Source organism: Microbulbifer celer, from assembly GCF_020991125.1.
Lineage (GTDB): Bacteria > Pseudomonadota > Gammaproteobacteria > Pseudomonadales > Cellvibrionaceae > Microbulbifer > Microbulbifer celer.
This window is the reverse complement of sequence record NZ_CP087715.1, coordinates 2568849-2626519: the sequence shown is the minus strand read 5'-3', so window position 1 is coordinate 2626519 and position 57671 is coordinate 2568849. Positions and strand designations below refer to the sequence as shown.

Annotated in this window: 50 protein-coding genes and 2 tRNA genes (2 of these 52 cut by a window edge); 31 read left to right on the top strand and 21 right to left on the bottom strand. The window is 58.9% G+C overall.

Features of this window, described 5'->3' with window-relative positions:
* From ybgC to nadA, 12 genes are all read left to right on the top strand, one after another.
* On the top strand, window positions 1-71 hold the final stretch of the coding sequence (gene ybgC / locus LPW13_RS11030; protein WP_230435393.1) for a tol-pal system-associated acyl-CoA thioesterase. Its footprint begins 352 nt before the window's first position; 71 of the gene's 423 nt are visible here — the last part of the coding sequence; its start codon lies off the left edge, out of view; its stop codon occupies window positions 69-71.
* Window positions 58-747, top strand: coding sequence for a protein TolQ (tolQ, locus tag LPW13_RS11025; RefSeq protein ID WP_230435391.1), 690 nt, complete (start codon window positions 58-60; stop codon window positions 745-747). The genes ybgC and tolQ overlap by 14 nt, the downstream gene beginning before the upstream one ends.
* Window positions 748-778: 31 nt before the next feature.
* Window positions 779-1210 carry a protein TolR gene (gene tolR, locus LPW13_RS11020; protein ID WP_230435389.1) on the top strand — a complete coding sequence of 144 codons (432 nt, stop codon included), beginning with the start codon at window positions 779-781 and terminating at the stop codon, window positions 1208-1210.
* Window positions 1211-1229: 19 nt separating this feature from the next.
* A complete protein-coding gene (tolA, locus tag LPW13_RS11015) occupies window positions 1230-2000 on the top strand; it encodes a cell envelope integrity protein TolA (protein ID WP_230435388.1) in 771 nt (256 codons plus the stop codon).
* Complete coding sequence (gene tolB / locus LPW13_RS11010; RefSeq protein WP_377563090.1) at window positions 2000-3295, top strand: Tol-Pal system beta propeller repeat protein TolB; 1296 nt, start codon at window positions 2000-2002, stop codon at window positions 3293-3295. The genes tolA and tolB overlap by 1 nt, the downstream gene beginning before the upstream one ends.
* A gap of 138 nt (window positions 3296-3433) precedes the next feature.
* Window positions 3434-3916 (top strand): OmpA family protein, encoded by a 483-nt coding sequence (locus tag LPW13_RS11005; RefSeq protein ID WP_230435384.1) that lies wholly within the window; start codon window positions 3434-3436, stop codon window positions 3914-3916.
* A gap of 15 nt (window positions 3917-3931) precedes the next feature.
* Window positions 3932-4759 carry a tol-pal system protein YbgF gene (gene ybgF / locus LPW13_RS11000; protein ID WP_230435382.1) on the top strand — a complete coding sequence of 276 codons (828 nt, stop codon included), beginning with the start codon at window positions 3932-3934 and terminating at the stop codon, window positions 4757-4759.
* 191 nt (window positions 4760-4950) lie between these two features.
* Window positions 4951-5631 (top strand): 7-carboxy-7-deazaguanine synthase QueE, encoded by a 681-nt coding sequence (gene queE, locus LPW13_RS10995; protein WP_377563025.1) that lies wholly within the window; start codon window positions 4951-4953, stop codon window positions 5629-5631.
* Window positions 5632-5665: 34 nt separating this feature from the next.
* A complete protein-coding gene (gene queC, locus LPW13_RS10990) occupies window positions 5666-6340 on the top strand; it encodes a 7-cyano-7-deazaguanine synthase QueC (protein ID WP_230435378.1) in 675 nt (224 codons plus the stop codon).
* Between the two features lie 106 nt (window positions 6341-6446).
* Window positions 6447-6522: transfer RNA gene (locus LPW13_RS10985), tRNA-Lys, on the top strand.
* A gap of 94 nt (window positions 6523-6616) precedes the next feature.
* Window positions 6617-6692 (top strand) — tRNA-Lys (locus tag LPW13_RS10980).
* Window positions 6693-6899: 207 nt separating this feature from the next.
* Complete coding sequence (gene nadA, locus LPW13_RS10975) at window positions 6900-7967, top strand: quinolinate synthase NadA (RefSeq protein WP_230435377.1); 1068 nt, start codon at window positions 6900-6902, stop codon at window positions 7965-7967.
* 237 nt (window positions 7968-8204) lie between these two features.
* Here the strand turns inward: nadA and LPW13_RS10970 are convergent, their stop codons facing one another.
* Window positions 8205-9722: a M48 family metalloprotease gene (locus tag LPW13_RS10970; protein ID WP_230435375.1), complete on the bottom strand. Its 1518-nt coding sequence runs from the start codon at window positions 9720-9722 to the stop codon at window positions 8205-8207.
* Between the two features lie 229 nt (window positions 9723-9951).
* Between LPW13_RS10970 and LPW13_RS10965 the strand changes: the two genes are divergently transcribed.
* The 9 genes from LPW13_RS10965 to LPW13_RS10925 all read left to right on the top strand — a co-directional run bounded on the left by LPW13_RS10965 (window position 9952) and on the right by LPW13_RS10925 (window position 22131).
* On the top strand, window positions 9952-10218 hold the full coding sequence (locus LPW13_RS10965) for a sulfurtransferase TusA family protein (RefSeq protein ID WP_230435373.1): 267 nt from the start codon (window positions 9952-9954) through the stop codon (window positions 10216-10218).
* Between the two features lie 45 nt (window positions 10219-10263).
* On the top strand, window positions 10264-11373 hold the full coding sequence (locus tag LPW13_RS10960) for an AI-2E family transporter (RefSeq protein WP_230435371.1): 1110 nt from the start codon (window positions 10264-10266) through the stop codon (window positions 11371-11373).
* A gap of 213 nt (window positions 11374-11586) precedes the next feature.
* Window positions 11587-12690 carry a phosphoribosylaminoimidazolesuccinocarboxamide synthase gene (locus LPW13_RS10955; RefSeq protein ID WP_230435369.1) on the top strand — a complete coding sequence of 368 codons (1104 nt, stop codon included), beginning with the start codon at window positions 11587-11589 and terminating at the stop codon, window positions 12688-12690.
* Window positions 12691-12846: 156 nt separating this feature from the next.
* Window positions 12847-15207: a marine proteobacterial sortase target protein gene (locus tag LPW13_RS10950; protein WP_230435367.1), complete on the top strand. Its 2361-nt coding sequence runs from the start codon at window positions 12847-12849 to the stop codon at window positions 15205-15207.
* A complete protein-coding gene (locus tag LPW13_RS10945) occupies window positions 15204-15803 on the top strand; it encodes a class GN sortase (protein ID WP_230435365.1) in 600 nt (199 codons plus the stop codon). The genes LPW13_RS10950 and LPW13_RS10945 overlap by 4 nt, the downstream gene beginning before the upstream one ends.
* A gap of 685 nt (window positions 15804-16488) precedes the next feature.
* A complete protein-coding gene (gene aceE, locus LPW13_RS10940) occupies window positions 16489-19158 on the top strand; it encodes a pyruvate dehydrogenase (acetyl-transferring), homodimeric type (RefSeq protein WP_230435363.1) in 2670 nt (889 codons plus the stop codon).
* 30 nt (window positions 19159-19188) lie between these two features.
* On the top strand, window positions 19189-20862 hold the full coding sequence (gene aceF, locus LPW13_RS10935; RefSeq protein WP_230435362.1) for a dihydrolipoyllysine-residue acetyltransferase: 1674 nt from the start codon (window positions 19189-19191) through the stop codon (window positions 20860-20862).
* Between the two features lie 629 nt (window positions 20863-21491).
* A complete protein-coding gene (locus tag LPW13_RS10930; protein ID WP_230435360.1) occupies window positions 21492-21752 on the top strand; it encodes a hypothetical protein in 261 nt (86 codons plus the stop codon).
* A gap of 118 nt (window positions 21753-21870) precedes the next feature.
* Window positions 21871-22131, top strand: a complete 261-nt coding sequence (locus LPW13_RS10925) for a hypothetical protein (protein WP_230435359.1) — start codon at window positions 21871-21873, stop codon at window positions 22129-22131.
* Window positions 22132-22216: 85 nt separating this feature from the next.
* Here LPW13_RS10925 and LPW13_RS10920 read toward each other — a convergent pair whose 3' ends face one another.
* Window positions 22217-25435, bottom strand: coding sequence for an efflux RND transporter permease subunit (locus LPW13_RS10920; protein WP_230435358.1), 3219 nt, complete (start codon window positions 25433-25435; stop codon window positions 22217-22219).
* A gap of 81 nt (window positions 25436-25516) precedes the next feature.
* Window positions 25517-26650 carry an efflux RND transporter periplasmic adaptor subunit gene (locus tag LPW13_RS10915; protein WP_230435357.1) on the bottom strand — a complete coding sequence of 378 codons (1134 nt, stop codon included), beginning with the start codon at window positions 26648-26650 and terminating at the stop codon, window positions 25517-25519.
* Window positions 26651-26996: 346 nt separating this feature from the next.
* On the opposite strand from LPW13_RS10915, the gene LPW13_RS10910 reads away from it, so the two are divergent.
* Entirely contained in the window at window positions 26997-27959 is a 963-nt protein-coding gene (locus LPW13_RS10910; RefSeq protein WP_230435356.1) for an AraC family transcriptional regulator, read from the top strand.
* Window positions 27960-28011: 52 nt separating this feature from the next.
* On the opposite strand, the gene LPW13_RS10905 is transcribed toward LPW13_RS10910, so the two are convergent.
* From LPW13_RS10905 to LPW13_RS10880, 6 genes are all read right to left on the bottom strand, one after another.
* The gene (locus LPW13_RS10905; protein WP_230435355.1) at window positions 28012-29337 is read right to left on the bottom strand and encodes a sensor histidine kinase; all 1326 of its coding nucleotides are present in this window, start codon (window positions 29335-29337) and stop codon (window positions 28012-28014) included.
* Window positions 29338-29355: 18 nt separating this feature from the next.
* On the bottom strand, window positions 29356-30702 hold the full coding sequence (locus tag LPW13_RS10900; RefSeq protein ID WP_230435354.1) for a sigma-54-dependent transcriptional regulator: 1347 nt from the start codon (window positions 30700-30702) through the stop codon (window positions 29356-29358).
* Window positions 30703-30803: 101 nt separating this feature from the next.
* Complete coding sequence (locus LPW13_RS10895; protein ID WP_230435353.1) at window positions 30804-32012, bottom strand: FtsX-like permease family protein; 1209 nt, start codon at window positions 32010-32012, stop codon at window positions 30804-30806.
* A gap of 18 nt (window positions 32013-32030) precedes the next feature.
* Window positions 32031-33353 (bottom strand): ABC transporter permease, encoded by a 1323-nt coding sequence (locus tag LPW13_RS10890; protein ID WP_230435351.1) that lies wholly within the window; start codon window positions 33351-33353, stop codon window positions 32031-32033.
* Window positions 33354-33378: 25 nt separating this feature from the next.
* On the bottom strand, window positions 33379-34080 hold the full coding sequence (locus LPW13_RS10885) for an ABC transporter ATP-binding protein (RefSeq protein WP_230435349.1): 702 nt from the start codon (window positions 34078-34080) through the stop codon (window positions 33379-33381).
* A 233-nt stretch (window positions 34081-34313) separates the two neighbouring features.
* Entirely contained in the window at window positions 34314-35594 is a 1281-nt protein-coding gene (locus LPW13_RS10880; RefSeq protein ID WP_230435348.1) for an efflux RND transporter periplasmic adaptor subunit, read from the bottom strand.
* Window positions 35595-36154: 560 nt separating this feature from the next.
* Here LPW13_RS10880 and LPW13_RS10875 point away from each other — a divergent pair.
* Window positions 36155-37012: a universal stress protein gene (locus tag LPW13_RS10875; RefSeq protein WP_230435346.1), complete on the top strand. Its 858-nt coding sequence runs from the start codon at window positions 36155-36157 to the stop codon at window positions 37010-37012.
* A gap of 69 nt (window positions 37013-37081) precedes the next feature.
* On the opposite strand, the gene LPW13_RS10870 is transcribed toward LPW13_RS10875, so the two are convergent.
* The gene (locus LPW13_RS10870) at window positions 37082-37495 is read right to left on the bottom strand and encodes an acyl-CoA thioesterase (RefSeq protein ID WP_230435344.1); all 414 of its coding nucleotides are present in this window, start codon (window positions 37493-37495) and stop codon (window positions 37082-37084) included.
* Window positions 37496-37912: 417 nt separating this feature from the next.
* On the opposite strand from LPW13_RS10870, the gene fabV reads away from it, so the two are divergent.
* The 8 genes from fabV (at window position 37913) to LPW13_RS10830 (ending at window position 46072) form a co-directional block, all read left to right on the top strand.
* Entirely contained in the window at window positions 37913-39091 is a 1179-nt protein-coding gene (fabV, locus tag LPW13_RS10865; RefSeq protein ID WP_230435342.1) for an enoyl-ACP reductase FabV, read from the top strand.
* A gap of 333 nt (window positions 39092-39424) precedes the next feature.
* A complete protein-coding gene (locus LPW13_RS10860) occupies window positions 39425-40468 on the top strand; it encodes an NADP(H)-dependent aldo-keto reductase (protein ID WP_230435341.1) in 1044 nt (347 codons plus the stop codon).
* Window positions 40469-40603: 135 nt separating this feature from the next.
* Window positions 40604-40834, top strand: a complete 231-nt coding sequence (locus tag LPW13_RS10855; RefSeq protein WP_230435339.1) for a DUF2789 domain-containing protein — start codon at window positions 40604-40606, stop codon at window positions 40832-40834.
* Between the two features lie 221 nt (window positions 40835-41055).
* Window positions 41056-42012, top strand: coding sequence for an LpxL/LpxP family Kdo(2)-lipid IV(A) lauroyl/palmitoleoyl acyltransferase (gene lpxL, locus LPW13_RS10850; protein ID WP_230435337.1), 957 nt, complete (start codon window positions 41056-41058; stop codon window positions 42010-42012).
* Between the two features lie 137 nt (window positions 42013-42149).
* Complete coding sequence (dapA, locus tag LPW13_RS10845) at window positions 42150-43025, top strand: 4-hydroxy-tetrahydrodipicolinate synthase (RefSeq protein ID WP_230435336.1); 876 nt, start codon at window positions 42150-42152, stop codon at window positions 43023-43025.
* A gap of 134 nt (window positions 43026-43159) precedes the next feature.
* Entirely contained in the window at window positions 43160-44335 is a 1176-nt protein-coding gene (bamC, locus tag LPW13_RS10840) for an outer membrane protein assembly factor BamC (RefSeq protein WP_230435334.1), read from the top strand.
* A 41-nt stretch (window positions 44336-44376) separates the two neighbouring features.
* The gene (locus LPW13_RS10835; RefSeq protein WP_230435332.1) at window positions 44377-45150 is read left to right on the top strand and encodes an MBL fold metallo-hydrolase; all 774 of its coding nucleotides are present in this window, start codon (window positions 44377-44379) and stop codon (window positions 45148-45150) included.
* A gap of 58 nt (window positions 45151-45208) precedes the next feature.
* Window positions 45209-46072 carry a D-hexose-6-phosphate mutarotase gene (locus tag LPW13_RS10830; protein ID WP_230435330.1) on the top strand — a complete coding sequence of 288 codons (864 nt, stop codon included), beginning with the start codon at window positions 45209-45211 and terminating at the stop codon, window positions 46070-46072.
* 90 nt (window positions 46073-46162) lie between these two features.
* On the opposite strand, the gene LPW13_RS10825 is transcribed toward LPW13_RS10830, so the two are convergent.
* The 11 genes from LPW13_RS10825 to dksA all read right to left on the bottom strand — a co-directional run.
* Window positions 46163-46945 carry an acyl-CoA thioesterase gene (locus LPW13_RS10825; RefSeq protein WP_230435328.1) on the bottom strand — a complete coding sequence of 261 codons (783 nt, stop codon included), beginning with the start codon at window positions 46943-46945 and terminating at the stop codon, window positions 46163-46165.
* A gap of 19 nt (window positions 46946-46964) precedes the next feature.
* The gene (gene panB / locus LPW13_RS10820; RefSeq protein ID WP_230435326.1) at window positions 46965-47780 is read right to left on the bottom strand and encodes a 3-methyl-2-oxobutanoate hydroxymethyltransferase; all 816 of its coding nucleotides are present in this window, start codon (window positions 47778-47780) and stop codon (window positions 46965-46967) included.
* Window positions 47781-47869: 89 nt separating this feature from the next.
* Window positions 47870-48538 (bottom strand): deoxynucleoside kinase, encoded by a 669-nt coding sequence (locus tag LPW13_RS10815; RefSeq protein WP_230439189.1) that lies wholly within the window; start codon window positions 48536-48538, stop codon window positions 47870-47872.
* A gap of 273 nt (window positions 48539-48811) precedes the next feature.
* On the bottom strand, window positions 48812-49291 hold the full coding sequence (gene folK, locus LPW13_RS10810) for a 2-amino-4-hydroxy-6-hydroxymethyldihydropteridine diphosphokinase (protein ID WP_230439188.1): 480 nt from the start codon (window positions 49289-49291) through the stop codon (window positions 48812-48814).
* Between the two features lie 14 nt (window positions 49292-49305).
* On the bottom strand, window positions 49306-50814 hold the full coding sequence (gene pcnB, locus LPW13_RS10805) for a polynucleotide adenylyltransferase PcnB (protein WP_230435324.1): 1509 nt from the start codon (window positions 50812-50814) through the stop codon (window positions 49306-49308).
* A 367-nt stretch (window positions 50815-51181) separates the two neighbouring features.
* Window positions 51182-51433, bottom strand: a complete 252-nt coding sequence (locus LPW13_RS10800) for a hypothetical protein (RefSeq protein ID WP_230435322.1) — start codon at window positions 51431-51433, stop codon at window positions 51182-51184.
* Between the two features lie 256 nt (window positions 51434-51689).
* Window positions 51690-53078 carry a sigma-54-dependent transcriptional regulator gene (locus LPW13_RS10795; protein ID WP_230435320.1) on the bottom strand — a complete coding sequence of 463 codons (1389 nt, stop codon included), beginning with the start codon at window positions 53076-53078 and terminating at the stop codon, window positions 51690-51692.
* Between the two features lie 140 nt (window positions 53079-53218).
* The gene (locus LPW13_RS10790) at window positions 53219-56218 is read right to left on the bottom strand and encodes an ATP-binding protein (RefSeq protein WP_230435319.1); all 3000 of its coding nucleotides are present in this window, start codon (window positions 56216-56218) and stop codon (window positions 53219-53221) included.
* Window positions 56208-56384 (bottom strand): hypothetical protein, encoded by a 177-nt coding sequence (locus LPW13_RS10785; protein ID WP_230435317.1) that lies wholly within the window; start codon window positions 56382-56384, stop codon window positions 56208-56210. Before LPW13_RS10785 ends, LPW13_RS10790 begins: the two co-directional genes overlap by 11 nt.
* A gap of 118 nt (window positions 56385-56502) precedes the next feature.
* Entirely contained in the window at window positions 56503-57411 is a 909-nt protein-coding gene (gene gluQRS, locus LPW13_RS10780) for a tRNA glutamyl-Q(34) synthetase GluQRS (RefSeq protein WP_230435316.1), read from the bottom strand.
* A 98-nt stretch (window positions 57412-57509) separates the two neighbouring features.
* On the bottom strand, window positions 57510-57671 hold the final stretch of the coding sequence (gene dksA, locus LPW13_RS10775) for an RNA polymerase-binding protein DksA (protein WP_230439187.1). Its footprint extends 276 nt past the window's final position; 162 of the gene's 438 nt are visible here — the last part of the coding sequence; its start codon lies off the right edge, out of view; the stop codon is at window positions 57510-57512.

The window sequence follows — 57671 nt, the reverse complement described above, 5'->3', positions numbered from 1 at the left end:
AACCCTGCGCACTTCCGGACAATATCCATCAAGCATTAAAGGCAGTGAGTCGACAACATGAATGCCGGTGAACAACTTTCTCTTTGGGGGCTGATTTCCAGTGCCAGTCTGCTGGTACAGCTGGTTATGCTGATGCTCCTGCTGGCCTCGGTGATTTCCTGGGTGATGATCATCCAGCGCGGTACCTACCTTTCCCGGGCGAGAAGGTCGCTCATCAACTTTGAGCGTAAATTCTGGTCCGGTGCCGATCTCAATCAACTGTTCCGCGACGGCAATGCGCGCGCGGAGAAGGGGCGGATGGACGGGGTGGAATCCCTGTTCCGCGCCGGCTTCACCGAATTCACCCGTCTGCGTCAGCAGGGTAAAAGCAGCCCGGAAGCAGTGATGGAAGGCACGGAGCGCGCCATGCGCGTGGCCATGTCCCGGGAGCAGGAAAAGGTGGAAATGAACCTGCCATTCCTGGCTACGGTGGGCTCTGTCAGTCCTTATATCGGGCTGTTCGGTACCGTGTGGGGGATCATGAACTCTTTCCGCGGCCTCGCCACCATGCACCAGGCCACCATTGCCACCGTAGCACCGGGTATCTCCGAGGCGCTGGTGGCAACCGCCATGGGTCTGTTCGCAGCGATCCCTGCGGTGATGGCCTATAACCGATATTCCGCCAAGGCCGAGTGGCTGTTGTCCAGCTACGAGACCTTTGCCGAGGAGTTTTCCTCCATTCTGCACCGCAAAGTGCACTCCAGCTGATGCCTGTCGGCAGCAAAGATAGAGCTTAGCAATGAGCAATTTTCGCAAAGCCCCCAAGCGCAAGCTGGTCTCCGAGATCAATGTGGTGCCCTATATCGACGTGATGCTGGTACTGCTGATCGTCTTTATGGTGACGGCACCCCTGTTGATGCAGGGCGTCAAAGTGGATCTGCCGGACGCACCCTCGGCGCCCATCGATGATACCGATGACGAGCCTCTGATCATCTCCGTGCGTGCCGATGGCACTTATTACCTGAATCTGGGTGATGATGAAAAGGCCGCCAAGCCGTTGAGTGAGATCAAGGAAACCGTGGCCAAGGTGTTGCGCCAGAAGCCCAAGACACCGGTACTGGTGTGGGGCGATTCCGAGGCGAAATACGGCCTTATTGTCGGCGCCATGACCCACCTGCAGCAGGCCGGGGCCCCGAGTGTGGGCCTGGTTACCGAGCCGCCGTCGGAATGATCGGGAGCAGCAGTCAATCATGAAAGGCTCCTACGGTCCGGCGGTGATTATCAGTATTGCGCTGCATGCATTTTTGGTTGCGGTGCTCGCGTTCGGCTGGGAGGCCGAGCACAAGCGCGAGCTGAAGCCGATGCCGAAGTTTGTGCAGGCGAAGCTGGTTACCCTGGAGTCCAAGGCGAACGAGAAAAAAGCGCCACCGAAAGTAGACAAGATTCAGCAGCGTCGCGAAGCGGAAGAGCGTCGCCGCAAGGCGGAGCAGGAAAGGAAGCGCAAGGCGGCCGCTGAGCGCAAGAAGAAAGAGGCGGAGCAAAAACGCAAAGCCGAAGAGGCCCGGAAAAAGCGCGCAGCGGAAGAAAAAGCCCGCAAGGAAAAGGAGCGCAAAGAGCGCGAACGTCAGGAGCAACTGGAGCAAGAGCGTCAGAGTGCATTCGAGGACGCGCTCGAAGATGAAGAGGCACTGCAGGAAGCCAGTGAGGATTCTGAAGTCGTCATGTCCATCGCCCAGGCGATCCAGCAGCGTATTAAAGCGGTCTGGAACCTGCCTCCCAGCGCGCGCAACGGCATGGTGGTCGAAGTGCAGATCAACTTTGTGCCCACCGGACGTGTCGTCGCCGCCAACATTACCAAGAGCAGCGGCAATGCTGCGCTGGATAGATCTGTGGTTACCGCGGTCAAGAAGGTAGAGGTTTTCCCGGAAGTGGCCGATATGGCTCGCGAAGAGCCGTCACTGTTCGAGCGCCAGGTGCGTACGACAAAATTGATTTTTAAAGCCGAAGGCCTGCGTCAATGATGAAAAAAACCGTCTCTCTTTTGTTAGTCACCCTGGTCAGTTGTGTGCTGGCTGTCACTGCCCGGGCGCAGCTGGTGGTGGAGATTGAGGGGAATGCACAGAATCCCACTCCCATCGCGGTCGTCCCGTTTGATTGGTCCGGCAGTGGTGTGTTGGCCGAGGATGTGGCGTCCATCATCTCTGCTGACCTGCGTCGTAGCGGCCTGTTCGCGCCGGTACCCCGTGACGACATGTTGTCATTTCCGAAGACACCGGAAGAGGTGAGCTTTCGGGACTGGCGCATTCTCGGGACCGAGTACGTAGTCACCGGCCGTATGCAGCCTCAGGCCGGGGGGTATCTGCTGAGCTTCGACCTGGTGAATATCTTTGGCCAGCACAAGATGTTCACCAAGCAGGTCACCGGCGGTGCCCAGCAATTGCGGGATGTGGCTCACCGTGCCGCAGACGAGATTTACGAGGCGATCACCGGTATCCGCGGTGCCTTCGGAACCCAGATGGTGTATGTACAGGAGACCCAGCGCGGTGGTCAGCCCAGTTACGCGCTGATGCTGTCAGATATCGATGGTGCCCGCGCCCGCCAGATTCGCCGTTTCAGTGCGCCGGTCATGTCTCCCAGCTGGTCCCCCAGTGGGCAAGAAGTAGCCTACGTCTCATTCGAGACCGGGCGCCCGGCGATCTTCCGTGAAAATATCCACACCGGGGCGCGTCAGCAGCTGACCAACTTCAAGGGGTTGAACAGCTCGCCGACCTGGTCCCCGGACGGCTCCAAACTCGCGATGGTGTTGTCGAAAGATGGCAACCCTGAGATATACGTCCTTGACTTGAACAGTGGTCGTTTTACCCGAATGACCCGCCACTTCTCCATCGATACCGAGCCGAATTGGATGCCTGACGGCAATTCGCTGGTTTTCACTTCCGATAGGGGAGGTAAGCCACAAATTTATCAATTGACTCTTGCCACCGGTCAAGTAGACCGCTTAACCTTCGATGGCGACTACAACGCGCGTCCGCGGGTGTCTCCCGATGGCAAAACGCTGGTTATGGTACACCGTAGCAGGGGGGTGTTTACGATCGCTACGATGGATATTGTATCCGGCAGAATGCGTGTCCTGACCGAGACACGTCTGGACGAATCCCCGAGTATTGCGCCCAATGGCGCCATGCTGATGTACGCCACCAAGCGGGGGAGCAAGGGTATTCTGGCTGCGGTATCGTTGGATGCCGGGGTGAAATACAGCCTGCCCTCGCAGCAGGGAAATGTCCGCGAACCGGCGTGGTCGCCTTACTTTGATTGATGCAGTACCTGCCTTGTACCTTATGTGTACGGGGTAGGTGTGAGGTCAAACAATTAAGAACAAGTGAGCCCAATAAATTGTGAAGCTGGGTTTTTAAGTCTTACAGGATTTCTCGATAACACTAAAGCGGAGTTGTTTATGTTTAAATCAGTAAAAACTGGTCTGGGTCTGGCGTGTGTACTGGCAGTGATGGCCGGTTGTTCCAGCACCGATACCGACGATAGCGCGAACGAGCAGGTAGTTGATCAGACCCCTCCTCCGGTGGTTGAAGACACTACTCCTACCGAAACTGCAGTTCCGCTGGACAATGTCGTTTATTTCGACTTCGACCAGACCCTGCTGAAGCCTTCTACCCGTGAGCTGCTGATCAAGCACGCCGACCGCATGCGCGCTGCCACCACCGGTACCGTACGCCTGGAAGGTCACGCTGACGAGCTGGGTACTCGCGAATACAACCTGGCCCTGGGTGAGCGTCGCGCCAATGCCGTGCGTGATTTCCTGGTACTGCAAGGCGTTGACGCCTCCAGCCTGGAAGTAATCAGCTACGGTGAAGAGCGTCCGGCACAGGAAGGTTCCAGCGAGAGCGCCCGTGCTATGAACCGTCGCGTGGTAATCAACTAATCTAGAAACATGCAATTGTCATTTCTGATTAGAAGTATCGCGATCGCCGCAGCCAGTCTGGCTGCGGCGTCGTCCGTATTCGCGCAGGCCCCGATTGTCGATCTGTCCAGTGACTCGTCTGTCAATCAGGGGAGTGCAACCCCGCCACCGCCCAGTTATCCACAACTGGCAAGCCGCACGTCGGCCACCCAAGGGCGTGATTCCAGCGCCGATGCCTACTACCAGATGCAGGTATTGCAGCAGGAAGTTCAGCAGTTGCGTGGCGCCGTGGAAGAGCTCCGGCACGAGGTCAAGCGACTGCGCCAGCAGCGCACAGAAGACTATATGGACCTCGATCGCCGTATCAGCCGTCTGTCCGGTACGCCGGCGCAAGGTGAGCCCGGCGATGGTGAAGAAGAGCAGGGCGCTTCCGCAAACGGTTCGGGGGCAGCAGTTTCCCCGACTACCGGTGGAAATTCCGGCAATTCTGAAGATGAGCGCGAGCGCTATCAGTCGAGCTTCGGCCTCGCCCGCAAGGGAGATTACGCTGGCGCCAGCGAAGCCTTCAAAAGCCTGCTGGAGGATTATCCCAACGGCCAGTATGCTCCCAACGCCAACTACTGGCTGGGCGAGATCGCACTGGTGCAGGGCAATATAGAAGAGGCGCGCCAGTGGTTTGTGGCGCTGCTCGATGGTTATCCCAATTCCAGCAAGGTCTGGGATGGCCGCTACAAACTGGGCACTGTCTATCACCAGCTGGGGGATGATGCCAAGGCCAAAGAGCTGTTGCAGCAGGTGGCTGGCAGTGATGCCCGTGCTTCCGGCCTCGCCGAGAAGTACTTGCAGCAGAACTTCCAGCAGTAGCCAGTAGCTGCATTTTTCGCAACAACATTCCCCGTATCAGTACTGCCTATTCCGTAGCACGTTACCGTCGGGGGTGCTGGTTTTGTGATCAAAAAAACTCTATGATCCCGCGCCCGGATGGCATTGTCATCCGGGCGTTTTTATGTGGACCGTCTTCCGAGCGCAGGGCGGCCACGCTGTAACATGGGCGTATGAGGACTATGGCCGCGACCGAAATTGACCTGACTGCAGAGTCCCTCCGTATCAGCGAACTGTTCTACTCCCTGCAGGGGGAAGCGCGGGACGCCGGTCTGCCCACCGTCTTTGTGCGTCTGACGGGCTGCCCGCTCCGGTGTACCTATTGTGACTCCGAGTACGCGTTTTACGGTGGTGAACGCATGACGTTGGCAGAGATTCTGCAAAAGGTGCAGAGCCATCCTGCGCGCCACGTATGTGTGACCGGTGGCGAGCCGTTGGCGCAGCCCAATTGTCTGCCGCTGCTTACCGCACTGTGCGATGCGGGCTTTGAAGTTTCCCTGGAGACCAGTGGCGCCATGCCGGTGGATAAAGTCGATCCGCGGGTTTCCCGGGTGGTGGACCTGAAAACGCCGGCATCAGGAGAGCAATCCCGCAACAGAATGGACAATATTCCGCTGCTTACTCGGCGAGATCAGGTCAAGTTCGTGATCTGTGACCGCGCTGACTACGAGTGGGCGAGATTCACCCTGGATCAGTATCAACTGCCGGAAAAGGTGGGCGAGGTGTTGTTTTCCCCCAGCTATGAACAGCTGCCGGCACGGCAGTTGGCCGAGTGGATTCTGGAGGATGGGCTGCCGGTGCGGATGCAGATGCAGTTGCACAAGCTGCTGTGGGGCGATATTCCCGGGGTGTAAATCCAAGCCCGGTGCAAGATTCGGAGAGAGTATTATGAAGAGCAAGAAAGCGGTGGTGCTGCTGTCTGGCGGCCTCGATTCCGCCACCGTATTGGCAATGGCCAAAGCCGAAGGCTACGAGTGTTACGCTTTGGGTTTTGACTATGGTCAGCGGCACAGCGCCGAGCTGATGGCGGCGCAGCGGGTCGCGGCAGACCAGGAGGCCCGTGAACACAAGGTGGTAAAGCTCGACCTTAGAGTCATTGGTGGCTCAGCGCTGACGGATGACAGCATCGACGTGCCGGAGGAGGAGACGGGTGGCATCCCGGTAACCTACGTGCCGGCGCGCAATACGGTATTCCTGTCCATTGCCCTCGGGTGGGCGGAAGTACTCGGCGCTCAGGATATTTTTGTGGGTGTGAACGCTGTTGACTATTCTGGATACCCGGACTGCCGACCGGAGTATATCGAGGCGTTCGAACAGATGGCCAACCTGGCCACCCGCGCCGGGGTGGAGGGCAATAAGTTGAATATCCGCGCGCCCCTGATGGAGATGAGCAAGGCCGATATCGTGAAGCGTGGCACCGAGTTGGGGGTCGATTACAGTCTCACTGTGAGCTGTTATCAGGCGCAGCCCGGCGGCGCGGCCTGCGGTCGCTGTGACAGCTGCCGGTTGCGTGCGGCGGGCTTTGCCGAGGCGGGTTTGGCCGATCCCACGGTGTATGCGTAGTGGGTGTGTAACCCCTTCAAATTGTTAGACATTTTTTTGTCATCGGGACTTGTGTTTTCAGATTAGATCCGTAAGATACGCAGCTCCTCACAGCGAGGGGGATTAAGGGTCGTTAGCTCAGTTGGTAGAGCAGTTGGCTTTTAACCAATTGGTCGCTGGTTCGAATCCAGCACGACCCACCATTTATCCCCTTCCATAGCGTGTCCATGTTCTACCAAGTGGATCGCTATGCAGTCTGAACAGAGGTCTTCAATCAGAAGATTTCTGGCTTTCGATGGGTCGTTAGCTCAGTTGGTAGAGCAGTTGGCTTTTAACCAATTGGTCGCTGGTTCGAATCCAGCACGACCCACCATTTCCTCTTTTATCCCATTATCCATCGCGCTTTATACAATTCCGTTGTCGTCTCTGGTTCTATCGCTGTTTTCAGGTTTCTTTCCTGAACAGACGGTTGCTCAAAAGGCTGATACAGGCGCAGCGCTTTCGACGTTACACTGTCCAAACCAGCGAAATTTTTTCAGCGCGTTATAATGCCGCTCTTTTCCGGCAGTAGCAGATACGTATGACCGATAGTAGTGAGAAAATTGCTTCTTCCAGCCCGATTGATGCGCGGGACTTTGTTCAGGAATACCTGGCGCATCCCGGTGCGCAGCAATACAGTGAAGAAGAGTTGAACCTGTGGCGGGAGCGCATCAAGCGACTGCTGAAAGAACAGAACGCGGTGCTGGTCGCCCACTACTACACCGACCCGTTGATTCAGCAGCTCGCCGAGGAAACCGGTGGCTGTGTTTCTGATTCCCTGGAAATGGCCCGTTTTGGCGCCGAACATCAGGCCGATACCCTGATTGTCGCCGGGGTTAAGTTTATGGGGGAGACCGCCAAGATTCTTACGCCCAACAAGCGGGTGTTGATGCCGACTCTGGAGGCGACCTGCTCCCTGGATCTGGGGTGTCCTATTGATGAGTTCTCCGCATTCTGCGATCAGCACTCCGATCGTACGGTGGTGGTCTATGCGAATACTTCGGCTGCGGTGAAAGCCCGTGCCGATTGGGTGGTGACGTCCAGTATCGCGCTGGATGTGGTCGATCACCTGGACTCCCTGGGAGAAAAGATCCTGTGGGCGCCAGACAAGCACCTGGGCAGCTATGTGCAGAAGCAGACGGGTGCCGATGTGCTGCTGTGGGACGGCGCCTGTATCGTGCACGAGGAGTTCAAGGCCAAGGGTGTTGCAGATCTGAAGGCACTTTATCCGGAAGCTCTGGTGCTGGTGCACCCGGAATCTCCGGCCGCGGTAGTGGAGTTGGCGGATGTGGTGGGCTCCACCTCCCAGATCATCAATGCGGCCAAGACCCGTCCTAACAAGCAGTTTATCGTCGCGACGGACCAGGGCATTTTCTACAAGATGCAGCAGCAGTGTCCGGATAAAGAGCTGATTGTGGCGCCTACGGCGGGCTCGGGGGCCACCTGTCGCAGCTGTGCCAATTGTCCGTGGATGGCGATGAACTCGTTGGAGAATCTGTGTGGTGTGCTGGAGCGGGGCGACAACGAGATTTTTGTCGACCCGGAGCTGGGCAAGCGCGCAATGATGCCGTTGCAGCGGATGCTGGATTTCCGCAAGCCATTAGATTGATTGTCTTTAGCTGGCTCTGTAAAAGTGCTCTGAAGCTGGAGTGGTGGCGGCAAAGCACTGGGGGCGGGTTTTCAGGAGCGTTGTAAACCCATCCCTGGGCGCTTCGGCGCAAACATCCTGTTTGCGACGATCCTGAAAATCCGCCCCCAGCACTCTGCCTTAAATTCTAACGGTGTTACTTCGAAAGTGGATGGTTGTTGGGTGCCGCCAAGGGACCCGTCCAATACCTGCCGCGAACTATAGCTCTTTCGCCTTCTGCTGCATCTTGATCACATCCTTCATGCGCTGCTCGAGAATCGCGTGGGTCTGGTAGTCATTTTTCGCCAGGCGGACGCCGTGGCGGAGATGCTGCAGGGCTTTGTCGAACACGCCGTTGAGGATGTAGTACTCCGCCCGCGCCTCATGCACGCCGATAATATCCCCTGCAAGACCGTGTGTTTCTGCCAGCAGGTACCATACCGCGGGATCTTTGCGGCGCACACGGCTGTGCTTCTTGAGAATACGCTCCGCGGCCAGATAGTTGCCGGCTTTGAAGTGCGCATTCGCAAGGCCCATGATCAGCGCGTGATTTTTGGGGCTTTTGTCCACCGCCTGCTGTAGCCGCCTGGTTGCATTGGTGTAATCGTGGCGCGTGAGATCGATATCTGCCCGCGCGAGGACGAAGGCGTCTTTATCCGGCTCCTTGTCCAGCAGGGGCTGCAGGGTTTCCAGGGCGGTATCCGGCTTGCCTGCGGCATTCTGGGCCAGTGCGAGGCCGTAGCGGGCGGCATCTTCGTTATCGTTGATGCCGCGCAGTTCCGCCTGGAAGCGTTTTACGGCCTGCTGCGGCGTGGCTTCCGCATTGACCCGGATCCGCGCGCGCATCAGGTGGTATTCGCGGCTATCCCGCAGGGGGATTTTCTCCATGCGGTTGGCGCGCAGTTTGGCGTCTGCAATCCGTTTCTCTGTGACTGGGTGAGTGAGCAGGAACTCCGGCGGACGGCGGTAGTAGCGGGTGGCCTTGAGCATCTGTTCGAACATTTCCCCGGCTGCCTGCGGATCCATGCCCGCCTTGGCCAGGGTCTCGATACCGACCCGGTCCGCTTCCTGTTCATTCTGGCGTGAGAAGCGCAATTGGCTGTCCAGAGCCGCCGCCTGTGTTGCGGTCATGGCGGCGAGGCCGGCATCGCCACCGGCGGTTGCTGCCAGCACCAGGGCGCCCAGCATGCCTGCCAGAGTGGGAATGGTGCTGTTGCGCTGGGCCTCGAGGGAGCGGGCGTAATGGCGCTGGCTCAAGTGCGCCAGTTCGTGCGCGAGCACGGACGCGAACTGATCTTCGTTTTCCGCAAACAGGAACAGGCCGGTGTGAACACCCACTACGCCGCCGGGGACCGCGAAGGCGTTCATGGTCTCATTTTTGACCACCACCACGTCGAGGGACTTGTCCTCGAGTGGGCTGTGTTGTGCCAGGGATTTGAGGGAGTTTTCCACATACTGCTGTAGCAGTGCGTCGTGGGAGGTGGCTACCTGGCTGCGGAACATGCGCAGCCACATCTGGCCGAGCTCTTTTTCCCGCCCGCGGGATACCAGGCCACTACTGGAGTCGCCCAGCTCCGGCAGGCGGATATGGTGGTCGTCCTGGGCGGTTGCGCCCAGCGGCGCACCGCCCAGCAGCAGTCCGAGGGCGAGCCCACGGGCAAGCGCAACGGATCCATTGACCAGCCGCTGCCATCGATCGGTGGCGGAGGAGATGAATTTGGAGTAATTATCGGTCATATTTCAACTGCGCCTGCCGGTAATACCTACCGCTAACACTATACGTAACCCTGTGAGACTGTCGAGGTTTTGATCAGCGTTACTTGAAAAGGTTCTGCCCTTTGACCGCTTACGGCCGTTATAATCCACGGCTTTACCGATTTTTACGCTTTTGACCTCTTAATTCTGTACTCTCCGTTCACCCTTGGGTTCACAGCTCGGTACAACAGCTCGGTACAACGGTGGCGCAATGACTGGATCAGACAAACAGGCCATGACGGCAGCGCGGGATTGGGACTCAGCATACAGGGTAGATGCCCGCGGGCTGCCTTGCCCGCAGCCATTGCTGGCCATGCGCAGAGCGCTGCGCCAGCGGAGTCCCGGGGAGCTGTTACATGTGATTGCGACAGATCCCGGTTCAGAGGCGGATTTCGCAAGTTTTTCCCGTTTGAGCGGGGTGCCGCTGTTGCGCAGTGAACGCCGCGGCGATGAGTATCACTACTGGCTTCAGGCCTGATATCGAATACGGCGGTGAAAAACCGGCAGGAGAAACAGTAAAAGTATGTTCGCGATTGTACGTAGTTGGATTAATCGCTATTTCGGCCAGGAAGAGGTGGTCATCCTCAGCTTGCTGCTGGTGGCGGCTCTGGTAGTGCTGGCAACCCTGGGGGAAGTACTGGCGCCGGTGTTGGCGGCATTGGTGATCGCGTTCCTGTTGCAGGGGATGGTACAGCGGCTGACATCCTGGAAGGTGCCGCACTGGCTGGCGGTTACCATCGCCTGCCTGGTACTGGTGGGAACCATCGTCGCACTATTGTTCGTGGTGTTGCCGATCATCTGGCGTCAGGCGGTGCGTCTGTTCTCCGAGTTACCGAACATGATCGACCGAGGTCAGGAACTGTTGCTGCTGTTGCCGGATCGCTACCCGCGACTGGTGAGCGCGGCCCAGATCGATGAGATATTCAATACCCTTGGCAGTGAACTGGGGTCGCTGGGACAGACCGTGGTCACCTTCTCCATTGCCAACCTGCCAATCCTGGCGGCTTTTCTGATCTATGCGGTGGTGGTGCCGATCCTGGTATTTTTCTTTCTCAAGGACTCCCGCAGACTGCTGGGTTGGTGCGCTTCTTTTCTGCCCCACCAGCGTCCCATGTTGCGCCAGATCTGGTATGAGATGAACGACCAGGTGGCGAATTATGTGCGCGGCAAGGTGATTGAAATCGCCATTGTGGCGGTGGTGAGTTATGCCGCCTTCCTGCTGCTGGATGTGAACTATGCCCTGTTACTGGCGGTTGCGGTGGGGCTTTCGGTGCTGATCCCGTATATCGGTGCCGCCGTCGTCACTATTCCGGTGGCGGCGATCGGCCTGTTCCAGTGGGGCTGGAGCAGCGAGTTTTTCTGGCTGATCTTCGCCTACGGCATGATCCAGCTGCTGGATGGCAACGTGCTGGTGCCGATTCTGTTTTCTGAGGCGGTAAACCTGCATCCGGTGGCAATTATTCTTGCGGTACTGGTATTTGGCGGTATCTGGGGTTTCTGGGGCGTGTTTTTCGCTATTCCGCTGGCAACCCTGTTCAAGGCCATTCTGAACGCCTGGCCCACCAGTGAACACCAGGCCGAGTGGCAGGCACGGGAAGTGCTGGAACCCCCGGAACCGGGGCCGGATGCCTGATCGGGCTTACCCGGCCTGCTTGGTTCATGCTGTTCCGCTCATGAGTAATGGTCGGGGATTTGCTAGAATTTGCCGCCGTAATCCCCCCGCGGGGCAGGGAGCCTCTGACGCGGGCCCGGGAATTTCTGAATCGGGGACTTCTGAGCAGGTCCTCGGTGGTGTTCTCCCTTCCGTACCCCTGAAATCACACCTGTATTTAGATAGGAAAGATCCATGAGCCTTGCTGACAAAGTACTGGCGGTCAACAACGATTTGCCCATCCGCACCGACAAGCCTGTCCACAGTGGCAAAGTGCGCTCCGTATACTGGCTGAGCGAAGCGGACAGTCGCCGCCTGATCGAAGAGAAGGGCTATCCGGTAACGCCCGATGCGCCGCTGGCGGTGATGGTGATTTCCGACCGGATATCCGCGTTCGATTGTATCTGGAAAGGTGAGGGCGGTATGCGCGGGGTGCCGGGTAAGGGCGCTGCGCTGAATGCGATTTCCAATCACTGGTTCCGGTTGTTCAAGGAGCAGGGGCTGGCGGACAGCCATATTCTGGATATTCCGCACCCGGCGGTGTGGATTGTGCAGAAGGCGCGCCCGGTAATGATCGAGGCCATTGCCCGCCAGTATATTACTGGCTCCATGTGGCGCGCTTACAGCAAGGGCGAGCGGGAATTTTGTGGTATCGAATTGCCCGACGGTCTGCGGAAAGACCAGAAGCTCCCGGAGTTGCTGATCACTCCCTCTACCAAAGGTATTCTCAGGGGGATCCCCGGGGTACCGGAGGCGGATGATGTCAACATTACCCGCCAGAATATCCAGGATAACTTTGCTGCCTTCAACTTCCGCTCCGCGGATGATATCGCTCTGTATGAGAAGCTGTTGAAAGAGGGATTCGATGTGATCTCTGCGGCGCTGGAGAAAGTGGATCAGGTATTTGTGGATACCAAGTTCGAATTTGGTTACGTCACCGATGCCGCGGGCAATGAAAAACTGATTTATATGGACGAGGTGGGGACGCCGGATTCCTCGCGAATCTGGGATGGCGAGCAGTACCGCAATGGCCAGGTTGTGGAAAATTCGAAAGAGGGCTTCCGCCAGGCGCTGCTGAACCACTTCCCGGACCCCGATATTCTGCTGAACAAGGATCGTATGGATGAGCGCGAGGCGCTGGCGCGGGACAATGAACTGCCGGAGTCCATGCTGAAGAATGTCTCCGCGACTTACGTGGGGATTGCGGAAAAAGTCATTGGTGAAAAACTCGAGATCTCCGATAACCCGAAAGCAGAAATCATCCAGGTGCTTCGGGATGAGTATGGTCTGATTGACTGAGTTTGTTCCTGAAGAAAAGAGCCGGCCACTGTGCCGGCTTTTTTGATACCTGCCACAATTCGCCATAATTGACCCTCCTCCTGCCCGGATCCTTCCCGTCCTCTGCCCGATTGCCCCGGTTTAATGTCTCCATCAACCCAGATTGTGGAGGCCCCAGTGAACCGTCCTTTTTTTCATCCCCCGCGTATTGATCGCGAACTGCTGATTTTACCGACCGACGAATACTATCGCCGTCGCAACCGCAGGCGCCATGGCGGAAGCTGGTTGCTGTTTCTGGTAACCATCATTGCGGTACTGGTGGCCGCGGTGGGTGCGCGTGCACAGGAGATGGTGGGGGAAGAGACGGTCTCCATCAATGATACCGGCAGTGGCGATCTGCTGTTCAAAAGCCAGCAACCGGGGCGCTACAAGCCGGCGTTACACCTGGGTACAGAAGTACAGGTGAACGTACGTGGTCTCGCTGCAGAAGTGACACTGGAGCAGAAATTTACCAACCGCAGCGATCAGTGGCAGGAGGCGGTCTACGTGCTGCCACTGCCGGAAAACGCCGCCGTCAACGGACTGGAAATCCGTATTGGCGAGCGGCGCATTGTGGGAAAAGTGCGCGAACGGCAGCAGGCGCAGAAGATCTACAAAGAGGCTCGCGCTGCTGGAAAGCGGGCGGCGCTGCTGGAGCAGCAGCGCCCCAACCTGTTTACCAGTCGCATCGCCAATATCGCACCGGGTGAGAAAATTTCCGTGGAGGTTCGCTATTTACAGACGCTGCGTTTTGATCAGGGTAAATTCAGCCTGCGCCTGCCTACCACACTGACACCCCGTTATATTCCCGGCACTCCCATCGCGGAAGAGCAAACCGTCGGGCTCAATTCCCATGGCTGGGCACTGCCGACGGATCAGGTTGCAGACGCCGATAAAATCACGCCCACCATGATGCCCATGCAGGAACTGTCCGCCACTGGCAGTCATCAGGTATCCATTTCTGTAGATCTGGGGATGGGGCTGCCACTGGCAGATATTTACAGCCCCTACCATGAGATTGATTTCAATCGACAGGCCGAACATCGCTATCGGGTAGTACTGAAAAACGGCCATTCAAATATGGATCGGGATTTTGCCCTCTACTGGCGACCGCAAACCTCCGCCATGCCTTCCGCCGCCCTGTTTGCGGAGCGGGGTGGGGAAAGTGCGGCGGGGGATCATTTTCTGCAGCTGCTAATGTTGCCCCCGGACAGCGGTGCTGCGGTAAGCAGGAAGTTGCCAAGGGAAGTGATATTCGTTGTGGATACGTCCGGTTCCATGAGTGGTAGTTCAATACGTCAGGCTAAAGAGAGTCTGTTGCTGGCATTGAATCGACTGGGCACCAGGGACCGGTTTAATGTGATCGAGTTCAACAGCCAGTATCAGAATTTCTATCCTAGGCCGGTCCAGGCCTCGGCCGAAACTGTTCAACGTGCCCGTGATTGGGTGGAATCCTTAGAGGCGCGCGGCGGTACGGAAATGGCTCCGGCCCTCAAGGAGGCACTGTCGCAGCAGCTGAGTGATGAACCCGGTGAGCTGGTTCGACAGGTGGTATTTATTACCGATGGGGCCGTCGGTAACGAGAGCGCGCTGTTCGAGATTATCCGCCAGCGGTTGGGGCAGGTGCGGCTGTTTCCCGTGGGCATCGGTTCTGCGCCCAACAGTCACTTTATGGCGCGCGCTGCGGAATACGGGCGCGGTGCCTTTGTGCAGATTGGTGACCTGAAGGAAGTGCAGCAGCAGATGCAGAGGCTGTTCGCCAAACTGGAAAATCCACTGGTCACCGATCTGCAAATCCGCTGGCCGGCGGGGCTGGTGGTGGAAGCCTACCCGAAAAAACTGCCAGACCTTTATCGTGGAGAGCCGGTACGATTGATTGCCCGGGTGGAAGGCGATCTGCCAGGGAGGGCGGAAGCTGGAAATATTGAGATCAGCGGCCGTCTGGCTGGCAAGCGCTTTCGACGCAACCTGTCCCTCGCTGGTCTCGCGGTCGACTCAGAGCAGATGAGTATTGGCAGCCTGTGGGCGCGATCCAAAATTGCCGCATTGCGTGCCGAGCAGCGGGCTCTCCCTGGAAGCGGGAATTCCCTCAAAGAGCAGATCCTGGCACTGGCGCTGAATTATCAGCTGGCCAGTCCCTATACCAGTTTTGTGGCCGTGGAAGAAACGCCGGTGCGCCCTGCGGAGGCGGATCTACAGTCGTCGCCGGTGCCTAACGCCGTCGCCCGTGGGCAGGTGTTGCAATCTGGTGCCTACCCATCCACAGGACTCGGTATCTACGCGCACATGCTGATGGCAGTGCTGTCGTTGACGGTGGGGTTGGTATTGCGCGGGCAGCGTCGTCTGCGCAATCGCTTACGCGGATTCAGTTGTAGAAAATGCGCTGCATATCTGGCGCGGACAGCGCGCCGATGGCTGCGCCGTCGTGTACCGGATGTACGCCAGCGGCGCTCGCGTCTGGAAGCGAAGCTGAAGTTGGCGAACGGGGGCATGCGGTGAAAGTCTGGCGGACGCTTTCGTACCTCCTTATTGGTGTGGGACTCTGGCAGCTGGCAGCGAGCTCCTGGATGCTGGTCAAGGCGGAGTTGTCGCAAATACTGATTGCCCGCGCCTGGTCTCAACAACTCACTACCGGAGAGCAGCGAAAACCCTGGCCCTGGGCGGATACATGGCCGGTGGCCAGCCTCCAGCTGGGGCAGGAGGCACCGCTAATGGTATTGGCGGGCACCAGTGGCCAGGCGCTGGCATTTGGCCCGGGGTTACACGAGGCCTCCGCGCTGCCGGGGGATCCTCGCCAGGCGCAGCAACCCCGCACCACGGTCATCGCCGCGCATCGCGATACGCACTTTCGCGGGCTGGGCCGATTGCAGCCCGGAATGGAAGTACATTTACAGGAGGCAAACGGACGTTGGCAAAGATTCCGGGTTCGGCACACCGGCGTTGTGGATAGCCGGCATTCCGAGTTGCCGGTTTTTTCCGAGCGTGGACTGCTGCTGGTGACCTGTTACCCGTTTAATGCATTGGATGCCGGCGGTCCGCTGCGTTTTCTTGTTTACGCGGAGTACCTCGGTGAAGCAGATCTGGTTCAGCTGTAAGAGAAGGGGTTCTGTTGTCGGTCGTGGTGTGCCGTTCGAACTGCCTCTTTATCCCTTATTGTCTGTAGGTTTCTGAGGGGGCGAAGCGACCTGTAGAAGGTCGGTGCAGACTGCCTTTGTGGGCGGTTTGACCTTGCACGCTCGTGCCCACAATAGTACGCACCTCTGCAAAAGTGTGACCAGGGGCGTACTTTTGGACTCAATTTTGTCACCCTATACCCGTCTTTCTCCATCATTTATTCCGCTAAAATGCCTGTTTGGCAAATATTTGTTTTACAATTTGGTTTTAATTGTTACTAATCGTCCTGTCTGGAAAAACCTTTGTAGTAATACTACAATCGCCCCCGCTTGAGCACTTGCATCCCGTTTTGTCGGCGTCCGACAGGTCGCATTTCTGATAAAGCGGGCTTGGATTCAACGCCGAATTCAAAGTCGAGCCGGTTTACAGGAACCTCCGAAAGGGATTCCGGCCGGCGGTATTCAGGTCGCACAGTCCCTCTGAATTCACCGTCAGTGTCGAAATACTGAACAGTGAGCGCTGCTTTTCCGCCACTCGAGGCGGCAAATTGGCGCATTCAGTGACGAGCGCAGGGGGCTTCCCCGGTCTTTGGGGTACTGTTGCGGCGCAAAAATTCTGACGATAAAAACACCGACTCGACGTCGCATATTCGCCGAGGAGCATTTGATGCACGAAGAAACCGATAACCAGGAAACGCAGGAATGGCTGGACGCGCTGCAGGCGGTCATCCGCTTCAGCGGCAAAGAGCGCGCTGCGTTCCTGCTGAAACAGCTGTCTGACCGCGCCACGAACATTGGCGTTCAGCTGCCGGCGGCCATCACCACCCCTTATCGCAATACCATTCCGCCGGAAGCGGAAAAGCGGATGCCAGGCGACCTGTTCATGGAGCGCCGCATCCGTTCACTGATTCGCTGGAACGCACTGGCGATGGTTGTTCGCGCCAACTCCAACAGCGATAGCCTCGGTGGCCATATCGCGAGCTTCTCGTCTGCGGCGACGCTGTACGATGTGGGCTTCAACTACTTCTTCCGCGGCAACGAGGGCGAAGAGCGCGGCGACCTGATCTTCTTCCAGGGCCACAGCGCGCCGGGTATCTATGCCCGCTCCTATCTGGAAGGCCGCTTCGATGAAGAGCAGCTGGACAACTTCCGTCGCGAAGTAAACGGCAAGGGCCTGTCCTCTTATCCGCACCCGTGGCTGATGCCGGAATACTGGCAGTTCCCCACCGTATCCATGGGCCTGGGGCCGATCCAGGCGATCTACCAGGCGCATATCATGCGCTACCTGTCCGCCCGCGGTCTGTCTCCGCGCGGCGATCGCAAGGTGTGGGCATTCCTGGGTGATGGCGAGTGTGACGAGCCGGAAACCCTCGGCGCCATCTCCATGGCCGGTCGCGAGAACCTGGAAAACCTGGTGTTCGTGGTCAACTGTAACCTGCAGCGTCTGGACGGCCCGGTCCGTGGTAACGGCAAGATTGTGCAGGAACTGGAAGGCGTCTTCCGCGGTGCCGGCTGGAACGTAATTAAAGTGCTGTGGGGCCGCCTGTGGGATCCGCTGCTGGAGAAAGACGACAAAGGCCTGCTGCAGAAAGTCATGGACGAGACCGTCGATGGCGAGATGCAGAACTTCAAAGCCAATGGGGGTGCCTATACCCGCGAGCACTTCTTCGGCAAATACCCAGAGCTCGAGGAGATGGTGAAAGACCTCTCCGATGACGAAATCATGAAGCTCAACCGCGGCGGCCACGACCCGTACAAGGTTTACGCGGCATACGCAGAAGCCATGGCGAGCAAAGGCAAGCCCACCGTGATTCTGGCGCAGACCGTAAAAGGTTACGGTCTGGGTGCCGCGGGTGAAGCGGCCATGGATACCCACAACGTCAAGAAAATGGACACCGAATCGCTCAAGCGCTTCCGCGACCGCTTCGCGATCCCGATTACCGACAAGGAAATCGAGGAAGTCCCGTACTACCGTCCGGCGCCCGACAGCCCGGAAATGAAGTATATGGCGGAACGCCGCAAGTCCCTGGGTGGCCCGGTACCGTCCCGCAGTACCGAAGTGGCGAAACTGGAAATCCCGGAACTGGACGCATTCAGCGCGCTCACCAAGGGCTCCGGCGACCGCGAAATTTCCAACACCATGGCGTTCGTACGCGCACTGTCGGTGTTGGTAAAAGACAAGAAGATGGGCAAGAACGTCGCGCCCATCGTGCCGGACGAGGCCCGTACCTTCGGTATGGAAGGTCTGTTCCGTCAGCTGGGTATCTACTCCTCTCAGGGGCAGAAATACACCCCGGTCGACCACGGCCAGATCATGTATTACAAAGAAGACAAGAAAGGCCAGGTACTGGAAGAGGGCATCAACGAAGCCGGCGCCATGTCCGCATGGATCGCACTGGCGACGGCCTACAGCAACCACGGCGTGCCGATGGTGCCTTTCTACATCTATTACTCCATGTTCGGCTTCCAGCGCATCGGCGATCTGGCCTGGGCGGCGGGCGACATGCAGGCGCGCGGCTTCCTGATCGGCGCCACTGCCGGCCGCACCACCCTGAATGGCGAAGGCCTGCAGCACCAGGACGGACACAGCCTGGTATTGTCCGGCACTATTCCGAACTGTAAGAGCTACGACCCGGCTTTCGGTTTCGACCTGGCGGTAATCATCCGTCACGGCCTCAAGGAGATGTACGAAGAGCAGAAAAACCTGTTCTACTACGTCACCATCGAGAACGAAAACTTCGTACAGCCGGAAATGCCGCAAGGTGTCGAGGAAGGCATCATCCGCGGTATCTACAAGCTGGATGCCAATTCCCGCAAGAAAGGCAAAGGCAAGGCAGCGAAGAAACACGTACAGCTGATCGGTGCCGGCTCCATTCTACGCGAAGTACAGGCGGCGGCAGACCTTCTCGCTGACGAATTTGGCGTAACTTCCGACGTGTGGAACCTGACCTCCGCTACCGAAGCGGCCCGCGAGGGCCAGGACGTGGCGCGCTGGAACATGCTTCACCCCACGGAAGAGCCGCGCAAAGCGTGGGTTACCGAGCAGTTTGAAGGGAACGAGGCGCCGGTAGTGATCTCTACTGATTACATCCGCGCCTACGTGGAGCCTCTGCGTGAGTTTATCGATGGCGACATGATCGCGCTCGGCACCGACGGCTTCGGCCGCAGTGACAGCCGCGAGCAGCTGCGCCGCTTCTTCGAAGTGAACCGCAACTACGTGGCCATCGCAGCGCTGAGCGGCCTGGCGAAGCAGGGTGTGATCGAAGCCAGTGAAGTGGCGGATGCGATCAAGAAGCTCAACATCGACCCGGAAAAAGTGAATCCGCGTCTGGTCTAAACCCGCTGTTAAGGAATAAGGCAAAGCATTATGGCAAAACAAGTCATTAAAGTGCCTGATCTCGGCGGTGCCGATCAGGTCGATGTCATTGAAATCGCGGTCGCGGCCGGAGACACGGTCGCCGAAGAGGATGCGCTGATTGTAGTGGAGGGCGACAAGGCCTCCATGGACGTTCCCGCACCCGTTGCCGGCAAGATCCTGAGTATTTCCGTCAAGGAAGGTGACAAGGTTTCCGAAGGCGACGTTATTGGCGAAATCGAAGTGGAAGGCGAAGGCCAATCCGACGACGACAGCGCTGAAGAACCCGCGGAAGAAAAATCCGAGGCACCCGAAGAAGCGGCATCCGAGCCGGCCGAGGAGCCCTCCAAAGAGGCATCTTCCGCTGGTGGCGAAGAGAAGGAAGAGGAGCTCAAGGTCCCGGATCTCGGCGGTGCCGATGCCGTCGATGTGATCGAGATTTCCGTTTCCGCCGGTGACGAAGTGGAAGAGGGCGACGCCCTGATCGTTGTTGAAGGCGACAAAGCGTCCATGGACGTACCGTCCTCCGCTTCCGGTACCATCGTTTCCATCTCCGTGAAGGAAGGCGACAAGGTTTCCACCGGTGACGTGATCGGCAAGATCAAGACCCTTTCTGCGGGCGAGAGCGGTGGCGGTGAAGCCGCGCCAGCCAAATCCAAATCTGCAGAATCCAAGCCTGCCGATGCGCCGGCACCTGCGGCCGCGAGCGAAGCGGAAGCTCCGCAGGAAGCGCCCAAGCGCGATCCGCACCTGGAGCGGGACCTCACGGTTTCTGCCGAGGTGTATGCCGGCCCCGCGGTGCGCAAACTGGCGCGCGAGCTGGGTGTGACCCTGAACAAGGTCAAGCCTACCGGCCCGCGCAACCGCGTTACCAAGGACGACCTGCACGCCTACATCAAAGAGCAGGTGAAGAAGGCGGAAAGCGGTTCTGTTGGCGTTGGCGGAGGTATCGGTATTGCGCCAATGCCGGAAATCGACTTCAGCCAGTTCGGCCCGGTGAATGTGGAGCCCATGAGCAAGATCCACAAGCTCACCGCGGCGAATATGTCCCGCAACTGGCTGAACGTGCCTCACGTCACCCAGTTCGACGATGCGGACATTACCGAGCTGGAAGATTTCCGCAAGGCGATGAAAGCCGAAGCAGAGAAGCGCGGTGTGAAACTCACTCCGGTGCCGTTCCTGCTGAAAGCCGCGGCGGCTGCGCTGCGCGAAGTGCCGAGCTTCAACGTATCCCTGCACAACGATGGCGAGCACATCGTCAAGAAGGACTACGTGCACATCGGTATGGCAGTGGATACACCGAAGGGCCTGATGGTTCCGGTAATCCGAGACGTAGACAAGAAAGGCCTGTACGAGCTGGCGGAAGAAGCCACTGCGATGGCGATTGCTGCCCGCGATGGCAAGCTGAAACCCCGCGACATGCAGGGTGCCTGCTTTACCATCTCCAGCCTCGGCGCCATCGGCGGCACCGGCTTTACGCCGATCGTCAACGCGCCTGAAGTGGGTATTCTCGGTGTTTCCAAGCTGGCCATTCGTCCGGAATGGAACGGCAAGGAATTCGAGCCGCGCAAGATGCTGCCCCTGGCACTGTCTTACGACCACCGCGCGGTGAACGGTGGTGACGCGGGTCGCTTCCTGACCTACCTGGCTGGTGTGCTGGCCGACGTGCGTCGACTGCTGCTGTAATACCGGCTGTGGTCATCAGTAAAAAAGCGCCAGGCGGGAAACCGTCTGGCGCTTTTTTTTGCTTATTAAAAAGACGGAACCCTGGTGGCAAAGTGTGCGGTGCCGTTTTGCGTTATCGTCGCCAGAATTTTCTTTTTGACTATTTCTGCGCCGATATTTTTGTTTGTATTTTGATCGGTGGTGGTTTGGTGCGCAAGGCGGCTAAACTGAAAATATCGGATCTATCCGCGTGGACCGCAAGATAGCGGATACCGAAAAAGAAAGTGGTATCGAAAGAAATATGAGGTAGTCGTACCATGAAGCGTACAGGGATGGCCGTTGTAGCACTGGGCGCGGTGTTACAGTTACAAGGTTGTATATTCGCCCCCTATGATGATGAACAGAACACTGACCCGTTCTTCTACTCTCCGGTTGAAAATTACCAGGGGGGAGAGTTTGTGGAAGCGGGAAACTATATGCCCAGTAACTCACTGTCAGCCAGACCAGGTCGCCACTGTGCAATTGAGTCCAGTGATAGTAATGTGGGGTCGCCGTGCTGGTTTTTCCCCGTGATGCGTGTTTACTGATCCGGATCTGCAGCGGCGGCGAGTGAGCTTGGCAAAGTACCAAAGAGCGTGCAGGAGGGCACCATGCGCAAACGAGCGATGATATTTTCCCTGATGGCGGCAGCGTCATTGATGTCGGCCTGTGGTACCAGCAGCGTGCGCGATCAAGTGGTCTACCCTAACAGTGCACCCATCCCCCGTGCACCGGCGCACACCGAGCAGAAAACCAATTACGACGGTTGTCCGGGTGATGCCGAAGAGTTGGCGCCCGGTTCCATTTGCCCGGCTACGGCCCAGTGTTATGAAATCTCCGGTGGGCGCCGCTGTATCGTTTACGAAAAGTAAGCATGGGAAACCCGGAGACTGCCCGCCGCGTTACCGCGGCGAACGGTCTGCGTTGAGCTTCCTGAGTCGGCAATTATCGATTCAGGTTCATATAAAAGGTTCATGGAAGGAACCCCCTATGAAACAGCGCTGGATACTTCCCGCCGCGGTGATACTCGCGGCGGGCTGCAGCAACACCACCAGTATGGATGGATTCTGGTGTGACCTCACCGGCACGCCCACTACCTACGTACAGTCTCCGGTACCCGCCTATCTGGCACCGGCCTATCCCCGCAACTGCTTCGCCGGTGACACGCAGGTGCCCACGGCGCAGTCCTGTCTGATGGACGATGCGGTGTGCTACCAGCTGGATACCGGCGCCTGGTGCACGGCCGGCTGACAGGCCCAATCGCGGCAGCAGGGCGTATCTCAAGGATCGGGATGAGGAGCGCCGCACCTGATGCGCGGGTTGCTGCGCATCATCGTCAGCCGTTGGCTGCCGCTGCGACCTGTTCCTGCTGCGGTACTGGTTCCTGCTTTGGCACTGGTTCCTGCGTTGGCACTGGCGCAAGGTGCGGCTGGTGCCCCGCCAGCTTGCGCAGCGCCACATAGAACACCGGCGTCAGCAGCAGGCCGAAAAGCGTCACGCCGATCATGCCGGTAAACACCGTGATGCCCATGGCGTTGCGCACTTCGGCGCCGGCGCCGCTGGCCATCACCAGCGGCACCACCCCGGCGATAAACGCCACCGAGGTCATGATGATCGGGCGCAGGCGCAGGCGGCAGGCTTCCAGCGCGGCGCGCACCGGGTCCAGGCCTTTTTCCAGTTCCAGTTCGCGGGCGAACTCCACGATCAGGATGGCGTTCTTGCACGCCAGCCCCATCAGTACCACCAGGCCCACCTGCACGAATACATTGTTGTCGCCGTCGGTCAGCCACACGCCGAACAGCGCCGCCAGCAGACACATGGGCACGATCAGGATCACCGCCAGCGGCATCACCCAGCTCTCGTAGAGCGCCGCCAGCACCAGGAACACCAGCAGCAGCGCCAGCGGGAATACCAGCATCGATGCGTTGCTGCGGTTGACCTGCTCGAAGCTGAGATCGGTCCACTCAATGGTCATGCCCGCCGGCAGCGTCTGCGCCGCCACCCGCTCCACGGTTGCCAGCGCCTCGCCGGACGACAGCACCGCCGGGTTGGACTGGCCCAGCAGGTCCGCGGCCGGGTAGCCGTTGTAGCGGATCACCGGGTCGGGGCCGTAGCTCTGCTTCAGCTGCACCATGGTGTTGATCGGCACCATTTCGCCGCGGTTGTTGCGGGTGTAGAGATGGTCGATATCCGTTATCTCGTCGCGAAACGGCGCGTCCGCCTGTGCCATGACCCGGTAGGTGCGCCCGAACTGGTTGAAGTCATTGATATACAGGGAGCCGAAATACAGCTGCAGTGTGCCGAACAGGTCGTCCAGGCGCACGCCCTGGGCCTTGGCCTGCAGCCGGTCCACCTCCGCGTCCAGCTGCGGCACATTGGCCTGGTAGGAACTGAAGGGATAGCTGAGCCCCGGCGTCTGGCTGAGGGCGCCGGCCAGTTCGTTGGTGGCGGTCTGCAGCTCGCCGTAACCGGCGCCGGTGCGGTCCTGGATGTACATCGAGTAGCCGGAACCGGCGCCGAGTCCAAAGATCGGCGGCGGCATAAAGCTGACCGCAAACCCCTCCTTGATACCTGCGAGCTTGGCATTCAGTTCTGCGGCAATTTCCTCGGCACTGCGATCGCGCTCGCTGAAATCGTCGAACAGCACGAACACCGTACCGACGTTCGGCGTGTTGGTGCGCTGCAGTGCATTGAAACCGACAAAGGCGGCGGCGTGGGACACGCCTTCGGTTTCCTGTGCCAGTTCACTGACGCGCCGCGCCACGGCCTCGGTGCGATCCAGCGAGGCGCCCTCCGGCAGCCGGATACTGCCCACCAGGTAGGTTTTGTCCTGAGTCGGGATAAACCCGCCGGGCACCTGATTGAACATGAATACTGTACCCGCCAGTAGCAGCGCGTAGACCGCGAACACCAGGCTGCGCCGGTTCAGGCTGCGGCCTACAAGGTGCTGGTAGCGTTCGGCGTTCTTGTTGAAGAAGCGGTTGAACGGGCGGAATATCCAACCGAACAGACGATCGATCGCGCGCGCGGGCAGGTCCGGTCGGGCGCCGTGGGGCTTCAGCAGCGTCGCCGCCAGTGCCGGTGACAAGGTCAGTGAATTGACCGCGGAGATTACCGTGGCGATGGCAATGGTCATGGCGAACTGGCGGTAGAACTGGCCGGTGATACCGTCCAGGAATGCCATGGGGATAAACACCGCGCACAGCACCAGGCTGATGGCGACAATCGGCCCGCTCACCTCGCGCATGGCCTGGTGGGCGGCGGCCAGCGGTTTCAGTCCCTCCTCGATATTGCGCTCGACGTTCTCCACTACCACGATGGCATCGTCCACCACGATACCGATCGCGAGTACCATGCCGAACAGGGTCAGGGTGTTGATGGAAAAGCCCAGCAGCTGCAGCACCGCGAAGGTGCCGATGATCGACACCGGCACCGCCAACAGCGGAATCAGCGACGCGCGCCAGGTCTGCAGGAACAGGATCACCACCAGTACCACCAGCAGCACTGCCTCCAGCAGGGTTTTGATCACCGCCTTGATCGAGGTGCTGACAAATACCGTCGGGTCGTAGGCGATCTCCCATTCCATCCCCTCCGGGAAGTGATCGTCCAGCTCGGCCATTTTCTCGCGCACCGCCTGTGCGACCTCCAGCGAGTTGGAGCCCGGTGCCTGGAAGATCGGCAGGCCCACAGCCTGGCGACCGTTCAGCAGCGCGCGCAGGGTGTCCTCCGATGCGGCCAGCTCGACACGCGCGACATCCCGCAGGCGCGTGATCTCGCCGTCATTGCCGGTTTTCAGCACCACATCGCCAAATTCCTCGGCACTTGTAAGGCGCCCCTTGGCGTTGATGGAGATCAGAAAGTCGTTTTCCCCCGGCATCGGCTGGGCGCCGATCTGGCCGGCGGAAACCTGTACGTTCTGCTCGCGCACCGCACTGGCAATGTCGGACGCGGTTACCCCAAGGGCCGCGGCTTTCTGCGGGTCCACCCACAGGCGCATGGCGTAGTCGCCGGACCCGAACAGCCCCGCCTGACCGACGCCGGGGATGCGCGCCAGTTCATCGCGAATATGCAGCACCGCGTAGTTGCGGATATAGGTCGCGTCGAAGCGGTCGTCCGGAGAAATCAGGTGTACCGCCATCATCAGGTTGGGGGACTGCTTCTGGGTGGTGACACCCTGGCGGCGTACGTCTTCCGGCAGCCGCGGCAGCGCCTGGGAGACCCGGTTCTGCACCTGCACCTGGGCCTGGTCCGGATCTGTACCCAGCTTGAAGGTCACGGTCAGCGACAATGTGCCGTCACTGCCGGCGACGGATTTCATGTAAATCATGTCCTCCACACCGTTGATGGCTTCCTCCAGCGGTGTGGCGACGGTTTCGGCAATGGTCTTGGGGTTGGCGCCCGGGTAGCGCGCGGTCACCGCGACACTCGGCGGTACCACTTCCGGGTATTCGCTCACCGGCAGCACCGGAATGCTGATCAGACCAACCACGAAGATGATGATCGACAGCACCGAGGCGAAGATCGGCCTGTCGACAAAAAATCGGGAAAAATTCATACAGAGTTACCCCGTGTGCGGTGGCGGAAACCGCACAGAAATTTGAAAATCAGTAATCTTTTTGGCGGGAGGGGAAAACGTTCAGCGCCCGGCAACCTGTTGTGCGGTTTTCGTCCCGCGCATCTGCACCAGTTGCGGCTCAACCGGCATACCCGGGAACAGGATTTTCTGCAGGCCGTTGACCACCACCCGCTCGCCGGGCTGCAGTCCGCTGCGAATGAGCACTCGTTCATCCTGCTCCGGGCCGGTCTGTACCTCGCGGCGCTCGGTGAGGTTCTCCGTATTTACCACATACACGTAGCGCCGGTCCTGATCCGTGAGCACCGCTTTGCGGTTCAGCAGCAGCGCGTCCCCGAGTTGCTCGATCGGCATCTGCACGCGCGCGAACTGCCCGGGCCGGAAGCTGCCCTCGGGGTTGGCCACCAGGGCGCGGAACTGCATGGTGCCGGTGTGGCTGTTCAGGCGGTTGTCGATAAAATCCAGTTCGCCAATATGTGGGAAGCCACTTTCACCCACCAGCCCGATATGCACCTGAGGGCGCTGTTTAAGGGTGAAAAATTCGCGGCTGCCGGCAAAGCTGGTCTGGTCGCTTTCGAAATAAACATACATGGGATCGACGGACACCAGTGTGGTCAACAGTGTCTCGTCGGCACTGGCGAGGTTGCCGCGGGTGATCTGCGCTCGGCCCACACGGCCGCTGATGGGCGCCTTGACCTGAGTGAATTGCAGGTCCAGACGCGCGCTTTCCAGCGCCGCTTCTGCAGCACTGACGGCGGCGCGGTCGGATGCCAGTGCGGCCTGACGCTGGTCGTTTTCCTCGCGGGAAATGGCGCGGCTCGCCAGCAACTGGCTGGCGCGTTGCGCGCGGCTTTGACTCAGGGCCAGTTGGCTGCGGGCGCGGGTCAGCTCCGCCTGCGCGGCGCGCTCGCGCGCACGGTAGGGGCGAGGATCTATCTCAAACAACAGGTCCCCGCGTGTTACCAGTTCGCCCTCGGTAAACGCGACCTTGTCGATATAACCGCTGACCCGTGCGCGCAACTGCACCGTTTCCGGTGCCGCCACTCGTCCGGTAAAGTCGTTCCACAGGGTTGCCGGTTCCGCGCTCACTTCCACCACCTCCACGGGCATGGGCGGCGGCCGCTGCCCTTCCGTATCGTCGGCATTGCATCCTGCCAGTAACAGGGCCGCGAGACCGATCAGGATATGTTTTGGCATTGGGTGCTTACTCCTTTACTTGAGTGGGGAGAACAGCTCCCCACCGGTGGCATACCCTAGCGGTTCAGCGGTATCCGGCGGTATCCGGTTACTACCGGCTGATTGCCTGATTCTGTATTCCTGCCGATGTTGCCGGCCGGTCGGACTCCCGCTCCCGTCACCGGTATTTTCTGCGGTGTAATTTTTTACACTGTTTATGACCGCCCGTGGAGTAGTGCTTTTGTCACATTTCGAGAGCGGCTTGCATATTACTGTCCGGTGCTTGCCCAATTCTGCAAAGTTCTAAGCGGCTTGCCTGAAACTCCGTATACTGGCCAGCGGTCTGAACGGTTATCCGGAGGGGTGTATGGCAGGGGAGCAACGCGGCAACGCTGTGGAGCGGGAACTGGAGATCGCGCGCAAGGGACTGGTGCGCAATATTCTGCGCTGGGTGCCAGAGGTGGGGATGATGAATCCGTCCGTACTTGCGGGTGTCGGCCTGATCCGCTCCGATGAGGCGACTACCAGCTGTATTTCCAGCGTGTACGAGCCCTCCCTCGGTTTCATTGTTCAGGGTGAAAAAAGCTTGCAGCTGGGTGACAAGGAAATCACCTATGGACCGCTGAATTATCTGGCCTCCTCGGTGCACCTGCCGGTATCGGCGAGGGTGGTGAAGGCATTGCCGGAACAGCCGTACCTGGCCGTCAAACTGGTGGTGGAACCCAAGGAAGTGACCGATCTGATTCTGGAGCTGGGAGAGCAGACGCCGGCGTTGGAGGCGGACTTCCACTGCCCGGAAGTGAACTGCGGCCTGTGCATGGCACAGATGGATATCGGCTTGCTGAATGCGGTGATCCGCTTGCTGAATCTGTTGGACAGTCCCACGGATGTGCCGGTACTTGCGCCGCTGGCGCGCAAAGAAATTCTTTACCGTGTGCTGATGGGAGAAATGGGCGCGCGCATTCGCAAATTTGCCGTGGCGGACAGCCAGGCCAACCGGATCTCGCGGGTGATCGCGTTGCTCAAGGACCACTTCGCCGAGCCGCTGCGCATTCGCGAACTGGCGGATCGGGCCAACATGAGTGAGTCGTCCCTGTACCACAGTTTCAAGCAGATCACGCGGATGTCGCCGTTGCAGTTTCAGAAAAAACTGCGTCTCCACGAAGCGCGCCGGTTGATGCTTAGTGAGGGATTGGAAGCGGCCTCTGCCAGCTACCGCGTGGGTTACGAGAGCCCGTCCCACTTCAGCCGCGAGTACAGCCGCATGTTCGGCGCGCCGCCGCGCGCGGATGTGAACAAACTGCGCGGGGAACAACGGGTGCCAGCCTGATTTTTGCCATTAATCCGACGGGGACGGCCTGCTACCGGGAAAAACAGAGCTCTCAGTGCGGCCCGTTTTCCGTTGGCCAGGGCAGCCACAGGCTGACCTGCAATCCGCTACCGCGACGGTTATGAAGTCTGACCTGGCCACCGTGGGCTTCCGCGATTTCACGGCACAGTGCCAGGCCCAGCCCCACGCCCTGGGGCTTGGTAGAGAAGAAGGGCAGCAGCGCCTGCTGTAAGACCTGGTCACTCATCCCGCAACCGCGGTCACTCACACTGATTAACTGACCGTGCACATCGGTCTGAATGCCCAGGGTAATTTTATCTTCTGAACTCCCGGATTCGCTGGCATTTTTGAGCAGGTTCAGCAGCGCCTGTTCAATCTGTGCGGGGTCAAAATAACCGGGGCGTGCGGGCAGATTTCCCGATAGTTCAAACGGCTGCAGCGGCTGCAGACGATTCACCAGCGACTGCCATTGCACGGTTTCGCAGGCCGGTGGTGGGAGTTTGGCGAAGCGCGCATAGCCCTGAGTAAAAGCGGTCAGATGCCGGCAGCGCTCGGCGATCACTTCAAAGACGCCGGCCAGTTGCTCCGAATGGAGTTTTTCTGACAGCAGCTTGCCGCTATGGGCCATGGAGGAAATAGGAGCGAGGGAGTTATTCAGCTCATGGCTGATCAGGCGGATGACCTTCTTCCATACCTGTACTTCTGCCCGCGTCAGCTCCCGCGTCATTTCCCGCAGCAGGATCAGGCGGTGTTTTTGTGAGTTGAGTACAAAGGTGCTATTGCTGATGTGCAGCGTATGCGTGGTTTCGTTGACGAGGTAGCTGGTAAGCCCATCCTGTTGTTGTTCGATGGCCTGTGCCAGTTCTGGCGGGCAGTGCGGCAGGATCTGTTCCAGCAGGTGGCCCTGCAGTGGCTTGCCCGCGTGCAGCAAATGGCGGGCACTGGTGTTGGCATAGATAATGTGTTTGCTTTGGTCTATCAGCAGCAGCGACAGGGGAGAGCTCTGGATGACGGTATCCAGTAACAGCTCCCGCTGGTGAATATGGGCTCTCTCCTGACGCAGGATTTCCCCCACCTCGTTGTACAACGTTGCCAGTTGTCCCAGCTGATCTTTGCGATTCAGGGCAAGTGAAATGGAGAAGTCGCCGTCGCGAAAATTCAGCAGGCCACTTTCAATACTGTCCAGCGCGCGATTTAAATTGCGGGTAACTGGCCGTATCAGTATGAACGCCAGAATGACGGCCAGCAGTAGACCGGCGCTCCAGGCCAGCCGGGAATCGCTACCCAACCATAGGAGGAGCAATGGAGTACCAGTGCCCAGAACGACCGAGCCGAATACCACCGCAAAAATCTTGCCTTCCAGGGAGGGGCGCAACATCAGTAACGACAACCGTAATTAATAGGGAATACCGTATTTATCCAGGCGGCGATACAGCGCCTGGCGGCTGAGACCGAGCTCGCGCGCGGCCTGTGCAATTATGCCGTCACAACTGGCCAGGGTCTGTTCCAGCAGCTCACGGCTGGGCTCAAAGTTGTGCTCGGGCATTTTCTGCCGCTCTTCCTCGGGGAGTGCCAGGGTTTCTTCTTCTACGGTATCGCCCCGAGTGAGTACGGCGGCGCGCTGCATGACGTTCTGGAGTTCGCGCACATTACCGGGCCAGGAATAGCGCGTCAGTTTGTGCTGCGCCGGAGGGCTCAATTGCTTGCCGGTCCCGGCGAGAAATGCGCGGGCCAGAGGCAGGATGTCTTCGGTGCGCTCGTTCAGTGCTGACAGTTTCAGTTCGATCACATTCAGGCGGTAAAACAGATCCTGTCGAAAGCGGCCGTCGGCGATCATCTTCTCAAGATGACTGTTGGTGGCGCTGATCACGCGCACATTGACCTTACGGGTCTGGCTGCTGCCGAGCCGCTGGAATTCCCCTATCTGCAAAACCCGTAACAATTTCACCTGGCCGCTGGCGGAGAGCTCGCCAATTTCGTCGAGAAACAGGGTGCCGCCGTCGGCGGCCTCAAAGCGACCCTCACGGGTTTTGTTGCCGGCGCCGGTATAGGCGCCGGCCTCGGCACCGAACAGCTCTGCCTCCATCAAATCTTCCGGCAGGGCGCCGACGTTGACCTTGATATACGGGCCATCTTTGACACTGGAGTTGGCCTGGACGATATCGGCAATCTTCTCTTTACCTGCTCCGTTGGGGCCGGTAATCAGTACCGGCACATCGGAGTGGGCTACCTGGGTGGCCATTTCCAGCAGTTTCTGTAGCGCGGGGCTGCGGTAGACAATGTCCTGCAGGTCGAACTGTTGCTGCAACTGGTCACGGGCCTGCTGTTCGCGGCTCTGGGTTTGCCGTTGCTGCTGTTGCAGATCGTGGAGTTCCAGCAGGTTCTTGATGGTGGCGATAAGTTTGTTGTCGTCCCAGGGTTTACCCACATAATCGGCGGCGCCGGCCTTGACCAGTTCCACCGCCATTTCCAGCTGGGTCCAGGCGGTAAGCAGGATGACCGGGATATCCGGCTGCAGCTCGCGCAGGGCGAAAAACAGCGCGCGGCCCTCTTCGCCGGAGGTGGTATCGGCGGTGAAGTTCATATCCTGGATGACGAGGCTGATATCGGGATTTTCCCGCAACAACTGCAGGCCCGCCTGGGGCGTGATGGCGCTCAGGGTCTGGATATCGTGCAGGGACAACAACAGGGACAGGGCAGAGATAATGCCGGTGTTGTCGTCGATAATGAGTGCTTTGTCCAACTCGCGCTTCCTGTTGCGGTGGTCACTTAATATTTTCTTAGCGGTCCTGCGCCCGATGGGGTTTTGCGGGCGCAGGATCTTCGCTTTGAACAATCGGCTTCTTAAACGCTTCGAGTCGCCATCGCCGGCGAAATATTTGCCGCGCGCAACGCCGGCACCAACGCGGCCGCCAGACTGACCGCAAGCAATATTACCGCACATACTGCCAGCATCGGCAATGGCATTGCCGGCTGGGAAAACTCGCTGACCATCAACTGGTTGATGATCAGAGCCCCGGCGGTGCCGAGCACCAGACCGGTGGTTGCAATGACCGTATTCTCCACCAGGTAGTAGCGGCTGATATTGGCCCGTGTTGCACCCAGCGCCCGGCGCACACCGATCTGTTTGGCGCGCTGGTTGATCCAGAAAATCGTGAGGCCGACGATGCCCAGGGCCACGATAAAGGTGAGCAGGGTCATTACGGCAGACAGAACCTTGACCATGATGTTGTCCGCAACGTAGGTACTGGCCAGTTTTTCTGTCAGAGTTTCCAGGTGAATAACCCTTTGCGGATCGCGCTCTGAGAGCTTGGTTTCCAGCTGCTTGAAGATGGTATCGCGCTTGCCGGGTTCCGTTCGGACCAGGTAGCGTTTGTGGTTACCTTCAACCAAGAGCGGGTGGAATACCACATTGCCTGCCAGAGACCAGCTGGGCCAGGCGCCCAGGTGGCGTTCGACAATACCAATGATCTCGATCGGCTTGTCGTCGTTGCCGTGATACAGGAATTTGCCCAGCGCACTCTCCTCGGGAAAGGCCTGTTCGGCGAACCGCTGGGTTACAATCGCTACATTTGCACCACCGCTTTCGTTGGAACCTCTCACCCGCATTTCGTCTAGACGGAAGTTGCGACCTTGGATCAGGTTCAGCCCGAGTGTATTGATAAAGTTTGGATCCGTCTGGTAATAATTGGCGGTTACATCACCAAGTTCAGCATTCGGCTCGAGAAAATAACCGCTGGCTGAACCGGAACCGGATACCGGGATCTGGTTAGTGACCGAGGCATCAACCACGCCGGGCATGGATCGCATCATGTCCAGGTCGGCGCGCACCGCGCCGGCCATATCGTAGTTCGTGGGAACGGGCATGAAGGTAATTGCAATAATGTTTTCGATATCCATACCGGTTGGGCGCGCCATACTGGTAAGGCGATCTTTTACGATGACGGTGGCGTTGCTGACGATGGCGAGGGTGAGAGCCAGTTGCAGGGCGATTAGCAGCGCGGCCACTTTGTTGCGCCAGAGGGCGGACAACATGGGTTTCAGTTCAAACATGGTTGATTCCTCTCCAGCTTATTGGGTTTTCAGATAAACAGATGGGTTGGTGCGGCTGATGCGCCAAGCCGGGTACAGGCCTGCGAGCAGGCTGGCGAGAATAGCCAGGCCTACAGCGGCGAACATCATCACCCAGTCCATTGTGGCCACTTTGTCCATCTGGCCCATGGCCAATGTCCGAAGTCCGCTAAGCCCGAGCATTGACAAGCCAATCCCCAATATACCTCCGAGCACTCCGATACAGCCACTTTCTATCAAGTGTTGTGAAAAGATGGCGTTGCGACTGGCACCCAGAGCGCGCCGAACACCAGCTTCCGGCGCTTTGCGCAAAAACTTCGCCAGCATCAGAGCTACGGCATTAACCACGCAAACAAGCAAGAACGCGATAGCGGCCCACCCGAGAACTCGGTTGTCATTATCCAGCACTTCATTCAGGACTAACCACTCGGATGGGGGGGTAAGTACAAAATTTAATGGCCGCTGAAATCGACCTTGTTCCTTCTGTCCCCGGATATAGCCAGTAAGAAACGCTTCATAGTTTTCTTTTTGCTGTTGGTTCTCAAGCTCTACCCAGTATTGGATCCATACGCCTTCCCCCTGTAGAAACCCTTCATATCCGTCTAGGCCGTTGTCGCCTGAATTCCAGCCATTAGTGTTGCCCCAGCTATGAATTTCCAGTTGTCTATGTAAGCCGAAAGGCACAAATAGTTCTTCTGAGTCTGAGAATGGATCATTGTTGAGATCATATACTTTGGGAGAAGGGTTCCATTGATCAATAACGCCGACGACGGTGAATGGCATTCCATTGAGCTCAACGATACTGCCAACACTGTTTTCTCCACCAAACAGTTTTTCATTGGTACGCTTGCTTAAAACAACAGATTTTGTCGGCGAGGTATCTGCCTTATGTTCCCAGGTTCCGCCATAGAGGAATGGCACATCAAATAGCGCGAAAAAGTCTCTTGTCGTGACTCGTGTTTGTGCGGTAAACGGTCGCGCGTCAGTATTTTCCCGGGTTACAGTGAAGCCGAAGCGGTGCATGGCCACCTGACGGGTTGGAATATCAGAGCGCAGTAGTGCGGTGGCGTCCTGATAGGTGAGTTGGTAGGGGATTTCATTATTGCTCCGCGCAAACCCTTCGTTGGGATCCCAACTGTCCAGCTGGACTGCATAAAGTACATCGTTTTTATGGGCGAGCGCATTCTGCGACATCATGTAGTTGAGTGTCAGTACGGTCATGGAGGCTCCCACGCCCACGGCGATGGCGGCGATCATAAGCGCGCTTAATATGGGGGTGCCCCGCAGACTGCGCATGGCGAGGCTGATGTAATAGCCGATCATTTCGCTTTCCTCGTTATTATTTCGCTTATGCGGTGGCAGTTTCTTCAGGGGCGATGCTCTGGCGCAGGTCGGATACCTGGCCGTCGACGATTTGGATATTGCGCTGGGCGCGGCGGGCGAGATCGGGATCGTGGGTGACCATGATGATGGTGGTGCCCCATTCGTTGATGAATTCCAGCAGTTCCATCACCTGCCGCGCCATCAGTGAATCGAGGTTACCGGTGGGTTCGTCCGCGAGCAGGAAGCGGGGTTCGCCGGCGAGGGCGCGGGCGATGGCGACACGCTGTTGTTGTCCGCCGGAGAGCTGTGCGGGCAGGTGTTTGGCGCGGGCCGAGAGGCCGACCTGCTCCAGGGCTCTTTCGATACGGCGGCGGCGTTCTTTGCCGTTGAATCCACGGTAACGCAGGGGGACGTCGATGTTGTCGAACAGGTTGAGGTCGGGGATCAGGTTGAAGCCCTGGAAGATGAAGCCGATTTTTTCGTTGCGCAGGCGGGAGCGGTCGCGGTCCGAGAGGCCGCCGACTTCCTGGCCATCGAGCAGGTATTCTCCGTCGGTGGGCGTTTCCAGCAGGCCGGCGATATTGAGAAAGGTGGTTTTACCGGAGCCACTGGGGCCGGTGACCGAGACAAATTCCCCTTCGTTCACTTCCAGGCTGAAATCCCGTAGTGCATGGGTTTCGATGGTATCGGTACGGTAACTTTTGCGGATATTGTGCATTTTCAGCATGGTGGATTTCCTTGTCTTCGCAGTTTTTGTTTGTGGTTTCTGTAAAGCTTCATGGCGGCGCTGCTACCGATTGTTGTTTGCGAGCCCCGAGCTGGGCGCCCCCCCGTTAACCCATCCATGGGGGCTCTTCCGCGAGGTCCCTCTCGCAGAAGGTCTCGCAAACAACAATCGGCATCAGCGCCTTCGCATCTAAGTTCTGTAGGGTGGATAAGCGAAGCGCATCCACCACCCGGTTAATCTTTCAGCGCAACCAATTGCGCCTTATCCAGTTCGTCCGCGGAGGAGGTGATAATCCGGTCGCCTTCTTGCAGGCCGGAAACAATCTCGACCTGATTCAATCCCAGCGCGCCAATGGTGATCGGTACCTTCACCGCCTGTTGTTGATCGTTCAGCTTCCACGCAAAGCGCCCGCCGGTCTGGTCTAGGAATGCGCCACGTTTCACCAGAATCACGTCGCTGCGGTTTTCCAGCAGGATGCGGGCGGTGAGGCGGAGGTTCTGGCGCAGGTTGGTGGGCTGGCCGTTGGTGAAGCGCACGCGGGCGACGACCTGGTTGTCGATCACTTCCGGGGCGATGGCGGTAATCTCGCCGGGAAGCCGGGTGCCGCCCATATTGATTTCCACTTCCATGGCGAGGCCGAGATCGTCGGCGTAGTTTTCCGGTACCGCGGCTTCCAGTTCGAAACTGGTGAGATCCACAACCGTGAGTAGCGGGATATTGGCGGCAACGGCGGAGCGCTGTGTGGTGGCGAGGCTGCCGATGGTGCCCTTTACGGGAGAGACGATCTGCAATTCGTTGACCTTGCGCTGGAGTTCTTCCATCTGCAGTTTTTGCTGATCGACCTGTAACTGCAGGGTCTGGGTTTCAAAGCTGAGGGCCTCGTTCTCCAGTTGCGAGTTCTGTACTGCCTGCCGGTACTCCAGTTCCGCGCGGGCGAGGTCGTCGCTGGCTTTCTCGAAATCCAGCTGGGAGATGATCTGCTTTTCCATGGAAAGCTCGGCGCGTTTCAGCTCGCGCTGGGCAGCGGTGAGGTTGACCTTGGCGAGGTCGGCTTTCTGGGTATTCTCAAGACGCTGCCGCTTGGCCTGAATCTTCTGCCGCGCCAGTTCCACACTCAGCTTGTTGAATAGCGCACTCTCCTGGGCGAGCTGGTTCTGAAGCTGGGGGCTGTCCACTTCTGCCAGCAACTGCCCCTGACTGACCAGGTCTCCGGCTTTGACCGCAAACTTGACGATCCCCTGTGCCGGACTGAACAGCGTCGGGCTGTTAGCGGCGACCACCTTGCCCTGAACTACCAGGTCCCGCACCAGGTCACCGCGTTCCACGGCGGCGATATTCAGGCGCGACAGCGACAGGCTGGCATCCACCGCATTGCTGCTTTGCCAACTCACTAGCCCCCACACTACAAACGCCACTGCACCGGCGGCAATACCGGCGCGTTTCAGCAGGCGTGGATTCTTCCACGGGCTTTGCGGTTTGAGCTGGATATCCTGCCCGGAGGTATCTCTGATCATTGTTCACCCAAGTTTTTGAAGTCGGTGTTATCTGCTTATGCCACTGTGACGCGGCGCTTTTGGCTGCCGGATGCAAACTGGAATATTTGGTTGCAATAGGCTTATCGCAATCGCCGTGCCAAGCTGGGAGTAATGTTTAAGTCATTGAAGTTAAAAGAAAAAATTCTTTTGTAGTTCGCGGGGCGCGGACGCCGGGTGTCCGCAAAAAGTGTCCGCTGCTCCGGTGTCCGGGGAAACGGACACGGGTAGGGACATGCGTCGGTCTGGAATGGAATGCCGGGATTTGGTGGGCATGGACCGCGAGAGAGAACCTCTTCCCCGTTCTTTCGGCAACGGGCCTGAAGACCTGGAATCCGCGCACAATCTTTTCAGCCTTCTCAAAAGGTTTTTTAGTCGGGTTTCCCTGTCAGGCTCTTCAGGAGATACACTGCACCAACACCTGTTGTCGTCTACCGGAAACGACTAGTGACCGAGGCCCTCCCCGGCGCTTGTGCTTCGCATCTGGTTTCTATACTTCGCAATTGACCTGCGTTAATGAGAGAACAATAGAGAGAATAATAATGACCGAACAGAAAGATCCCCTCGTACTCTCCTGCATCGATGGCTCCCGCTTCAGTGGTGCCGTCTGTGACTATGCTGCCTGGATTGCCAGCCGTGCTGACGCGCCGGTAAAACTCCTGCACAACATCGAAAGAGTCTCCACCCCGGCGGTGGCAGACCTTACCGGGAGCATCGGCCTCGGTAGCCAGGAGGAATTGCTGGGTGAGCTGACGACGCTGGAGCAGAAGCGTTCAAAGCTGCAGCTGGAGCAGGGCCGCCTGATGTTGGAAGATGCGCGCGCCCGGGCCGAACAAGGCGGCGCGGCGCAGGTGGTGACCTGTCAGCGTCACGGGAGCCTGATCGAGTCCCTGGTGGAGCTGGAGGATCATATCCGGGTGCTGGTACTGGGAATTCGTGGGGAGGAGCACGGTGAGTCTGACCGCGGGCTGGGCGCGCAGCTGGAATCCATCGTGCGGTCGCTGCACAAACCGATTCTGGTGGTGAACCGGGAATTCGCGCCGCCGAAATCCATCATGCTGGCCTATGACGGCAGTGAGGCGGCGCGCAAGGCACTGGATATGGTGGCCACCAGCCCGGTGTTCAGGGGTATCGAGTGTCATCTGGTGTATGTGGGTGATGCCGGGGAAGCGGTACTGGACGAGGGGGCCGAGGCATTGAGCCACGGCGGTATTTCCGTGACCAGTGCGAACCTGCAGGGCAAGACCGTGGAGGCGTTGATTGCCTACCAACAGCAGCACGAAATCGACCTGACCGTAATGGGTGCGTTCAGCCACAGCAAGTTGCGGGATCTGTTGCTGGGTAGTGTGACTGCGAAGATGCTGCTGGGGACCAATCAGCCGTTGTTACTGCTCCGCTGATCCTTTCCCGCAAAACCAAACTGGCCCGGAAGTACCGGGCCAGTTGATACAGTGAGATAGTCGTCGGGCTTAACCGGCCAGCCGGCTGTCCATGGCCGACGAGTTTGCCGCCTGCTCGACCGTCATGCCCGCCTTCTTGTGCGGTGTGGGATTCCCCTCTGCGTCCAGCGCCACAAACACAATCCGTTCCACCCGTACAATCAGGTCCCGGGTCTGCTTGTTGCGCATCTCGCAGTGCACCGTGAGCGAGGTGCGACCAATCCCGGTCACCTCAAATCCGAACTCCACAATATCCCCGCAAACCGCCGAGCTGACGAAGTCGATCTCCGACATCAGCTTGGTCACGATGTTTGCGGTGCCCATCTGGCACCCAGCGAAAATGGCCGCCTCCTCATCTATCCACGCCAGTGCCTGACCGCCGAACAGACGTTGGGCCGGGTTCAGGTCGCCGGGTTTTACAAAATGACGTGAGTAGTACTTCATGAGTGATTACCTCGTTGATTGGCCCTTGCCGGGCTACAGATTTCACCGCTTTCCCTGGCGGTCCCAAATGAGGCTGTGCATTAAGTGTGCCAATGGATTTGACACTTTCCTGTCGGAGTACGGAGAGGGGAACTGAAGGGAAGGTGCCTGCCGCCACAGGACCCACTACGAAGCGACTTACACTTCACTGTTAGTCATTTTGTACTTTTTTTGTTCGGTGCGCACTGAATGAGTGCAAACAGTGCGTACCAGATGTGGCTAAACTGGCCGCAACCCCTGATATTTTGGCCGTCAAATTCCGCTAGCGTGATGCGCCCCTATGGGCGTTACTCTCATCAGCCATTAGAATGACCCGCTTTGGTGGCCGACTGGTCGGCACGCCTCGATAGAAGAATCACCGAGAGGAGAGAGCCCGGCATGATCATCAAGCCGAAAGTACGCGGATTTATCTGCACCAACGCCCATCCGCAGGGCTGCGCCGCCAACGTGCGTGAACAGATCGAATACATCAAATCCCAACCCGCCATCAAAGACGGCCCCAAAAACGTCCTCGTAGTGGGTGCCTCTACCGGTTACGGCCTCGCCTCCCGCATCACCGCTGCCTTCGGCTGCGGCGCCAACACCCTCGGCGTCTTCTTCGAGAAACCACCGACCGAGAAGCGCACCGCCTCCGCCGGTTACTACAACTCTGCCGCCTTCGAAGAGGAGGCCCACAAAGCCGGCCTGTACGCCAAGAGCATCAACGGCGACGCCTTCTCCGACGAGATCAAGGCCAAAACCATTGAAATGATCAAAGAGGACATGGGCAAGGTGGACCTGGTGATCTACAGCCTCGCCTCGCCTCGCCGCAAAGACCCGAAAACCGGTGAGTTGCACTCCTCGGTATTGAAACCGATTGGCGAATCCTACACCGCCAAAAACCTCAATACCGACAAACTGGAAATCTCCGACATTTCCGTTGATCCGGCGAGCGAAGAAGAAATCGCGGCGACGGTCAAAGTCATGGGCGGTGAAGACTGGGAACTGTGGATGGACGCCCTCGGTAAAGCCGGTGTACTGGCGGATGACTGCAAAACCGTTTCCTATACCTATATCGGTGAAAAACTCACCTGGCCGATCTACGGCCACGCCACCATCGGCAAGGCCAAGGAAGACCTCGACCGCGCAGCAAAAGCGATTACCGACAGCGGCAATGCGGATGCCAACGTCGCCGTGCTGAAAGCCCTGGTTACCCAGTCCAGCTCCGCCATTCCAGTCATGCCGCTGTATATCTCCCTCGTCTACAAAGTGATGAAAGAAGAGGGCACCCATGAAGGTTGTATCGAACAGCTCTATCGGCTGTACACAGAAGGCCTGTACACCGACAGCCCGCGCCTGGACGATACCAACCGCTTCCGCATGGACGATAAAGAACTGCGTCCGGATACCCAGGCCAAAATTGAAAAACTGTGGCCGGAAGTGACCGAAGAAAACCTGTTTGAACTGTCCGATTACAAAGGTTACAGCGACGACTTCCTCAAGCTGTTTGGCTTTGGTGTTGAAGGCGTCGATTACGAAGCCGATGTCAGCCCGATTGTGGAAGCGGACTTTAAATAAGCCTCGGATGAGGCTCGCTGCGGAAAATTTCGGGCAAGCCGGGTAATGCTGTTCGTTTAACAAAGTAGTTACGAGCGAAGGTGGTGATGCCGGGTGTGGTCTTGCGAGACCGTCTGCGGCCAGGACGGCCGCAGCCGAGCCCCCATGGATGGGTTTACGGCGTGTCTCGCAAGACCACACCCGGCAGCGCCGCCGCCACTGCGTGATTTAAATGGAACGTGTTACGGGCTTGTTGAGCGTTTTTTGCTTCCCGTCCACTTTTCCTTCCATCCCTACAATTCCATTCCCCAAACCTGCATAATCAAAAAAATTTGATCCGCAGGAGCTGTATTGATGGAAACCCGCAAACTCGGAAAAACCGATCTTCAGGTCAGTAAAATCTGTCTCGGCACCATGACCTTTGGTGAACAGAACACCGAAGCGGAAGCGTTCGAACAGCTGGATTACGCCACCGCCAACGGCGTGAACTTTATCGATTGCGCAGAAATGTATCCGGTGCCGCCCAAGCCTGAAACCTACGGCCGTACCGAAGAGTTCATCGGCAACTGGTTGGCAAAGCGCGGTAATCGAGCGGAGCTGGTGCTCGCCAGCAAAGTCACCGGCCGCAGTGCGGCAAATTCCGGTGTCGGCCATATCCGCGGCGGTCCCCGCCTTGATCGCGCACAGATTCTGAAAGCCTGCGACGACTCCCTCGCGCGCCTCAAAACCGACTATATCGACCTGTACCAGGTTCACTGGCCGGAACGGCAATCGAATTTTTTCGGTAAGCTCGGATATCAACACGGCGAAGACGACGGCATCGCCATCAGTGAAACCCTGGATGCACTTCAGGAACTGGTAACCGCTGGCAAGGTACGTCATATCGGACTCTCCAACGAAACGCCCTGGGGCATGCACCGCTACCTGCGCCTTGCCGCCCATGGCAGTAAACCGCGTGTGGCCTCTATCCAGAACCCCTACAGCCTGCTCAACCGTACCTTTGAAGTAGGATTGGCAGAAATGGCCATTCGGGAGGAGTGCGGGCTGTTGGCATATTCGCCACTCGCATTCGGCACCCTGAGCGGTAAATATCTGGATGGCGCCAGGCCCGCCGGTGCGCGGTTGACGCTGTTTGAGCGGTTCCAGCGCTATACCGGAGAGCGCGCGGTGGATGCCACCGCTGAATATGTAAAGCTGGCCCGGGAGTACAGCCAGGACCCCGCGCAGATGGCACTGGCCTTTGTGACTCAGCAGCCGTTTGTGACATCCAATATCATCGGTGCCACCACCATGGACCAGCTGAAGCGCAATATTGCCAGCGCCGAGATCACCTTGAGTGACGATCAGCTGGCGGCGATCAACGAGATTCACGCGCGGAACCCTAACCCGGCCCCCTGATTTTTTTCTCCCGAACCGGCAAACTGGACAGCGTAGAACGAAAAACGCGCAGGCGCATCTATACTTCTGGTAGCAGCGGGCGGATTTCCGTCGCAAGCCCGTTGCGGCCTGAAAGTTAGCAGCCAGGGGAATTTCATGGATACCAGCCACCACACCCTCAATGATCTCTTCGCCCAGCTCGGCCTGAGTTCAGACGACGGCGCGATCGAAGACTTTCTCGAACGACACCACCTGTCCGGTCAGGAGGAACTGTCCAAAGCCGATTTCTGGAACGATGGGCAGCGCAAGTTCCTGCGGGATGCCATCGCCGAGGACGCCAACTGGTGTGAAGTTGTCGATGAGCTGGACGCGCTGCTGCGGCATTGATGGGTTAGTGACTGTATGCGTTGATATTGCGCCGAGCGGTCCCGGTTCAGTGGCGAGACCGTCGGAATTCGATGAAACCAGGCATAAAACTGAACGGAAGTGGACAGGTGAGCTGCGACAGTGGGAAAGCACCGCTATAATGCGCCGCTTTCATCCCGGTTGGCCGTTTGATACGGCCCGGCAACGATTCGCTGCTTGTTCACATCTAAACGTTCACTTCTATGCAAAAGCCCCATTTCCGTGTCGCTCTGCTGCACCCGCGCTACTGGCTCACCTGGGCCCTGTTCGGGTTCTGGTTTCTGGTGGCACAGCTGCCGTACCGCTGGCAGATGGCCATCGGTCGCGGTATTGGCAGCCTCATGTTGCGGCTGGCCAGCAGTCGTCGGCGCATTGCCGAGCGCAATCTGGCCCTGTGTTTCCCCGAGCTTTCCGATTCAGAGCGCGCGCAGCTGCTGCGGCAGAACTTTGCATCCAACGGCATTGCGCTGATGGAAACCGGTATGGCCTGGTTTCGCAGCAGCCGTTGGCTGCGCAAGCGCTTTACCATTGAGGGCCTGGAACACCTGCAGGCGCCTGCTGCCCGGGGGCAGGGCGTGGTAATGATGGCCATGCACTTTACCACCCTGGAAATCGGCGCCGCGTTTATGGCCATGAGTCACCCGGTGGACGGCATGTATCGTCCGCACAAGAACCCGGTTTACGATTACATGCAGCGCAAGGGCCGCGAGCGCCACGGCGAAGATTCCGATGTGTTTCAGCGCAAGGATGTACGCGGCATGATGCGGGCATTGAAGAATGGCCGCGCAGTCTGGTATGCGCCAGATCAGGATTACGGTATCAAACAGGGGGTTTTTGCGCCGCTGTTTGGTATCCCGGCTGCTACGGTTACCGGCACGTCGCGCTTTGCCCGGGCCGGGCGCGCGCAAGTGGTGCCCTACACCGTGACCCGCCTTGAGGATCAGGGGCGCTACCTGGTTCAGGTCTATCCGCCGATCGACGAGATCCCTTCCGGGGATGAGTTGCGGGATGCGGAGCTGGTGAACCAGTTTGTAGAGGCGCGTATGCGGGAGAACCCCTCTCAGTATATGTGGGTACACCGCCGCTTCAAGACGCGCCCGGAAGGCGAAGCGCCCTATTACGAACCGCGTAAACGTCGGCGGAAGAAGCGCAAAAAATAACCAGTTGGTGCGCCCGATCCCTGATTCGTGTGCCTGTGCAGTTTTGCGCTGGCATCGAACTGGCACGCTCAGTAACATACCGCATTCAAATTATGGCGGTACAGACCGGCTAAGAGCCGGCTGGAGAAGGAGTTGCAATGATTTCCGGCAGTATGGTGGCACTGGCCACACCCATGTACGCAGACGGCAGCCTCGATTGGGAGAAACTGCACGATCTGGTGGAGTGGCATATTGAACAGGGTACGCGCGCCCTGGTAGCGGTGGGTACCACTGGTGAATCCGCCACACTCGATGTGCACGAGCACCTGGAAGTGATCCGTCGAGTCGTAGACCAGGTAGCTGGCCGTATTCCGGTCATTGCCGGTACTGGCGCCAACTCCACTACCGAAGCCATTGAGCTCACGGCGACCGCCGCCAAATGCGGTGCCGATGCCTGCCTGCTGGTGACCCCTTACTACAACAAGCCGACGCAGGAAGGCCTGTTCCAGCACTACAAGACCGTGGCCAAGGCTGTGAACATCCCGCAGATCCTCTACAACGTGCCGGGACGTACCGCGGTCGACATGCAGCCGGAAACCGTCCAGCGCCTGAGCGCGATCAGCAACATCGTGGGCATCAAAGAAGCCACCGGCGATATGGAGCGGGCGCGTCAGATCCTGGGCATGGTGCCGGAAGACTTTGCGGTTTACTCTGGTGACGACGCCACTGCCATTGATCTGATGCTGCTCGGCGGTCACGGCAATATCAGCGTGACCGCCAACGTGGCCCCGGCGGCTGTGGCGCAGATGTGCGAAGCGGCGCTGGCCGGAGACGCGGAGAATGCGCTGGCGATCAATCAGCGTATCGACGTGCTGCACCACGCACTGTTCGTGGAAGCCAACCCGATCCCGGTGAAGTGGGCGCTGAAGGAAATGGGACGTATGGACAGCGGCATCCGCCTGCCCCTGACCGAGCTTTCCGCACACCACCACGACGCCGTGCGCGAAGCACTGCGTGGCGCCGGCATACTCTGAAACCGGAGGATACTGCCAGCCGGGGCTGAACCACTGGCGCCGGCGCTGGTCTGAGGACGCAGACTCGGTTTATAGACAGGGTTCGGCGTTGCGCCCCAGCGCTGCCAATGGAATGAAATGACAAGGTACCAATAATGACAAAATTGACCGCCGGAGCGGTTCTGTGTGCTGCGGTTACCACCCTCAGTGGGTGCGGAATCTTCGGAAACGAGGGCTTTTTCCGCGATCGCAGCGATGACTACCAGAAGTCTGAAAGCCTGCCACCGCTGCAGATGCCAGCGGGCGTTTCCTCCAAGCACCAGGAAGAACTCTACGAGGTGCCGCAGATCAGCGGCGAAGTGGAGCGCACTTCGTTTGTAGTGCCGCGGCCTCAGGCGCTGTCGGTCAACGCCGGCCTCGACCGGGTGAAAATCCAGAAGCTCGGCAATCGCCGCTGGGTGCTGGTCAGTCAGCCACCGGATCAAGTCTGGCCACAGCTGCACTATTTCCTGCGCAGCTCTGGCTTGCAGCTGGCCATGTCCGACGCCGGCGCCGGCATCATGGAAACCAGCTGGCTGACCTTCGGTGAAGACCCGGAGACCAAAGACAAATATCGCCTGCAGGTGGAATCGGGCGTACAGCCGGATACCACTGAGGTGCATGTGCGCCATATGGCATTACCTCTGGACGCGCCGGCAGATATGGAAGTGCAGTGGCCGGCTCAGTCCTCCAGCCCCGAGCGCGAGGGTTGGATGATCGATGAGATGTCCAATGCCCTGGCGGTAGACGATGCCGGCGCCGCGGCTTCCCTGGTCGCGCAGTCGATCGGTGGTGGCAAGGTTAAGGTGCAGGTAATGGAGCCGGCGGGTAAAGAGCCCTTCATTGCCCTCGACCTCAGCATGAGCCGCGCCTGGGCCACCGTCGCCCATGCCCTCAATGCGGGTGCTTACCGATTGCATCAGGAAGATGCCGACCTGGGTATCTTCTATGTCACTTATGACACCGATCGGGAGCTGATGGGAGAGGACGACGGCGGTTGGTTCTCCTTCGGCAGCGATGATGGGAAAGACAGTCTGGCTGCAAATGCAGGGCGCTATACCCTGCAGCAGGTACTCGCAAACATCGATGTAGATAATCAGGCCCAGCCGGCACTGTTTGCCAACCTTGAGGGCCTGGGTGGTGCGCCGGACTCCAAAATCCCGGGATATCTGGTGGTGGTTCGCGGTGCCGATGAGGCAGTAGAGGTACGTATCCGCAGCACCCGCGGTTTGCCATTGTCTCGCGCCAAGACCTCTGAGATGCTGATGTCCATCCGCCAGAACCTGATCTGACGGCAGGCACTCTGACAGTGGGCGCTCTGACAGAAGACAGTATGGCGATCAGATTTGCCTCCCTGGGTAGCGGCAGCAAGGGCAACGGCACTCTGGTCGCCAGTGGCGGTCACTGCCTGCTGGTAGACTGCGGATTTACCATCAAGGAAACCGAGCGGCGCATGGCGCGGCTCGGTCTCACCCCAGCGGACCTCTCCGCGATTCTCGTTACCCACGAACACAGTGACCACATGTCTGGCGTCGGCCCGCTGGCGCGCAAGTATCGGCTGCCGGTGTACCTCACGCCCGGCACGCTACGGGCGCGGGATATTGGCACCTTGCCACATACCGAGCTGATAGAAGGGCATCAGCCCTTCGCCATCGGCGATATTCAGGTGACACCGGTAGCGGTACCCCATGATGCCCGTGAAGCGGCACAGTTTGTGTTTCGCGCCTGTGGCAGAAGCCTCGGGCTGCTCACTGACCTGGGTACCATCACCCCCCACGTAGAGTCTCATTTCGGCGACTGCGATGCTCTGGTACTGGAGGCAAATCACGATCCGATGATGCTCGCCCAGGGGCCGTATCCTCCCTCGCTCAAGCGTCGTGTGGGCGGCGCCTATGGTCATCTCAGCAACCAGCAGGCGGCCGGGTTCCTGCAGCGGGTGGGCTGTGAGCGATTGCAGCATCTTGTGGTAGCGCACATCAGTGAAAAAAATAACAGCCTGCCCCTGGCGCAGGCCGCGTTGTCGGATGCGGTCGAACAGGTGCGCAACTGCATATTCGCCTGTCAGCAGGAGGGCTTTGACTGGCTGACCATTGATCCGGTTGAATAGACTGATGCTGGCCCCTGGCCCGCCCCGTTGCCTACAAGAACGACAAGGAATGACCAACGTGACCGAACAAGCATTTCTCTCCCATACCAACAGCGAAACTCTCTACGGCAAACCCGGGCTGGACCTGCTCGTGGTGGAGACCCGGCTGTGTAAGGCCGTGGTCGCCCTCCAGGGGGCGCAGGTACTGGAGTTCCAGGCCCGCGACCGCGCGCCCTTGCTGTGGGTAAGCCCGCTGGCAACCATGGAGCCGGGCGTGGCGGTACGCGGCGGCGTACCGCTGTGCCTGCCCTGGTTTGGAGAACATGCGGACCCCACCAAGCCTAAGCACGGCCTGGTACGCAATCAGTTGTGGCAGCTGCAGGAGAGCCGGCAAGATGATGCCAGCGGCGAAGTGGCGCTCCAGTTGCAGTTCGAGCATCCGGGAGACGACCTGTTCCCGACGCCATTTATCTGTACGCTCAGGGTGACGCTCGGGGAAAGCCTGGGCTTTGAGCTGGCGCTGGAAAATCGTGGCGACCAGCCGGCGGCCTTCAGTTGGGCGCTGCACAGCTATTTTGCGGTAGACGATGTTAGCACGGTAAAGGTAGGCGGGCTCGACGGTATAGAATATCTGGACAAAACCCTGGATTTCGCCCGCCACCGCCTGAGCGGCGAACAGACGTTTTCCGGTGAGGTGGATCGGGTGTTCGAAAGTGCCCCGGGCAGCCAGGTAATCGACACCGAGCAACCGATTCGCACCCGCAGCGATAACTGCCACACGGTAATTACCTGGAATCCCGGTGCGGAGCTGGCGTCCACCATCAACGACATCGGTGAACACTACCGCAACTTTGTTTGCGTAGAGCACGGCAATGCCTTCGCCAACCACTGGCAGCTGGCCGCGGGTGAATCAGCAAAGGCCGCACTGAAGCTTTCGCGCTGAGGGTTAGCAGTCTTCATTCGCCAGTGGGCCGAAGATCAGCGTGTTATCAGTTTCTGCAAGCTCGGCTGATCTCCGTCGGCGATCTTTGCCTCAGGCAAAAACGGTCACGGTCTGACGGGAGAGCGCCACCGGCTTGCCATCGGCATCCCAGATTTTCGCCTGAATCACTGCGTATCCATCCCCTGCCTGCTCGATTTCGGCCTGATATTGCCACCAGTCACCTGCGCTTCGCTGACTGAGCGGGTGACAGGCTTCCAGCGTCCAGGTGAGCGAGCTGGCCGGTGCCAGCTCGCTCAGCATCTGCAACACCGCCGGTGGCCAGGCGTCGATCAGTGCCAGCAGGTGGCTCACGGTAACTGGCTCGTCGCAATTCCTGAAACGCATCCAGCCGCCGAGGCGGGTTTCACTGATACCACTGAAAGGCAGGGCGCCCTCGGCGATACGGTAATCAAAGTGACGCGCGAACTCCGGCGTCAGGCCGTCGATATCCGGCAGCGCCTGGCACGCATCGGGGGCGGTAAATGCGGGGGCGGAAGGCAGCGAGACCCGGATTGCGGAATCCCGCCCGCTGCCAAAACTGGCCAGTGCCGCAGTGACCACCTGGCCTTCTTGTACCGCGCGCCCTTCGATCTGGGTGACGGAGCTGCCGCGGCGCAGGACTTCCGAGCGCCGCTCGAGTTTGCCTTGCCTCGCCGGTGCGACAAAGGACGTGGTCAGGGAGCGCAGTGGGGCGTCTTGCGACCGCGCCGCGATGGCCTCGTAGACCAGTGCCGCCGCCAGGCCGCCGAACGCGGCGCGCCCCTGCATCCAGCCTTCGGGAACCGTGGTGTCCGCTGTGCCGCGCGCATCGCGCAATATGTCTGAAAACTTCATAAAATGCCCGCGCTGTTGTTCAGGTGAAACTGTGATTTTCGTCCGGGAAGGAGCCGTTTTTGACATCTTCGGCGTACTTGCGCAGGGCGCCGGGAATATTGCCCGCTTCTTCGAGGAAGTTCTTGGAGAACTTGGGCGGCTTCTCGGTGAGCCCGAGAATGTCGTTGATCACCAGCACCTGTGCGTCCGTGTCCGGGCCGGCGCCAATACCGATGGTGGGCATGGATACGGTATCGGTGATGCGCTTGCCCAGGTAGGACGGGACGCACTCGAGCACCAGCAGGTCCGCTCCGGCTTCATCCAGCTGCACCGCATCGTCGAGAATTTCTCCCGCGCTATCGTTGTCCCGCCCCTGAACCCGGAAGCCCCCGAGCTTGTGAACCGATTGTGGTGTCAGGCCGAGGTGGGCGCACACCGGAATACCGCGCTCTGTGAGCATTTTCACCGTGGGTGCCAGCCAGGCCCCACCTTCGATTTTCACCATATGGGCTCCGGCCTGCATGATGCGGGTGGCATTACTCAGCGCCTGCTCCGGGGTAGCGTAGGTCATGAAGGGCAGGTCTCCCATGATCAGGGATCTCTTATTACCCCGGGCGACGGCTTCCACGTGATAGATCATCTGCTCCATGGTGACGGGAATCGTGCTCTCGTAGCCGAGTACGGTCATACCCAGGGAGTCCCCGATCAATACCGTTTCAACCCCGGTTTTCTGGGCCATGGCGGCCATGGGGGCATCGTAAAGGGCCACGCAGATAAATTTCTCCCCGTCTGCTTTCATTTTGCGCAGGGTCTGTACCGTGATCGGCTTGGTCAGCTCACTGGGTGCATAGGGCATGGTGATGACTCTATAAATGGATGGTTGCAGGCACCCCGGCATTACTGTCCTGGAAATCAAATTACCGGAGCAGTTGTTTGCCAGAGTAGTTATTTGCCGGGATTGTAGTAGTGGCGGCCACTGTTGACCGTCAACAGGTATTCCACCAGCTGGTGGTAGTCCTCCTGACTGTCGACGATATCAATGTCCGTGCAGTTGACGATCAGCAGTGGTGCTTCATCGTAATAGTGAAAGAAATTGGTGTAGGCATCATTGAGGGTCGATAGATACTCGTCACTGATGCTGCGCTCTGCCGCGATCCCGCGCTTGTGGATGCGTTCCTGCAGTACATTGAGTGGCGCCTGCAGATAGATCACCAGGTCGGGTTTGGGCGCTTCCAGCGTCAGGTGATCATATACCTGGCGGTAGAGCGTGATCTCATCGCTGTCCAGGGTGACCTCGGCAAACAGCTGGTCTTTTTCAATCAGGAAGTCCGCAACCCGTACCGGTTTGAACAGATCGTCCTGACGCAGTGCCTGGATCTGCTGGGAGCGTTGCAGCAGAAAGTGCAATTGGGTGGGGAGCGCGGCGCTTTTGGGGTCGCGATAAAAGCGCTCCAGAAAGGGATTGTCTTCCGGTAGTTCCAGCAGCGTGTCGTAATTGAACGTGGCGGCGAGCTTCTTCGCCAGTGTGGTTTTACCTACCCCGATATTGCCTTCCACGGCGATGAACCGGGGCAGTTCTCGGCTGCTCAGGTCCAGTTCCAGGGACCGTGGCACCGCGAGTGCATCGGCGGGCGTGTCGAGTCTGGAGGGGTGGTCGGAATGATTTGTCACCGGGTAGCTCCTTCAGGATCTGTGCAAGTGATCCGCAGTCGTTCCGTAGGGCACCTCTAGAAATCTACTGCGCGTGCGCCTGGCGGCGTCCGGCGGTGCTCGGAATGCTCATGTATGCCCTATACACTCCGCTTCCTGTGCTCCGGCGGCCACCACCAGCCACCCGCTCGCTACAATTTTTAGAGGTGCCCCGTAGTCTATCGATCAGCCTGTCCGTTATGGTTTTAGCCTGTGCAGGCGATTCGGTGGGCAATTCTGTAACAGTACTGACAGGTGGCGGCCATCCGGGAATTGCAGTTCCTGGGCCAGCTCTGCCAGCGGTTCCAGCACAAAGTTGCGCTCCGCCATGCGCGGGTGCGGCACGGTCAGTCTTGCGGTATCGATACTTTTATCACCGTACAGCAGGATATCAAGGTCCAGCGTGCGCGCCCCCCATCGAATCGAACGTTCCCGTCCATGCCGGGATTCAATCTGCTGCAACCCATCGAGTAGCGCCTCTGGGGCCAGCGCTGTATCCAGGTGGGCCACGGCATTGACGTAATCGGGTTGTTCGCCGGGGCCGACCGCAGCGCTGGCGTAGAAGCCGGAGTAATCCACAAGCCGGCTCTGCGGGAGTGCCGCCATAGACTCGAGCGCCGAGCGCAGCTGCGCGGCGGGGTTGGACAGATTGCTACCGAGGCCGATGTAACAGCGAATCACGGATGCGCCCGTCAGTTGTTTTTCGGTTGGTTGGGGGCGCGGCGGCGACCTCCACGCTTGCGGCGCCGGCCATTCTTGGGGCCATTGCGGGGCGCATCCTTGATCATCTGCTGCTTCTGCTCGTCGTCTGCCTGCTGGAACTCCGTCCACCACTGACCGAGCCCGGCCGGTATCTCCTGGCTCTCTTCGCGCAAAAGCAGGAAGTCGTATGCAGCGCGGAAGCGCGGGTGTTCCATCGTGCGGTAGGCGCGTTCGCCGCCGCGGCGGGGCAGGCGCAGCTGCTGCTCCCAGATCTCCCGCATGGGAATGGAGAAACGCTTGGGAATGGCGGTGTGCGTCAACTGTGCGCTGACGACTTTCTGCGCCGCTTGTGCCAGCGCTGGTACCGGCGGCGTGCCGTTTTCGGTGAGGAACTTCTGCTCGAAGTTGACCGCGGGCCACAATAGTGCGGCGTACAGAAACGCCGGTGTTACCCGCTGATCATTGCGGATGCGGCGGTCGGTATTGCGCAGTGCCAGGCGGGTGAGCGCTTCCACCTCGGGGTTGTCGAGCAGGCGCGCGTTGTCCGGGAACAGGTGTCCCCAAAGATGGAATTCTCGCAACAGCTCAAAGGTGCGTTCACCGTGGCCACTCATCAGTAGTTTGAGGACTTCGTCGAACAGGCGCGCGGGGGCAATGTTACGCAGTAACGGCGCAGTCTGTTGCAGCGGTGCGGCGGTGGCGGGCTCAATGTCAAAGTCCAGTTTGGCGGCAAAACGTACCGCGCGCAGCATCCGTACCGGGTCTTCTTTGTAGCGGGTCTCCGGGTCGCCAATCATGCGGATCAGGCGATCTTCGATATCCTGCATACCGCCGGTGTAATCGTGGATCTCAAAGCCCTGGGTGGTGTAGTAGAGCGCGTTGACGGTAAAGTCCCGGCGCACGGCATCGCTTTCCAGGTCACCGTAAACGTTGTCGCGCAGCAGCATCCCGTGCTCGGATTGCTGGGCCTCGTGTTCTTCGCCGTCGCTGTGGTGACCGCGGAAGGTGGTGACTTCAATCACCTCGCGTCCGATGCGGGCGTGCAGGATGCGGAACCGGCGGCCGACGATGCGCGCACCGCGGAACAGCTGTTTGGCCTCTTCCGGCGTGGCATCGGTGGCGACGTCAAAGTCTTTCGGGTGCCCGCCCAGCAGCAGATCGCGCACACCGCCACCGACAATGTAGGCCTGGAACCCCCCTTCCTGCAGACGCTTCATTACCGTCAACGCGGCGCGACTGACATTGCGTCGGGACAGGTTGTGGTCATTGCGGGGGACAACGATACGGGAAGAGGGGGTGTTGGGTTCACGTGCGCCGCCGGCCTTGCGCGGTGCGCTCTGCTTCTCACGGCCTGATTTGCCCCGGCCTCTGTGAGCGCGGTCCGCATCTTTCGAGGAGGAGTGGGGAGTGGCGTCCGCGGAGTTGGCTTCTTGCGACGTCTCTTCCGACTTGGTGTTACGGTGCCAGCGTTTGATGCTGCTGATCAGAGTATTGAACATACGGCTTTCTGTGTTGACCGCGGCCGGCCTGCCTGCCAGTGCGAGGCGGTTTGCCCGATCCGGGGTGATTACATAGTCGCCTTGAACATGTGGTCAGGACGACCTCCGGTGTTGTTTGGGGCGGATTCTAACACAGTCGACGCAACGCACAGCTGCCGGGCCCGCATAAAGCGGGGACCAGCCAGTATCAGTGCGAAAAAGAAAACAGGGAATTATTCTTATTCGGTATGAAGGCAGCGGCTTCCTTGCGCTAACAATTTGCTTTTCAGCAAACCCTCTCCCAGGCACAATCAGTCAGTTTGTCACGTGCTTGTCGTTATTTTTGTTGTCTTCTACAAGTTATTGTTCTTGTTATTTCTCTTTATTCTTATTGTTTATTTTTATTATCAGGTTGTTCTAGTTCTTTAATTATTTTTATTGTTGTTCCGGACCTTATTGTTTTTATTGTCCGATCGCTTTGCTCCGGGTTGGTCACTTTGGCTTTTATTGTCGACCGTCCGTTTTTATTGTTGTGTTTCGCCCGCTTATTGTGAGTAGTTCTTAGGGCTTTGGTTGACCATTTATTTTTATTCTTGGTCATTTTTGTTGTTTGCCCTATACAAAGCAGATAGCGTGCCAACTTTTAAAAATCCTTATAAATCAATAACTTAAGTTTTTTGGGAACTTTTTTACGTCTCTGGAGTACAGCATTCCGTTACGCAAGGTACGGTAGTTGTTACTCCTTGCGGGGTGGGGTAACACTTTCACTTGTTACCAATTGTGTGGGAGGGGTAGCAACTGGCGGGCGACGCACACTGCGGGCACAAAAAAGCCCGGACTTCGCCGGGCTTGGGGGGAGTTGGTGTGGAAGTTGGCTTGTGGATGGCCCGATGCGGTCAGGCCTCTGCGGCGCGGCGGGCCTTTTTGCGTGGGATCCCCAGCTTCTGGCGGCGTTCCCACAGGCATTTGCGGCTGACTCCCAGCTTTTTCGCCAGCTCGGTTTCACTCATGGTTTCCTGGTGTTCGAGCACGAAGCGCGCAAAGTAATCTTCCAGAGACAGGTCTTCACGGGGATCGCTGTGCAGGCTATTGCGCGGCAGGCGCTCCGGGTCTGCTTCCTCGATCGGCACCAGGTCCAGATCAATATCCAGAGTGTGGTGATCGATCTCTTCACTGTCTTCGGTCAGGATGGCCGCACGCTGAATCGCATTCTCCAGTTCGCGTACGTTACCCGGCCAGGTGTAGGTGGTTACCGCCTGCACCGCTTCAGGGGAAAGCCGGAGTGTGGCGCGATTGACCTTGGCACAGAATTTCTCGAGCAGGTGTTCGGCAATGACCAACACGTCTTTGCCCCGCTCGCGCAGCGGCGGAAGGGTCATCTGGACCACATTGATACGGTAATACAGGTCTTCCCGAAATTTGCGCTCGGCCGCCAGCTGGCGCAGGTTGCGGTGAGTCGCCGCCACCAGCCGCACATTGACCTTGCGGGATTCCACCGCGCCGATCGGGCGAACCTCGCCCTCCTGCAGTACCCGCAGCAGGCGTGCCTGGGCTTCCAGTGGCAGCTCGCCGATCTCGTCCAGGAACAGGGTGCCGCCATCTGCGGCGGCTACCAGGCCTTCGCGGGCGGTCTGGGCACCGGTGAAGGCACCTTTTTCGTGGCCGAACAGTTCGGCCTCGATCAGGGTTTCGGGAATGGCCGCGCAGTTCACGGAAATCAGTGGCTTGCCGGCGCGTCGACTCTCCTCGTGGATGGCGCGCGCCACCAGCTCTTTACCGGTACCGGTCTCGCCGTGCACCAGCACCGTGGCATCGGTGGGGGCGACTTTGTGGATGCGTCCGTAAAGATCCCGCATCACCGCACTTTCGCCGATCATGCCGGCGATGGTACGGCCGTCCTTGGTGCCAACTTTGGCGTCGGCGACGCGGCTCTGTTCTGCCTTGCCGATCACGCGACGCACCGTGGCGAGCATCTCGTCGTGATCGAAGGGTTTGGCGATATAGTCCGCGGCGCCCATGCGCATGGAATCCACCGCGGAGCGCAGGCTGGCGTAACTGGTCATGATCAGTACCGGTACGTCACCTGCCAGTTTCAGCAGGTCGGTACCGGGAGCACCGGGCAGGCGCAGGTCAGAGATGATGAGGTCGAAGTCCGCCAGGCGGTGTTTGCCGGTGGCTTCGCGGACTGAGCCTGCCTCGCTGATGTTGTAGCGGTGCCGCTCCAGTAGCTTGCGCAGGGCAGTACGGATAATGGCTTCATCTTCAACAATCAGAATGTGGCTCATATGTTACGCCTGGTTACAAAGTGTTCAGCGGGGCCTAAGTGTTACCTGTAGAGCGTTTCGATGCAACCCAGATAGCGCAATCCGGATGAATCATGTCCAGATTTCACCAATTTCACGTAACAATCCAGTTGCGATCGGGGTCACTTTTCCTGTGGTAGCTGGACGATAAAGCATGCGCCGCGCCCGGTGTCCGGGTTTGCGGGGCTCACCAGCTCCAGTTGTCCGCCGTGATCCTCGACAATGCTGTAGACCATCGCCAGCCCGAGCCCGGTACCCTCTCCGGGCTCCTTGGTGGTGAAGAATGGCTCCAGGATGCGTTCGCGGTGTTCTGCGGAAATCCCCGGGCCGTCATCGGTCACCGATACACAGGCGAGTCCGGCGCGACGGTAACCTTCCGCGATGATGTGACCACCGTCCGGGCTGGCATCGCGGGCGTTGCTCAGCAGGTTGATAAACACCTGGATCAGGCGCTGGTTGTCGCCGAGGGCGATCAGACCCTCCGGCACTTCATTGGCAAAGGTTACCTCGGTCTTGTCCCTTTGCAGGGACAGCAGCTGTACCGCTTCCTCCACACACGCACGCAGGTCAACCGGCGCTGATTCCGTCTCCTGACTGCCGCTGTGGGAGAAACTGACCAGGGAGTGCACGATGCGACTGATGCGCTGGGTCTGGCTGAGAATCTGATCGGCAGTTGCCAGAACTTCCGGGTTTTCGGAATCAAACTGGAGGTTCTGCGCCAGGCAGGCAATGCCGGTGACCGGATTGCCCACCTCGTGCGCGACGCCCGCGGCCAGCCGGCCCACGGAGGCCAGCCGCTCGCTGTGTATCAATTCCTGTTCCAGTACCTGGGTCTCGGTGATGTCTTCCACCAGCAGCATCTGGCCGTCGCCGCGGTTGTCCCGCGATGTGGATCGGCCTCCCTTACCGCTCGCTTTCCCGCTGCTCTTGCTGCTTCGCCCCTGTTTCAGACGGGTCTTGTGCAGGGTGAGCCAGTGGCTGTTGCCATCCATTTCGACCTGCTGCTTGAACAGGCTGGCTTCCGCGGACTGGGCAAAATCCGACAGGACACTGCACCAGGGTTCCGGCAGGTAGTCGAGCTTGGAGCCGATCACCTCACTGGCGCTGATACCGGTGAGATCGGTCATGGCGTAGTTCCACAGCAGGATTTCGCCGTCGCGCCCGAGGGAGCAGGCCGCCATGGGCAGTTCTTCCAGCATCTGGCGGTGATACAGGCGCAGGTTGTTCAATTCTGCTGCGAGGCCGGTGAGCTGGTTCTTGTAGCGGCTCAGGCGCGTCTCAATCAGGTTGATGTCTTTATTCGCCGGCTGGTCCGTGGTCACGAAGGGAATGTGGCGATCCACAATCTGCCCCGCCAGTACCCGCCCCAGCAGGCCGGAAAGGTTGGCTTCCAGCTTGTCGCGCAGCTGGCGCAACGCATAGGGACGACGCTCGTCTTCCGGCAACCCCAGCTGGCGCAGGGCGCGGCTGACTTCCTGGCTCGCGGTGGCGGCACCAAGGCTTTCCGACAGGCGCAGGCGGAATTCTGCGGCGGATTGCAGCTCAAGCTCCAGTCGCAGTGCCTGGCTGATGGAGTCATCACTACACAGGTCTGCGGCGTAGCGCTCGAGGCTGGAGGTGGCGGTGAAGATGGATAACACGACAAACAGCAGCACGTTCGCAGATAGCGACAGGGTGGTGATCTGGGGCCAGATTTCCATTCCCAGAGGGATCTGGATATCGGTACCCGGAACCGCGATACCACTGTTACCCACCACCGCCGGCAGTAGCAGGCCGGCAGCCCACACCAGCATGCCCGCCAGTAGGCCGGCGATAAATCCGCGGCGATTGCCCGTGGGCCAGTGGATCACCGCAAAGATACCGGGTAGGAACTGCAGGGAGGCGATAAACGCGATGATCGCCAGATCCGACAGCGACAGGCGATTGTTCAGTAACAAATAGAACGCGAAGCCTGCCAGGAACAGTGCCGCCACCAGGGCCCGGCGCAACCATAACAGCTGGCGGTACATGTCGTCGTCGGAATGCCAGCGGGTTCCCGGTAGCAGCCAGTGGTTCATCACCATGGTGGAGAGCGCCAGAGTGATCATGATCAGGGCACCGGTGGCCGCCGAGAGGCCGCCGATAAACGCCAGGATGGTCAGCGCGGCAGAACCGCTGGCCCGGGGAACTGCGAGGGTAAAGTACTGAACCGGTTCCGCCACATCCAGCGCAAAACCCGCCCACATGATGGGGAAAATCGGCAACGCCATAATCAGCAGGAACAGCGGGAAGCCCCAGCTCGAGGTGCGCAGCGCCTGGGCCGCCGGGCGTTCGGCAACGCTCAGGTAAAAGATGTGGGGCATGGCCACCGCAGTGGCGATAAAAACCAGTAGCAGGGTATGGGAAGAGCCCTGTTTGATCGGGGTATACAGCAACTGCTGCATATCGCTGTTCTGTCCCAGCCACTGATCCAGCCCGTCGAGCCCGCCAAACACGCCGTATACCGCATACAGGCCAACAGCTAGTAGCGCCACCAGTTTCACCAGGGATTCCAGTGCCATGGCACTGGCGAGACCCGCGCGTCGTTTGCGCGAAGCGCCGTAGGTGCTGGTGAACAGCGCCAGTAACACGCAGTAGAAGAAGGCGATCAGATCCTTGCTGGTCATCCCCGAGTCCGGCAGCGCCAGGGCGGCGACATTGTCCCGCGACAGCAGCGCCAGGGTTTCCGCAACCGCCTGAATCTGCAGGGCGATCAGCGGCAACAGGCCAAGCAGCATGAACAGGGTGGCAAGGGTGCCCGCCTCCCGGCTGTGATAGCGAAATACCAGCAGATCTGCCGGCGAGGTGAGCTGATAGCGCTGTGCCAGCCGCGCCAGCGGCTCGAGGGCCACCGGCGCAAACAGGAACATCGCTCCGGTGCCCAGATAATAAGCCAGTACCCCGTAGCCATGTTGCCAGGCCAGATCGACGATGCCGTAATAGGTCCAGGCACTCAGGGATACCCCCAGTGACAGCACATAGAAAAACGGATTGCGCACCCAGTTCTCCGGCAGCCAGCCTTTGGAAGTGGCAAAGGCGGCAAAGAACAGGACCGCAATATAGGCAACCCCGATCAGCGCAATGTTGACGATTTCAAAGGTCATCGGGTTTGCGCCTCCGCTGAATGAATACCGCCAGCAGGATCAGTACGAACCAGAGAATAAACGGGCGGTACCAGGCGCCGGCGGGATTGATCATCCAGGTGAATACCGTGGGGCTGAATACATAACCCATCAGTACCAGCAGGATTAACAGGGTGCGGTTGCTCATAAAGTCGGGTTGTCAGGTAAGGGCTGGCAAACGGAGCCGGCAAACGGGTGCGCGGGGAAACGGGCGAAAAATGTTAAAGCGCCACCGGGCGCGATTCAACTGTCATTCTCCCACTCATTCACAACAAGCGATTGCGTCGGTCCACCTGGTGTCTCTGCCAGCGGGCGCTGGCCCAGGAAAGAATCTCCCCGACATTGCTTCTGGCGAGCTCCGGTGGCGGTCTGAAGCCGAGAAAGCCCAGTGCGGTGGCCAGGTTTTCCGGTGCGCGGCTATCGTCCAGCGCTGCGGCGTGGTTCTGTTTGCTGAGTTTCTGCCCGCTGTCATTCATCACCAGTGGCAGGTGGCCAAAGGCCGGTGGGCGCGCACCCAGGGCGTGGAACAGTCTCAGTTGTACGGCAGTGCAATCCATCAGGTCGGCACCGCGAATGATGTGGGTAATACCCTGAGAGATATCGTCCACCACCACTGCCAGCTGATAGGCATAGAGACCGTCCTTGCGCTTCAGGATCGGGTCCTCTGTTACCGCCTGGGACTGAGAGCCGTGCCAGATATCCTCAAACCCGGTACTGCCACCGGCACAGGCAAAGCGCAGAGCGTAGCTGGCACCGGGTTCCGGCGCCGTGCAGTTTTGCCGGTCGTGTCCGCCGGCATCGCGGATCTGCGCCCGGGTGCATCCACAGGGATACACCAGTGACTGCTGTTGCAGTTTCTCCAGGGCATCGTCATATAGAGGGTGACGCGCACTTTGCCAGGCAACCGGTTCGTGCCAGTGCAGGCCGTGCGCATCGAGGGATTTGAGAATGCGATCTGCGGCGCCGGGCATTTCCCGCGGTGGGTCGAGGTCTTCCATGCGCACCAGCCAGCGACCGCCGTGGGCCACCGCGTCCAGATAGCTGCCAACCGCGCACACCAGAGACCCGAAGTGCAGGGGGCCGGTAGGGGACGGTGCAAAACGACCGATGTAACTTGGCAGGTTAGCGGGGGTGGACTGGATCAAAACGGTGGACGTCTCGGGTGGGGGACGCATCGGAGATCAGGCGGCAGGTTGACAATCCAGCCGCCCACACGGATCAGGGGGACGCGAAAGGCGATACGGTCGGTATCGCCCCGCTCAAGCAGTGGCTATCAGCCGGAAATCTGCTTTTCCTTGATCTCCGCCAGCGTTTTGCAGTCCACGCATAGGGTAGCGGTGGGACGTGCCTCGAGGCGACGGATACCGATTTCAACGCCACAGGCTTCACAGAAACCGTAATCGTCCTGGTCAATCAGCTCCAGGGTAGCGTCGAT

Bases quoted from the DNA above. Each gene is read 5' to 3' on its own strand.
- aceF (WP_230435362.1), top strand. From the start codon at position 19,189: ATGGCAAAACAAGTCATTAAAGTGCCTGATCTCGGCGGTGCCGATCAG.
- LPW13_RS10785 (WP_230435317.1), bottom strand. From the start codon at position 56,384: ATGAGCAACCGCACCCTGTTAATCCTGCTGGTACTGATGGGTTATGTA.
- LPW13_RS10930 (WP_230435360.1), top strand. From the start codon at position 21,492: ATGCGCAAACGAGCGATGATATTTTCCCTGATGGCGGCAGCGTCATTG.
- LPW13_RS10955 (WP_230435369.1), top strand. From the start codon at position 11,587: ATGAGCCTTGCTGACAAAGTACTGGCGGTCAACAACGATTTGCCCATC.
- LPW13_RS10905 (WP_230435355.1), bottom strand. From the start codon at position 29,337: ATGTTGCGCCCCTCCCTGGAAGGCAAGATTTTTGCGGTGGTATTCGGC.
- LPW13_RS10790 (WP_230435319.1), bottom strand. From the start codon at position 56,218: ATGACCTTTGAAATCGTCAACATTGCGCTGATCGGGGTTGCCTATATT.
- queE (WP_377563025.1), top strand. From the start codon at position 4,951: ATGAGGACTATGGCCGCGACCGAAATTGACCTGACTGCAGAGTCCCTC.
- queC (WP_230435378.1), top strand. From the start codon at position 5,666: ATGAAGAGCAAGAAAGCGGTGGTGCTGCTGTCTGGCGGCCTCGATTCC.
- tolR (WP_230435389.1), top strand. From the start codon at position 779: ATGAGCAATTTTCGCAAAGCCCCCAAGCGCAAGCTGGTCTCCGAGATC.
- LPW13_RS10925 (WP_230435359.1), top strand. From the start codon at position 21,871: ATGAAACAGCGCTGGATACTTCCCGCCGCGGTGATACTCGCGGCGGGC.
- LPW13_RS10885 (WP_230435349.1), bottom strand. From the start codon at position 34,080: ATGCTGAAAATGCACAATATCCGCAAAAGTTACCGTACCGATACCATC.
- LPW13_RS10920 (WP_230435358.1), bottom strand. From the start codon at position 25,435: ATGAATTTTTCCCGATTTTTTGTCGACAGGCCGATCTTCGCCTCGGTG.
- tolB (WP_377563090.1), top strand. From the start codon at position 2,000: ATGAAAAAAACCGTCTCTCTTTTGTTAGTCACCCTGGTCAGTTGTGTG.
- LPW13_RS10860 (WP_230435341.1), top strand. From the start codon at position 39,425: ATGGAAACCCGCAAACTCGGAAAAACCGATCTTCAGGTCAGTAAAATC.
- LPW13_RS10825 (WP_230435328.1), bottom strand. From the start codon at position 46,945: ATGAAGTTTTCAGACATATTGCGCGATGCGCGCGGCACAGCGGACACC.
- LPW13_RS10890 (WP_230435351.1), bottom strand. From the start codon at position 33,353: ATGATCGGCTATTACATCAGCCTCGCCATGCGCAGTCTGCGGGGCACC.
- lpxL (WP_230435337.1), top strand. From the start codon at position 41,056: ATGCAAAAGCCCCATTTCCGTGTCGCTCTGCTGCACCCGCGCTACTGG.
- LPW13_RS10795 (WP_230435320.1), bottom strand. From the start codon at position 53,078: ATGAGCCACATTCTGATTGTTGAAGATGAAGCCATTATCCGTACTGCC.
- aceE (WP_230435363.1), top strand. From the start codon at position 16,489: ATGCACGAAGAAACCGATAACCAGGAAACGCAGGAATGGCTGGACGCG.
- tolQ (WP_230435391.1), top strand. From the start codon at position 58: ATGAATGCCGGTGAACAACTTTCTCTTTGGGGGCTGATTTCCAGTGCC.
- LPW13_RS10895 (WP_230435353.1), bottom strand. From the start codon at position 32,012: ATGTTTGAACTGAAACCCATGTTGTCCGCCCTCTGGCGCAACAAAGTG.
- LPW13_RS10855 (WP_230435339.1), top strand. From the start codon at position 40,604: ATGGATACCAGCCACCACACCCTCAATGATCTCTTCGCCCAGCTCGGC.
- gluQRS (WP_230435316.1), bottom strand. From the start codon at position 57,411: ATGCGTCCCCCACCCGAGACGTCCACCGTTTTGATCCAGTCCACCCCC.
- LPW13_RS10875 (WP_230435346.1), top strand. From the start codon at position 36,155: ATGACCGAACAGAAAGATCCCCTCGTACTCTCCTGCATCGATGGCTCC.
- LPW13_RS10835 (WP_230435332.1), top strand. From the start codon at position 44,377: ATGGCGATCAGATTTGCCTCCCTGGGTAGCGGCAGCAAGGGCAACGGC.
- bamC (WP_230435334.1), top strand. From the start codon at position 43,160: ATGACAAAATTGACCGCCGGAGCGGTTCTGTGTGCTGCGGTTACCACC.
- LPW13_RS11005 (WP_230435384.1), top strand. From the start codon at position 3,434: ATGTTTAAATCAGTAAAAACTGGTCTGGGTCTGGCGTGTGTACTGGCA.
- LPW13_RS10965 (WP_230435373.1), top strand. From the start codon at position 9,952: ATGACTGGATCAGACAAACAGGCCATGACGGCAGCGCGGGATTGGGAC.
- nadA (WP_230435377.1), top strand. From the start codon at position 6,900: ATGACCGATAGTAGTGAGAAAATTGCTTCTTCCAGCCCGATTGATGCG.
- fabV (WP_230435342.1), top strand. From the start codon at position 37,913: ATGATCATCAAGCCGAAAGTACGCGGATTTATCTGCACCAACGCCCAT.
- pcnB (WP_230435324.1), bottom strand. From the start codon at position 50,814: ATGTTCAATACTCTGATCAGCAGCATCAAACGCTGGCACCGTAACACC.
- LPW13_RS10870 (WP_230435344.1), bottom strand. From the start codon at position 37,495: ATGAAGTACTACTCACGTCATTTTGTAAAACCCGGCGACCTGAACCCG.
- LPW13_RS10960 (WP_230435371.1), top strand. From the start codon at position 10,264: ATGTTCGCGATTGTACGTAGTTGGATTAATCGCTATTTCGGCCAGGAA.
- LPW13_RS10970 (WP_230435375.1), bottom strand. From the start codon at position 9,722: ATGACCGATAATTACTCCAAATTCATCTCCTCCGCCACCGATCGATGG.
- panB (WP_230435326.1), bottom strand. From the start codon at position 47,780: ATGCCCTATGCACCCAGTGAGCTGACCAAGCCGATCACGGTACAGACC.
- tolA (WP_230435388.1), top strand. From the start codon at position 1,230: ATGAAAGGCTCCTACGGTCCGGCGGTGATTATCAGTATTGCGCTGCAT.
- LPW13_RS10910 (WP_230435356.1), top strand. From the start codon at position 26,997: ATGGCAGGGGAGCAACGCGGCAACGCTGTGGAGCGGGAACTGGAGATC.
- LPW13_RS10915 (WP_230435357.1), bottom strand. From the start codon at position 26,650: ATGCCAAAACATATCCTGATCGGTCTCGCGGCCCTGTTACTGGCAGGA.
- LPW13_RS10880 (WP_230435348.1), bottom strand. From the start codon at position 35,594: ATGATCAGAGATACCTCCGGGCAGGATATCCAGCTCAAACCGCAAAGC.
- dapA (WP_230435336.1), top strand. From the start codon at position 42,150: ATGATTTCCGGCAGTATGGTGGCACTGGCCACACCCATGTACGCAGAC.